Source organism: Agromyces sp. NPDC055658, from assembly GCF_053618155.1.
In genome coordinates this window covers 1-48670 of the sequence record NZ_JBSHHD010000006.1, presented here as the reverse complement: position 1 = coordinate 48670, position 48670 = coordinate 1, and the positions used below count along the sequence as shown (strand labels likewise).

General features: G+C 71.3%; 34 protein-coding genes, 1 tRNA gene, 1 other RNA gene and 1 pseudogene. 26 read left to right on the top strand and 11 right to left on the bottom strand.

From position 1 onward, the window contains the following. Positions 1 to 278 precede the first annotated feature (278 nt). On the bottom strand, positions 279 to 1034 hold the full coding sequence (locus tag ACWGPE_RS04570) for an IclR family transcriptional regulator (RefSeq protein WP_231431792.1): 756 nt from the start codon (positions 1032 to 1034) through the stop codon (positions 279 to 281). 225 nt (positions 1035 to 1259) lie between these two features. Between ACWGPE_RS04570 and ACWGPE_RS04565 the strand changes: the two genes are divergently transcribed. From ACWGPE_RS04565 to menC, 16 genes and pseudogenes are all read left to right on the top strand, one after another. Further along, the gene (locus tag ACWGPE_RS04565) at positions 1260 to 2714 is read left to right on the top strand and encodes an NAD(P)-dependent malic enzyme (protein WP_452048236.1); all 1455 of its coding nucleotides are present in this window, start codon (positions 1260 to 1262) and stop codon (positions 2712 to 2714) included. Then, entirely contained in the window at positions 2711 to 4324 is a 1614-nt protein-coding gene (gene aceB / locus ACWGPE_RS04560; RefSeq protein ID WP_231431790.1) for a malate synthase A, read from the top strand. Before ACWGPE_RS04565 ends, aceB begins: the two co-directional genes overlap by 4 nt. Beyond that, positions 4321 to 5661: a DUF6986 family protein gene (locus ACWGPE_RS04555; RefSeq protein WP_231431789.1), complete on the top strand. Its 1341-nt coding sequence runs from the start codon at positions 4321 to 4323 to the stop codon at positions 5659 to 5661. The genes aceB and ACWGPE_RS04555 overlap by 4 nt, the downstream gene beginning before the upstream one ends. A 37-nt stretch (positions 5662 to 5698) precedes the next feature. Continuing rightward, on the top strand, positions 5699 to 6511 hold the full coding sequence (locus ACWGPE_RS04550; RefSeq protein WP_231431788.1) for a bifunctional allantoicase/(S)-ureidoglycine aminohydrolase: 813 nt from the start codon (positions 5699 to 5701) through the stop codon (positions 6509 to 6511). A 359-nt stretch (positions 6512 to 6870) separates the two neighbouring features. After that, complete coding sequence (locus ACWGPE_RS04545; protein ID WP_452048235.1) at positions 6871 to 7695, top strand: hydroxypyruvate isomerase family protein; 825 nt, start codon at positions 6871 to 6873, stop codon at positions 7693 to 7695. Between the two features lie 54 nt (positions 7696 to 7749). Continuing rightward, complete coding sequence (locus ACWGPE_RS04540) at positions 7750 to 8628, top strand: 2-hydroxy-3-oxopropionate reductase (protein ID WP_231431786.1); 879 nt, start codon at positions 7750 to 7752, stop codon at positions 8626 to 8628. Between the two features lie 54 nt (positions 8629 to 8682). After that, entirely contained in the window at positions 8683 to 10470 is a 1788-nt protein-coding gene (gene gcl / locus ACWGPE_RS04535; RefSeq protein ID WP_452048234.1) for a glyoxylate carboligase, read from the top strand. A gap of 113 nt (positions 10471 to 10583) precedes the next feature. After that, positions 10584 to 11633 (top strand): annotated as a pseudogene (locus ACWGPE_RS04530) (glycerate kinase); the annotation flags it as partial. A gap of 201 nt (positions 11634 to 11834) precedes the next feature. Further along, the gene (gene allB / locus ACWGPE_RS04525) at positions 11835 to 13166 is read left to right on the top strand and encodes an allantoinase AllB (protein ID WP_452048264.1); all 1332 of its coding nucleotides are present in this window, start codon (positions 11835 to 11837) and stop codon (positions 13164 to 13166) included. Positions 13167 to 13348: 182 nt separating this feature from the next. After that, the gene (bcp, locus tag ACWGPE_RS04520; protein ID WP_452048233.1) at positions 13349 to 13825 is read left to right on the top strand and encodes a thioredoxin-dependent thiol peroxidase; all 477 of its coding nucleotides are present in this window, start codon (positions 13349 to 13351) and stop codon (positions 13823 to 13825) included. Positions 13826 to 14000: 175 nt separating this feature from the next. Continuing rightward, the gene (uraD, locus tag ACWGPE_RS04515; protein WP_452048232.1) at positions 14001 to 14498 is read left to right on the top strand and encodes a 2-oxo-4-hydroxy-4-carboxy-5-ureidoimidazoline decarboxylase; all 498 of its coding nucleotides are present in this window, start codon (positions 14001 to 14003) and stop codon (positions 14496 to 14498) included. After that, a complete protein-coding gene (uraH, locus tag ACWGPE_RS04510; RefSeq protein ID WP_452048231.1) occupies positions 14495 to 14872 on the top strand; it encodes a hydroxyisourate hydrolase in 378 nt (125 codons plus the stop codon). The genes uraD and uraH overlap by 4 nt, the downstream gene beginning before the upstream one ends. Before the next feature lie 7 nt (positions 14873 to 14879). Then, positions 14880 to 15845, top strand: coding sequence for a factor-independent urate hydroxylase (gene pucL, locus ACWGPE_RS04505; RefSeq protein ID WP_452048230.1), 966 nt, complete (start codon positions 14880 to 14882; stop codon positions 15843 to 15845). A gap of 266 nt (positions 15846 to 16111) precedes the next feature. Then, positions 16112 to 17104 carry a hypothetical protein gene (locus ACWGPE_RS04500; RefSeq protein ID WP_452048229.1) on the top strand — a complete coding sequence of 331 codons (993 nt, stop codon included), beginning with the start codon at positions 16112 to 16114 and terminating at the stop codon, positions 17102 to 17104. A 167-nt stretch (positions 17105 to 17271) separates the two neighbouring features. Then, positions 17272 to 18099, top strand: coding sequence for a hypothetical protein (locus ACWGPE_RS04495; RefSeq protein ID WP_452048228.1), 828 nt, complete (start codon positions 17272 to 17274; stop codon positions 18097 to 18099). Further along, positions 18096 to 19343, top strand: a complete 1248-nt coding sequence (gene menC / locus ACWGPE_RS04490; protein ID WP_452048227.1) for an o-succinylbenzoate synthase — start codon at positions 18096 to 18098, stop codon at positions 19341 to 19343. Before ACWGPE_RS04495 ends, menC begins: the two co-directional genes overlap by 4 nt. A 116-nt stretch (positions 19344 to 19459) precedes the next feature. Here menC and ACWGPE_RS04485 read toward each other — a convergent pair whose 3' ends face one another. Genes ACWGPE_RS04485 through ACWGPE_RS04475 form a run of 3 tightly spaced genes read right to left on the bottom strand, consistent with a single transcriptional unit; the run spans position 19460 to position 22553 of the window. After that, on the bottom strand, positions 19460 to 20317 hold the full coding sequence (locus ACWGPE_RS04485) for an aminoglycoside phosphotransferase family protein (protein WP_231431775.1): 858 nt from the start codon (positions 20315 to 20317) through the stop codon (positions 19460 to 19462). Beyond that, on the bottom strand, positions 20314 to 21618 hold the full coding sequence (gene ligD / locus ACWGPE_RS04480; protein WP_452048226.1) for a non-homologous end-joining DNA ligase: 1305 nt from the start codon (positions 21616 to 21618) through the stop codon (positions 20314 to 20316). The genes ACWGPE_RS04485 and ligD overlap by 4 nt, the downstream gene beginning before the upstream one ends. A 5-nt stretch (positions 21619 to 21623) precedes the next feature. Next, positions 21624 to 22553 carry an AraC family transcriptional regulator gene (locus ACWGPE_RS04475; RefSeq protein ID WP_275506472.1) on the bottom strand — a complete coding sequence of 310 codons (930 nt, stop codon included), beginning with the start codon at positions 22551 to 22553 and terminating at the stop codon, positions 21624 to 21626. Between the two features lie 159 nt (positions 22554 to 22712). On the opposite strand from ACWGPE_RS04475, the gene ACWGPE_RS04470 reads away from it, so the two are divergent. Beyond that, positions 22713 to 23168, top strand: a complete 456-nt coding sequence (locus ACWGPE_RS04470) for an SRPBCC domain-containing protein (protein ID WP_275506473.1) — start codon at positions 22713 to 22715, stop codon at positions 23166 to 23168. A 21-nt stretch (positions 23169 to 23189) separates the two neighbouring features. Here the strand turns inward: ACWGPE_RS04470 and narI are convergent, their stop codons facing one another. The 4 genes from narI to ACWGPE_RS04450 are packed head-to-tail and all read right to left on the bottom strand — an operon-like array spanning position 23190 to position 30098. After that, positions 23190 to 23960, bottom strand: coding sequence for a respiratory nitrate reductase subunit gamma (narI, locus tag ACWGPE_RS04465; RefSeq protein WP_452048225.1), 771 nt, complete (start codon positions 23958 to 23960; stop codon positions 23190 to 23192). After that, positions 23957 to 24688 carry a nitrate reductase molybdenum cofactor assembly chaperone gene (gene narJ / locus ACWGPE_RS04460; protein ID WP_452048224.1) on the bottom strand — a complete coding sequence of 244 codons (732 nt, stop codon included), beginning with the start codon at positions 24686 to 24688 and terminating at the stop codon, positions 23957 to 23959. Before narJ ends, narI begins: the two co-directional genes overlap by 4 nt. Next, positions 24688 to 26343: a nitrate reductase subunit beta gene (gene narH, locus ACWGPE_RS04455; RefSeq protein ID WP_231431768.1), complete on the bottom strand. Its 1656-nt coding sequence runs from the start codon at positions 26341 to 26343 to the stop codon at positions 24688 to 24690. Before narH ends, narJ begins: the two co-directional genes overlap by 1 nt. Continuing rightward, the gene (locus ACWGPE_RS04450) at positions 26343 to 30098 is read right to left on the bottom strand and encodes a nitrate reductase subunit alpha (RefSeq protein WP_452048223.1); all 3756 of its coding nucleotides are present in this window, start codon (positions 30096 to 30098) and stop codon (positions 26343 to 26345) included. The genes narH and ACWGPE_RS04450 overlap by 1 nt, the downstream gene beginning before the upstream one ends. 232 nt (positions 30099 to 30330) lie before the next feature. Between ACWGPE_RS04450 and ACWGPE_RS04445 the strand changes: the two genes are divergently transcribed. The 3 genes from ACWGPE_RS04445 (at position 30331) to ACWGPE_RS04435 (ending at position 34208) form a co-directional block, all read left to right on the top strand. Next, positions 30331 to 31605, top strand: coding sequence for a nitrate/nitrite transporter (locus ACWGPE_RS04445; protein ID WP_452048222.1), 1275 nt, complete (start codon positions 30331 to 30333; stop codon positions 31603 to 31605). A 9-nt stretch (positions 31606 to 31614) separates the two neighbouring features. Further along, positions 31615 to 33522 (top strand): helicase HerA-like domain-containing protein, encoded by a 1908-nt coding sequence (locus tag ACWGPE_RS04440; protein ID WP_452048221.1) that lies wholly within the window; start codon positions 31615 to 31617, stop codon positions 33520 to 33522. A gap of 71 nt (positions 33523 to 33593) precedes the next feature. Then, the gene (locus ACWGPE_RS04435; RefSeq protein ID WP_231431765.1) at positions 33594 to 34208 is read left to right on the top strand and encodes a GNAT family N-acetyltransferase; all 615 of its coding nucleotides are present in this window, start codon (positions 33594 to 33596) and stop codon (positions 34206 to 34208) included. Positions 34209 to 34281: 73 nt separating this feature from the next. On the opposite strand, the gene ACWGPE_RS04430 is transcribed toward ACWGPE_RS04435, so the two are convergent. From ACWGPE_RS04430 to ffs, 3 genes are all read right to left on the bottom strand, one after another. Further along, positions 34282 to 34803, bottom strand: a complete 522-nt coding sequence (locus ACWGPE_RS04430; RefSeq protein ID WP_231431764.1) for a hypothetical protein — start codon at positions 34801 to 34803, stop codon at positions 34282 to 34284. A gap of 468 nt (positions 34804 to 35271) precedes the next feature. Further along, positions 35272 to 35359: transfer RNA gene (locus ACWGPE_RS04425), tRNA-Ser, on the bottom strand. Beyond that, an RNA gene (ffs, locus tag ACWGPE_RS04420) (signal recognition particle sRNA small type) lies at positions 35357 to 35453 on the bottom strand. Before ffs ends, ACWGPE_RS04425 begins: the two co-directional genes overlap by 3 nt. A gap of 412 nt (positions 35454 to 35865) precedes the next feature. On the opposite strand from ffs, the gene ACWGPE_RS04415 reads away from it, so the two are divergent. The 6 genes from ACWGPE_RS04415 to ACWGPE_RS04390 all read left to right on the top strand — a co-directional run bounded on the left by ACWGPE_RS04415 (position 35866) and on the right by ACWGPE_RS04390 (position 48644). Continuing rightward, positions 35866 to 36303: a hypothetical protein gene (locus tag ACWGPE_RS04415; protein ID WP_452048220.1), complete on the top strand. Its 438-nt coding sequence runs from the start codon at positions 35866 to 35868 to the stop codon at positions 36301 to 36303. 9 nt (positions 36304 to 36312) lie between these two features. Further along, complete coding sequence (pta, locus tag ACWGPE_RS04410) at positions 36313 to 38487, top strand: phosphate acetyltransferase (protein ID WP_452048219.1); 2175 nt, start codon at positions 36313 to 36315, stop codon at positions 38485 to 38487. Then, a complete protein-coding gene (locus tag ACWGPE_RS04405) occupies positions 38484 to 39728 on the top strand; it encodes an acetate/propionate family kinase (protein ID WP_452048218.1) in 1245 nt (414 codons plus the stop codon). Before pta ends, ACWGPE_RS04405 begins: the two co-directional genes overlap by 4 nt. 53 nt (positions 39729 to 39781) lie before the next feature. After that, positions 39782 to 40360 (top strand): ArsR/SmtB family transcription factor, encoded by a 579-nt coding sequence (locus ACWGPE_RS04400; RefSeq protein ID WP_231431760.1) that lies wholly within the window; start codon positions 39782 to 39784, stop codon positions 40358 to 40360. Further along, complete coding sequence (locus ACWGPE_RS04395) at positions 40357 to 41664, top strand: MFS transporter (protein WP_231431759.1); 1308 nt, start codon at positions 40357 to 40359, stop codon at positions 41662 to 41664. Before ACWGPE_RS04400 ends, ACWGPE_RS04395 begins: the two co-directional genes overlap by 4 nt. Before the next feature lie 113 nt (positions 41665 to 41777). Next, positions 41778 to 48644 (top strand): IPT/TIG domain-containing protein, encoded by a 6867-nt coding sequence (locus tag ACWGPE_RS04390; protein WP_452048217.1) that lies wholly within the window; start codon positions 41778 to 41780, stop codon positions 48642 to 48644. The last annotated feature ends 26 nt before the right edge of the window (positions 48645 to 48670 follow it).

Here is a 48670-nt window from a genome sequence, read left to right as displayed (position 1 = left end):
AAATCCGTTAATTTTTTTCCTTTTTGGGTTGCCCGCTAATTGTGCCACCCCCCGGGGGTGGCGTCCCCCCGGGTGGTTGCCCCACGCCTGGAAATCATTCGGTCGGAACGGCGACACTCGGCGATCGGCGGATGCGGGTGCGGGTGCGGGTGGGGGTGCGGGTGCGGGTGCGGATGCGGGTGCGGGTGCGGGAGCGCGCGCGGGCGCGCGGGCGCGCGGGTGCGCGGGTGCGCGCGTGCGGGGGTGTGCGGCGCGAACCGCGTGGCGTTCGCGCGGCGTCAGGCGGCGGCGGTGGCGTCGGCGATCTCCTGCACGACCTCGCGCAGCACGGGGATGGCTCGCTCGGCGAAGTCCTCGTCGACGCGGGCGACCGGGCCCGACACCGAGACCGCCGTCGGGATGGGCGCACCCGGCACGGTCATCGCGTAGCAGCGCACGCCGATCTCCTGCTCGCCGTCGTCGATCGCGTAGCCGCGCTCGCGCGTGACGCGCAGGTCTTCGAGCAGTGCGTCGATCGAGTCGATCGAGTGCACGGTCGACTGGGGCAGGCCGGTGCGACTGATGATGTCGCGCACGGTGTCGTCGTCGAGCTGCGCGAGGATCGCCTTGCCGACGCCCGTCGCGTGCAGGTGCGAGCGGCGGCCGACCTCGGTGAACATGCGCATCGCGTGCGGCGACGGCGCCTGCGAGACGTAGATGACCTGGTCGCCGTCGAGGGTCGCGAGGTTCGCGGTCTCGCCGAGCCGCTCGACGAGCTCCTTCAGCTGGGGGCGGGCGAGCCGCCCGAACTGGCGGTTGGCCACCTCGCCCAGGCGCACCAGGCGTGGTCCGAGCGCGTAGCGGCGGTTCGCGAGCTGACGCGCGTAGCCGAGCGCGACGAGCGTGCGGAGCAGGCGGTGGATCGTCGGCAGCGGCAGTTCGGCCATCGTCGAGAGCTCGCTCAGCGTGACGTCGCCGCCGGCGTCGGCGATCAGCTCGAGCAGGTCGAACACCCTCGCGACCGACTTGACGCCTTCGGGCTGGCCCTCCGCCATGCGCTGCTCCCGTTCGTGATCGTGGCAGACCATATCCGCATCGCGGAAAACCTGCCGGGTTGCAGTCAACATACCGCACGACTCCACGATGGGCGGCGAGCGGATTCCCGTGCCGGTCACGGTCGCCGCATCCCGGGGTTGAGTTTCCGAATGGCAGACATTAACATCCGTAATACGGAAACCGCCGCGCTTGAAACAACGCGGGCATTCAAGAAAGTCGATCCGATGGCGAATCCCAGTCCCGGTTACTCCATTCAGCTCCGCGTCGAGGCGCCCGCCGGCGTCACCGCGACGAGCGAACTCGTCGTCGCGGCGGCCGACGCCGGTGCGGTCATCACCGCGGTCGACGTCAGCGAGTCGAGCACCGATCGCGTGCTCGTCGACCTCACCTGCTACGCCGGGAGCGCCGAGCACGCCGCCCAGGTCGCCGCAGCGCTCGCCGCACGCGAGGGCGTCGTCGTGCACGAGGTCGCCGACCGCACCTTCCGCCTGCACCAGGGCGGCAAGCTCGAGATCGTGCCGAAGACGCCGCTGCGCAACCGCGACGACCTCTCCCGCGCGTACACCCCCGGCGTCGCCCGGGTCTGCCTCGCGATCGCCGACCGCCCCGCCGACGCCCGCCGCCTCACCGTCAAGGGCAACACGATCGCCGTCGTCACCGACGGCTCGGCGGTGCTCGGCCTCGGCAACATCGGCGCGACCGCCTCGATCCCCGTGATGGAGGGCAAGGCCGCCCTCTTCAAGCAGTTCGCCGACGTCGACGCCTGGCCGGTCGCCCTCGATACGCAGGACACCGAGGAGATCATCGGCATCGTCAAGGCCCTCGCGCCCGTCTACGGCGGCATCAACCTCGAGGACATCGCCGCGCCGCGCTGCTTCGAGATCGAGCGGCGCCTGCGCGAGGAGCTCGACATCCCCGTCTTCCACGACGACCAGCACGGCACCGCGATCGTCACGCTCGCGGCGCTCATGAACGCACTGCGCGTCGTCGGCAAGCGCCTCGACACGGTGCGCATCGTCGTGTCCGGGGTCGGTGCGGCCGGCAACGCGATCATCCAGCTGCTCAAGGCCGAGGGGGCGGTGAACATCGTCGCCTGCGGCCGCAACGGCGCCATCCACCGCGGCGAGCGGTACGCCGACGAGCACCGCACCCGGCTCGCTTCGAACACCAACGCCGAGGGCCTCACCGGCTCGCTCGCCGAGGTGCTCGCCGGCGCCGACGTCTTCATCGGCGTGAGTGCCCCGAACCTGCTCGGCGAGGCCGAGATCGAGAGCATGGCCGACGACGCGATCGTCTTCGCCATGGCGAACCCCGACCCCGAGGTCGACCCGGTCGTCGCGGCCCGCCACGCGGCCGTCGTCGCGACGGGGCGCAGCGACTTCCCGAACCAGATCAACAACGTGCTCGCCTTCCCCGGCTTCTTCCGAGGGCTGCTCGACTCGGGCGCCGTCAACATCACGCCCGAGATGCTCGTGGCCGCATCAGAGGCGATCGCGTCGTGCGTGCGCGATGATGAACTCAACGCGAGTTACATCATCCCGAGCGTCTTCGACCCGGATGTCGCCCGTGCCGTCGCCGAAGCCGTCGCCGGCGCCGCGCACCGCGAAGACGCCCGGCAGGAGAGCGCTCCTGCCGCCGACACCGAGCCCACCGCAGAGACGCAGGAAGCCGCCGCATGAGCACCGACACCAGTTCCCTTCGGATCACCCGCCCCGCCGAGATCGACGGTGCCGACGAGATCCTGACGCCCGAGGCGCTCGCCTTCGTCGAGGCGCTGCACCGCGAGTTCGACGGGCGCCGCCTCGAGCTGCTCGCCGCCCGCACGGTCAAGCGCGACCGCATCGCCGCCGGCGGCACCCTCGACTTCCTGCCCGAGACGCGCGAGATCCGCGAGTCCGAGTGGCGCGTGGCCCCCGCCCCCGAGGCGCTCCTCGACCGCCGGGTCGAGATCACGGGGCCGCCGTCGCCCGCGAAGATGGCGATCAACGCCCTCAACTCCGAGGCGCGCGTGTGGCTCGCCGATCTCGAGGACGCCGCCGCCCCGAACTGGGAGAACGTCGTCGGCGGCATCCTGAACCTCCGCGACGCGGCGCGCGGCACGCTCGCGTTCACGTCTCCGCAGGGCAAGGCGTACGCGCTCCGCACCGACGTGCGTCGCCCCACGGTCGTCACGCGGCCCCGCGGCTGGCACCTGCCCGAGCGGCACGTGGTCGTCGACGGGCGCGAGGGCAGCGGCTCGCTCGTCGACTTCGGCCTGCACTTCTTCCACACGGCGAAGCAGCTCATCGAGAACGGCGAGGGCCCGTACTACTACCTGCCGAAGATCGAGAGCCACCTCGAGGCCCGCCTCTGGAACGACGTGTTCGTGTTCGCGCAGCAGTACCTCGGCATCGCCCGCGGCACGGTCCGCGCGACGGTGCTCATCGAGACGATCCCGGCCGCCTTCGAGATGGACGAGATCCTCTACGAGCTGCGCGAGCACGCCTCGGGCCTCAACGCCGGCCGCTGGGACTACCTGTTCAGCCTGATCAAGGTCTTCCGCGACGCGGGCGACGCGTTCATCCTGCCCGACCGGGCGCAGGTGTCGATGACCGCGCCGTTCATGCGCGCCTACACCGAGCTGCTCGTGAAGACCTGCCACCGACGCGGCGCCTTCGCGATGGGCGGCATGGCCGCCGTCGTGCCGAACCGCAACGACCTCGAGGTCACGCGTGCGGCCTTCGACAAGGTGCGCGCCGACAAGACCCGCGAGGCGAACGACGGCTTCGACGGCTCGTGGGTGGCGCACCCCGACCTCGTGCCCGTCTGCCGCGAGGTGTTCGACGAGGTGCTCGGGGCCCGCCCGAACCAGCTCGACAAGCTGCGCCCCGAGGTCGAGGTCACCGCGGCCCAGCTGCTCGACGTCGCCTCCGCAGGCGGCGACGTCACCGAGGCGGGCCTGCACGACAACCTCTACGTCGCGGTCGCCTACACCGCGGTCTGGCTGTCGGGCAACGGCGCCGTCGCGATCCACAACCTGATGGAGGATGCCGCGACCGCGGAGATCTCGCGCTCGCAGGTCTGGCAGCAGGTGAGGAACGGCGTCGTGCTCGCCGACACCGGCGACACCGTGACCGTCGAGCTCGTGCGCCGGGTGCTCGCCGAAGAGGTCGACCGCCTCCGCGGGGAGGTCCCCGCCGAGCGGTTCGCCGCCTACTACGAGCCGGCCGCCGAGCTCATCGAGGAGATCTGCACCTCCGACGAGTACGTCGACTTCCTCACCCTGCCCGCCTACGAGCTGCTGGGATGAGCATGGCAGCCAGTGACGTCGCGGGCGCACCGGGCACGGCGCTGCCAGGCGCCGCCGTGCCCCGCACCGCCCTGACCGCCGACGACCTGGCTCGCGTCGAGGCGCGGCTCGCCGACACCGACGAGCTGCTCGCGACCGTCTACCCGGGCGACGACGGCTCCCGCCAGCCCGTGCACACCGTGTACGTGCCGGCCGACACCTTCACTCCCGAACTGCCCGCGGCGTGGGGCCGCGCAGCCGAGGAGTCCGTGACTGCGAACGGCGGGTTCGAGGCGCTCGCCGTCCGCATCGGGGTGGATCCCGCACTCGCGGCGCGCATCGCGCCGCGAGTGCGGGAGAAACTCGCCCGCGAGCCCATCGAAGACCTTCGCCTCGACTTCGAGGACGGCTACGGCGACCGCGGCGACGAGACCGAGGACGCCGATGCCGTGCGCGCCGCCGAGCAGGTCGCCGCCGCCGTCGCGGCGGGGGTCGCGCCGCCGTTCATCGGCATCCGCTTCAAGTGCTTCGAGGCGCCCACGAGGGCACGAGGCATCCGCACCCTCGATCTCTTCATCGGTGCGCTCGTCGCGCAATCGGGCCCCGCCGGCCTGCCCGACGGGCTCGTGCTCACCCTGCCGAAGGTCACGACGGTCGCGCAGGTCGAGGCGATGGTCGACGTCGTGACCGCGCTCGAGCGCGCCCACGGGCTGCCCGACGGGCGCCTGCGCTTCGAGGTGCAGGTCGAGACGCCGCAGCTCATCCTCGGCTCGGGCGGCACGTCGCCCGTCGCGCAGCTCGCGGTCGCCGCGCCCGGACGCATCAGCGCCCTGCACTACGGCACCTACGACTACAGCGCCTCGCTGCAGATCGCGGCCCGTTACCAGTCGATGGAGCACCCCGTCGCCGACCTCGCGAAGGAGGTCATGCAGCTCGCGGTGGCCGGCACCGGCATCCGCCTCTCCGACGGCTCGACGAACATCCTGCCGCTGGGCGACCGCACCGAGGAGGCGTGGCGCCTGCACGCCCGGCTCGTGCGCCGCTCGCTCGAGCGGGGGTTCTACCAGGGCTGGGACCTGCACGCGCACCAGCTTCCGACCCGGTACCTCGCGACCTACGCCTTCTTCCGGGAGGGCTACCCCGAGGCATCCGCACGCCTGCGCAACTATCTCGAGCGCACGCCGGGCGCCGTGCTCGACGAACCCGCCACGGCCCGCGCGCTCGCCGACTTCGTGCTGCGCGGCGTCGAATGCGGCGCGGTCGGCGAGGCCGAGATCGTCGCCGACATCGGCATCGACCGGCGCGCGCTCACCCTGCTCGCGCATCCGAAGCTCGCCGCGACTGCGGCGAACGACTGAGGATGTCGCGACCCACCCCTGATCACGAGGAACACGCATGAGCTACTACACCCCGCAGGGCGGGCTGCCGCCGCAGACCGACCTGCTCACCGACCGCGCCGTCGTCAAGCAGGCGTACACCTTCATCCCGAAGGGCGTGCTGCGCGACATCGTCACGAGCAACCTGCCCGGCTTCCGCGGCACGCGGTCGTGGATCATCGCCCGGCCCGTCGCGGGCGGCGCCACGACCTTCTCGCAGCTCATCGTCGAGATCGCGCCGGGCGGCGGTGCCGAGAAGCCCGAGGTCGAGCCCGGCGTCGAGGGCGTCGTGTTCGTGACGACCGGCTCGCTCACGCTGACGCTCGAGGGGGAGCGGCACGTGCTCGAGGCCGGCGGCTACGCCTTCCTCGCGCCGGGGGCGGACTGGTCGCTCGCGAACGAGGGCGCGGAGCTCACGAGCTTCCACTGGATCCGCAAGGCGTACGAACCCGTCGACGGCATCGCGCCGCCGGCGTCGTTCGTCACCCGCGACCAGGACATCGAGCCCGTGCCGATGCCCGACACCGACGGGGCGTGGGCGACCACGCGGTTCACCGACTCGAACGACCTCGCGCACGACATGCAGGTGAACATCGTGACGTTCCAGCCCGGCGGATCGATCCCGTTCGCAGAGACCCACGTCATGGAGCACGGGCTGTTCGTGCTGCAGGGCAAGGCCGTCTACCGGCTCAACGACGACTGGGTCGAGTGCGAGGCGGGCGACTACATGCTGCTGCGCGCGTTCTGCCCGCAGGCCTGCTACGCGGGCGGCCCCGAGCCGTTCCGCTACCTCCTGTACAAGGACATGAACCGGCAGATCCGGCTCACCTGAGTCGCGGCATCCGTTTTCAGGACGGGGTGTGGGAAGCAGGGGTGTTCTGCGGTCGAAGACGGCCATGACACCCCGTGCCCGCCACACCCCTCCCTGAAAGGTGTTCACACACGGGCGCCCGGGACGTATCGTCGCCGGGCGCTTCGTCGTGTCCGGGGCGCCCCGCGCCGAGATGTCGGAGGAATCGGCCGTTCGGCTGGCGCTTCGGGCTCTGGGTGCTGAATTTTCCGACATCTCGTCGCGGATGCCGCGGCGAGCGTCCGACGAGGGTTGACGTCTCGCCACTCGGCGCTTACGATTTCATACAGCAGAAGAATTCTTCCGGAAGACGGAAATAGGCAACACGAAGGAAGTCGACGATGACGTACACGGTGAACTGCTCGATCCTCCTCACCGAGCTGCCCCTGCTCGAGCGCCCGGCCGCGGCCAAGGCCGCGGGCTTCGACGCCGTCGAGTTCTGGTGGCCGTTCGCCGAGTCGGTGCCCGCCGACCGCGACGTCGACGCCTTCGTCGGCGCGATCCGCGACGCGGGCGTGCAGCTGACCGGCCTCAACTTCAACGCGGGCGACATGCCCGCCGGCGACCGCGGCCTCGTCTCGTGGCCCGCGCGCTCGGCCGAGTTCCGCGACAACATCGCGGTCGTGGCCGGCATCGGCCGGGCGCTCGGCACGAAGGGCTTCAACGCCCTGTACGGCCTCCGGCAGGAGGGCGTCGACGCCGCCGAGCAGGACGCGGCGGCGATCGAGAACCTCGCGGCCGCAGCCGCGGGCGTCGCCCCGATCGGCGGCACCGTGCTGCTCGAGCCGGTCTCGGGCGCTCCGGCGTACCCGCTGAAGACGGCGGCCGACGCCGTGCGGGTGATCGACGCCGTGCGCGCGGCATCCGGCACCGCGAACCTCAAGCTGCTCGCCGACTTCTACCATCTCGCGGTCAACGGCGACGACGTCGCCGCGGTCATCGAGGCGCACGCCCCCTCGTTCGGCCACATCCAGATCGCCGACGACCCGGGCCGCGGCGCCCCCGGCACCGGCGGGCTGCCGCTCGAGGCGTGGATCGCCCGCAGCCGCGAGCTCGGCTACGGCGGCCCGATCGGCCTCGAGTACAAGGCCCCGATCGACGAGGCGTTCACCTGGCTCGCCGGCGCCGAGCCGAGCGCTGCGACCAGTACCGCCGCCACCGCCTGACCGCCACGCGCAGGCACCGACCGACCCGCACGACGCAACACGAAGGACCAACTCATGAGCAAGATCGCGATCATCGGCCTCGGCATCATGGGCCTGCCCATGGCCAAGAACCTCGTCGCCGCCGGCCACGATGTCACCGGCTTCAACCGCAGCCAGGCGCCCATCGACGCGCTCGTCGCGGCGGGCGGCCGCGGTGCCGCGAGCATCGCCGACGCCGTGAAGGGCGCGGAGGCCGTCATCACGATGGTGCCCGACTCGCCCGACGTCGAGTCCGTCGTGCGCGGCGAGGGCGGCGTGTTCGCCAACGCCGAGCCGGGCACCCTGTGGATCGACAACTCATCGATCCGCCCCGACGTCGCCAAGGAGCTCGCCGAGGAGGCCGTCTCGAAGGGATTCGGCGCGGTCGACGCGCCCGTCTCGGGCGGCGAGCAGGGCGCCGTCGACGGCGTGCTCTCGATCATGGTGGGCGGCTCGGAGGGCGACTTCGCGAAGGCCCTGCCCGTGCTCGAGGGCATCGGCAAGACCATCGTGCACGTCGGCCCCGCGGGCGCCGGCCAGACCGTGAAGGCGGCCAACCAGCTCATCGTCGCCGTCAACATCCAGGCGCTCGCCGAGGCGGTCGTCTTCCTCGAAGCCTTCGGCGTCGACACCGACGCCGCGCTGAAGGTCCTGGGCGGCGGACTCGCCGGCTCCAAGGTCCTCGACCAGAAGGGGCAGAAGATGCTCGACCGCGACTTCGCCCCCGGATTCCGCCTCGCGCTCCACAACAAGGACCTGGGCATCGTCACCGCCGCCGCACGCCAGGCCGGCATCACCGTTCCGCTCGGCTCGGCCGTCGCCCAGCTCGTCACCTCGCTCGTCGCCCGCGGCGACGGCGGGCTCGACCACTCGGGCCTCTTCAAGCTCACGACCGAGCTCGCCGGCCGCGAATAACTCGCGCCGCGGCATCCACCCACGTTCTCCACCTCTCTCCGAAGGAGCACTCCCATGACTCGCATGCGCGCCGTCGACGCCATCGTGCAGATCCTGATCAAGGAGGGCGCCACCGAGGCCTTCGGGCTGCCCGGTGCCGCGATCAACCCCCTCTACTCCGCGATGCGCGCGAACGGCGGCATCCGGCACACCCTCGCCCGCCACGTCGAGGGCGCCTCGCACATGGCCGACGGCTACAGCCGCACCGGCGACGGCCGCATCGGCGTCTGCATCGGCACCTCGGGCCCCGCGGGCACCGACATGATCACCGGCCTCTACGCCGCGATCGCCGACTCCATCCCGATGCTGTGCATCACGGGCCAGGCGCCCGTCGCGAAGCTCGACAAGGAGGACTTCCAGGCCGTCGACATCGCCTCGATCGCGAAGCCGGTCACGAAGTTCGCGAAGACCGTGCTCGAGGGCGCCCAGGTGCCCGGCGTCTTCCAGTCGGCGTTCCAGATCATGCGGTCGGGCCGCCCGGGCCCCGTGCTCATCGACCTGCCGTTCGACGTGCAGATGACCGAGATCGACTTCGACATCGACACGTACGAGCCGCTGCCGGTGGCCAAGCCCGCCGCGACCCGCGCGCAGGCCGAGAAGGTGCTCGACCTGCTCGTCGCCTCGAAGCACCCCGCGATCATCGCGGGCGGCGGCATCGTGAACTCGGGCGCGTCGGAGAAGCTCGTCGAGCTCGCCGAGACCCTGGGCGTGCCCGTGTTCCCGACCCTGATGGGCTGGGGGGCGATCGCCGACGACCACCCGCTCGCAGCGGGTCTCGTCGGCATCCAGACCTCGCAGCGCTACGGCAACGCGAGCTTCCTCGAGTCCGACTTCGTGCTCGGTATCGGCAACCGCTGGGCGAACCGCCACACCGGAGGCCTCGACACGTACCGCGCGGGCCGCACCTTCGTGCACGTCGACATCGAGCCCACCCAGATCGGCCGCGTGTTCGCGCCCGACTACGGGGTGGTCTCCGACGCGGGCGCGTTCATCGACGCCCTCCTCGAGGCGGCGCGCGACCGCGTCGCCGACCTGCCCGACTACCTCGGCTGGGCCGAGGAGTGCCGCGGCCGCAAGGCGACGCTGCAGCGCAAGACCAACTTCGACGACGTGCCGATGAAGCCGCACCGCGTCTACCAGGAGATGCTCTCCGCGTTCGGCCACGACACCACGTACGTCACCACGATCGGCCTGTCGCAGATCGCGGGCGCCCAGCTGCTGCACGTGTACGAACCGCGCCAGTGGATCAACGCCGGCCAGGCCGGCCCGCTGGGCTGGACGCTGCCCGCCGCGCTCGGCGTCGTGCGCGGCAAGCCCGAGGCGAAGGTCGTCGCGCTCTCGGGCGACTACGACTTCCAGTTCATGATCGAGGAGCTCGCGGTCGGCGCGCAGCACCGGCTGCCGTACCTCCACGTCGTGGTGAACAACAGCTACCTGGGGCTCATCCGCCAGTCGCAGCGCGGCTTCGAGATGGACTACGAGGTCTCGCTGGCGTTCGACAACGTCAACACGCCGTTCGACCCCGAGAGCGTCGCGACCGGCTACGGCGTCGACCACGTCAAGGTGGCCGAGGGTCTCGGCTGCAAGGCGATCCGCGTCGAGCGCCCCGAGGACCTCGCGGCCGGCTTCGCCGAGGCCGAGCGCCTTCGCGAGGAGTTCCAGGTGCCCGTGGTCGTCGAGGTGATCCTCGAGCGCGTCACCAACATCGCGATGGGCGCCGACCTCGACACGATGAACGAGTTCGAAGACCTCGCGACGTCGCCGGCCGACGCGCCCGAGGCCGTGTACGCGCTGCTCGACTGAGCCGGCCCGCGTCCGCCGGGTATCCGCCGGGCGGACGCGGGCATCCGCCCCTTCCGCCCGGCCCTTCCGCCCCGCCCCTTCCGCAACGAACCGTCCGAGGAAAGACTGAGACCATGCGCATCGTCATCGCGCCCGACAAGTTCAAGGGGTCGCTCTCGGCGCCCGAGGTGGCCGCCCGCGTCGCCGAGGGTGCGCGCCGCGTCGACCCCGAGATCGAGATCGACGCGATCCCGGTGGCCGACGGCGGTGAGGGCACCCTCGACGCGGCCCTCGCCGCCGGGTTCGAGCGCCGCACCGCGCGCGTCACCGGCCCGCTGGGCGCGCCGGTCGACGCCGCGTTCGCCCTGCGGGGCGACGAGGCGGTCGTCGAGATGGCGCAGGCCTCGGGTCTCGACCTGGTGCCGACGGGCGGGGCGGATGCCGCAGCCGCGACGAGCCTCGGCACCGGGCAGTTGCTCGCGGCCGCGCTCGACGCGGGCGCCCGGCGCATCGTGCTCGGCATCGGCGGCAGCGCCTCGACCGACGGGGGAGCGGGGCTCCTGCAGGGGCTCGGCGCGCGGTTGCTCGACGACTCGGGCCACGAGCTGCCGGTCGGGGGCGGCGCCCTCGCCGACCTCGCCCGCATCGAGCTCGGCGGGCTCGACCCGCGGCTCAGCGAGACCGAGATCGTGCTCGCGAGCGACGTCGACAACCCGCTGCTCGGGCCGACGGGCGCCGCAGCGGTCTTCGGCCCGCAGAAGGGCGCGACCCCCGACGACGTCGCCCGGCTCGACGCGGCGCTCGCGAACCTCGTCGAGGTGCTCGCCGCCCACACCGCCGTGCCCGCGCGCATCGCGGCCGAGCGCCCGGGCGCCGGCGCGGCCGGTGGCGTCGGCTTCGCCGCGCTCGCGGTGCTCGGCGCCGAACGCCGGCCCGGCATCGACGTGGTGCTCGAGTTCACGGGCCTCGAGGCCCGGCTCGCGGGTGCCGACGCGGTCATCACCGGCGAGGGCAGCCTCGACGCGCAGAGCCTCATGGGCAAGACGCCCATCGGCGTCGCCCGTGCGGCGCGACGGGCGGGCGTGCCGGTCTACGCGGTGAGCGGCCGGCGTCTGCTGAACGACGACGAGGTGCGCGATGCGGGGTTCGCGAACGCCCGTGCGCTCGCCGAGCTCGAGCCCGATCCGGCCCGCAGCATGGCCGAGGCATCCGACCTGCTCACCCGACTCGCGGAGGAACTCGTGACCGACTTCATCACCGAACAGGCGGGCCAGGTCGGCTCTGCCGACCATGCCGGCCCTGCCGACCAGGTGGGGCCCGCCGGCGTCCCGGTCGCGGCGCACCGCGGGGCCGACGGCACGGCGCAGCCCGGCGCGTTCGACGTCGTGTTCCGCGCGGCGCGCGCGCTCGTCGCGGGCGACGGCGCTCCGGTCGAGCGCGCCGTCGAGATCGGCGTGCGCGACGGGCGAATCGTCGCGATCTCGCCCCTCGGCACGGGCCTCGCGGGGGCGACCGTCGTCGAGCTCGCGGCCGACGAGGTGCTGCTTCCGGGCCTCGTCGACACGCACGTGCACGTCAACGAGCCCGGCCGCACCGAGTGGGAGGGCTTCGCCTCGGCGACCCGTGCCGCCGCGGCCGGCGGGGTGACGACGATCGTCGACATGCCGCTCAACTCGATCCCGCCGACCGTCTCGGTCGCGGCGCTCGACGAGAAGCGGGCGGCGGCGGCCGGCCAGACCTTCGTCGACGTCGGGTTCTGGGGCGGAGTGGTGCCGGGCAATCTCGACGAGCTCGCGCCGCTCGTCGACGAGGGCGTGTTCGGCTTCAAGTGCTTCCTGCTGCACTCGGGCGTCGACGAGTTCCCGCAGGTCACCGCCGACGAGATGGAGCAGGCGATGCGGGTCATCGCCGAGCGCGACTCCATGCTCGTCGTGCACGCCGAGGACGCGCACGTCATCGACGCCGCACCGCACCGGGGCGGTCCCGGCTACGCCGACTTCCTCGCCTCGCGCCCGCACGAGGCCGAGGACACGGCGATCGCCGAGGTCATCGATCGGGCGGCGCGCACGGGCGCCCGCGCGCACATCCTGCACCTCTCCTCCTCGGACTCGCTCGGGCAGATCGCCCGGGCCAAGGCCGCGGGCACGGATCTCAGCGTCGAGACGTGCCCGCACTACCTCACGCTGTTCGCCGAGGACGTGCCCGCGGGCGCGACGGCGTTCAAGTGCTGCCCGCCGATCCGCGAGGACGCGAACCGCGACCGGCTGTGGGAGGGGCTCCGCGACGGAATCATCGACTACGTCGTGTCCGACCACTCGCCGTCGACGCCCGAGATGAAGTATAAGGGCGACGGCGACTTCGAGCTCGCGTGGGGCGGCATCGCCTCGCTGCAGCTCGGTCTGCCGCTGATCTGGACCGAGGCGCGCGAGCGCGGCATCGGTCTCGAGCGGGTCGTCGAGTGGATGGCGCAGCGGCCCGCCGCGCGGGTCGGCCTCACGACGAAGGGGCGCATCGAGACCGGCTGCGCAGCCGATTTCGCGGTGTTCGCGCCCGAGCAGACGTTCACCGTCGATGCCCGCTCGCTCGAGCATCGGCACCCCGTGACGCCGTACGACGGCCGCGAGCTCACGGGCGCCGTGCGTCGCGCGTACCTCGCCGGTGCGCCCGTCGACCGCGAACGGGCCCAGGGCCGGATGCTTCGAAAAGGGAACGCGTAGCATCCCGGGGGCCGTGAGGCCGGACGGTCCGATACCGTACCGGCCCACGGCCGTATCCCGTTCCCGACCCCTCCACCCGCCGCCAACAACCACCCACCTCCCGCCAACCGAACCGGACCACCGGACCCCGAGAGGGACACCGGCGCCGAGGCATCCCGTCGACCGCTGAAACGGAGCACCTCATGATCAACTCGTCCGAAGAACTCGAAACCGGCCAGGCGGCCCCCGACTTCGCCCTGCCCGACGCGACCGGAACGGTGCGCCGGCTGAGCGACCACCGCGGCGGCCCCGTCATCGTCTACTTCTACCCGGCCGCGTTCACGCCAGGCTGCACGACCGAGGCGTGCGACTTCCGCGAGAACCTCGCCTCGTTCCAGTCGGCCGGCTACACGGTGCTCGGCATCTCGCCCGACCCGGTGTCGCGGATCGCGGAGTTCGCGGAAGCCGAGCAGCTCGCCTTCCCGCTGCTCTCCGACGAGGACGCGCAGGTCGCCAGGGCGTGGGGCGCGTGGGGCCAGAAGACGGTCGCCGGGCGCACGTTCGACGGACTCATCCGCTCGACCGCGGTGATCGACGCCGAGGGCCGGGTCGCAGCGCTCGAGTACAACGTCGATCCCAATGGGCACGTCGGTCGTCTGCGGGAGCAGCTCGGTCTCTGAGCACACTGCAATCGGATGCCTCGTGGCACGACTTCTTCATCGGAAATCGTTGCTACGGGGCATCCGTATTTGTTAGCATTGTCACATGCTGAAATAACAGTTCCACGATGCGAAACATGAGTTTCGTATATCCGTACACCGTGGATGCCAGCAGAATGAGAAAGTGACTCAAGCGATGAAGCTTGAACAGTTCAACGAAGCCGATCGTTCGGAGGCGATCGCCACGCTTCGACCATGCATCGACGTGACGCGGTGGTGCGAGCACCTCGCCGACCGTCGACCGTACGGCTCGATCGACGAGCTCGTGGCCGAGGCCGGCACCGCCGCGTCGCCGTTCACGGCCGGCGAGGTCGAGCAGGCGCTCAGCCACCATCCCCGCATCGGGGAGCGTGCGAGCGGTGCGAGCACCGAAGCGGCCATGTCGCGATCGGAGCAGGCGGGCGTCGACCCGGCCGACGCCGAGATCGCACGGGCCCTCGCCGAGGGCAACGCGGCGTACGAGCAGCGGTTCGGGCGGGTGTTCCTCATCCGTGCGGCCGGCCGCTCCGCCGGCGAGATCCTCGACGCGCTCACCACTCGGCTCGGCAACGACGACGCGACCGAAGACGCGGTCGTCGCCGAGCAGCTGCGCGAGATCGCCGTTCTGAGATTGAAGGGGGCCATCGCCGCATGACCGTTTCGCAGATCACGACGCACGTGCTCGACGCCCAGCGCGGCAAGCCCGCCGCCGGCGTGCCCGTCGAGCTGTATCGGCGTTCCGTGGGCGGCTCCGGGGCTTCCGGCTCCGCTCCCGGCGGGGACGGCTGGGAGCTCCTCGCGAGCGCCGTGACCGACGACGACGGGCGGGCGAAACAGCTCGGCCCCGAGACGATCCCCAACGGCGAGTACCGGCTGCGATTCGACACCGGCGCCTACTTCGCCTCCACCCAGACCGACGCCTTCTACCCCGAAGTGCTGCTCACCTTCCTCGTCGCCGAGGAGGGTCGTCACTACCACGTGCCGATCCTGCTGAGCCCCTTCGCCTATTCGACCTACCGAGGAAGTTAGATCCACCATGACCGACACCCTGATCAACACCGTGACCACCACCGACGCCGCCGCAGGCGGCGCGTCGAGCGCCGAGCCCGGCGCCATCGTGCTCGGCCCGAACCAGTACGGCAAGGCCGAGGTCCGCGTCGTCAAGGTCACCCGCGACACCGACCGCCACGAGATCGAGGACCTCAACGTCACCTCGCAGCTGCGCGGCGACTTCGCCGGTGCCCACCTCGACGGCGACAACTCGCACGTCGTCGCGACCGACACGCAGAAGAACACCGTGTTCGCCTTCGCTCGCGAGGGCGTCGGCTCGCCCGAGGCGTTCCTGCTTCGCCTCGCCGACCACTTCATCGGCGAGTTCGACTGGGTGACCGGCGGACGCTGGCTCGCCGAGAGCTACGCGTGGGAGCGCATCACCGCCCACGGCCAGCCCCACGACCACTCGTTCGTGCGCAAGGGCCAGGAGATCCGCACGGCCGCGGTCATCGCCGACGGCGACACCCGCCACGTCATCGCGGGCCTCAAGGACCTCACGGTGCTGAAGACGACCCAGTCGGGCTTCGTCGGCTACCCGAAGGACCGCTACACGACCCTCCAGGAGACGACCGATCGCATCCTCGCGACGAGCGTCGCCACGCGCTGGCGCTACCAGCCGGGCGCCGAGGTCGACTACAACGCCGTCTACGACAGCGTGAAGGCGATCCTGCTCGAGACGTTCACCGAGAACTACTCGGCGGCACTCCAGACGACCCTCTTCGAGATGGGCCAGGCGGTGCTCGAGGCGCACCCCGAGATCGCGGAGATCCGCTTCTCGATGCCGAACAAGCACCACTTCGTCGTCGACCTCGAGCCGTTCGGCCTCGACAACCCCAACGAGGTGTTCTACGCGAGCGACCGGTCGTACGGCCTCATCGAGGCGACCGTCACCCGCGAGGGTCTCGCCGAGGTCCCCGAGGTCTGGGCGTCGACCGGCGCCTTCTGCTGATCGGGTCGGCTCACGAGCGCCCCGTCCGGCTCCGCCGGGCGGGGCGCTCGCGCGCGGTGGCGGCGCGGCGCCGCCTTGCCCGCTTCGCTTGTGTAGGAAGTTCCGTGACATCGCCGGCGTGTCGCCCGCCCGGCCGACGGCATGTCGCGAGAAACTCCTCCATCTCGGTCGACGACCTCTCCTCCCCACCTCGACACGTATCCCATCGGTGGGCGCTTCCACCGCGCGATCGCATTCGGACCAGCCGACACGGGCACGATCGCGTCATGACGGCGCTCCTCACGAAACTCCACCTGCTCGGCGAGATCGCCCGAGTCCGCACGCTGCGAGAACTGGGTGAGACGGATGCCTCGCTGCGAGTGGCCCTCCGCGCCGGAGCAGTCGTGCGGCCCCGACGTGGCTGGATCGCCTCGCCGACGGCAGACCGCGACCAACTCCGCGCGATCGCCGTGGGCGGCCGTATCGGCTGCGTCTCCGCGTTGCGTCGCCTCGGCATCTGGTCGGGCGTCGACGAGTCGTTGCACATCGCAGTGCCCCGATCGACACCGCGGGTCGACCGCGCACCGAATGTCGACGATCCGGGGAACTCGGGCGTCTGGCATCCGGTCGCTTCGGAGCGTACGCGAGAACGTGGCACCGTGCGGCTGGGGAGGGCAGGGCCGGTACGGCTGCACTACGTTCGCGAGCTGGATCCGGGCGCCGGTCGCGATTGGGTCGTCTCGCCCAAAGGAGCCCTCGCGACCGCACTTCGATGTCTGCCTCGGGAACATGCGAACGCGGCGATCGACTCGGCGCTTCACGAACGGGTGTTGACGCGTCGGCAGATCGACGACGTACTCGCCGCGCTGCCCGGCACCTGCCGGGATCTGGTGGACGAGTTCACCGGGATTCCTGAGTCGGGGGTGGAGAGCCTGTTCGTTCGGCGCCTCGCGCGCGCTGGATACCTGGTGGGACCGCAGGTCGGGCCGGCGGGACTCGGCCGGTTCGACGGTCTGATCGACGGATGCGTGTTGTTCGAGGTCGACGGTAGGGAGTTCCACTCGGGACGCGAGGAGTTCTACGCCGATCGTGATCGGACCCTGGTCTCGCAGTCGTTCGGGGTCCCGGTCGTTCGACCGAGTGCGAAGCACGTCTTGGACGACTGGCCGTTGGTCGCGACGACGGTGGAGCGGATGGTCGCCGATGCGAAGGTCGTGCTCAAGGCGCGGATGACCGGAATCCGACCGCTCGCATACGGGTCGGAGGAGTTCGATCTGTAGGAAGACTTGGCTCGGTCGCGGAGTGGCGTGCAGCGAAACGCGGGATGTCGGCGGGTTCTTCCTCCAGTTCATCGACGAGCAGGCGGCGGCGGCGGCCCTGTCGCCGGGTGAGAGGCCCGACCACTCCCGCGCGCCGCGGCGCGACCGCGCTCGGCTAGCCTCGACACATGGACGCTGTCGTCGCCGAGGCCCTTGCCGCCGCCGATCGCGCCGACCTCGGCGCGGGCGTCATCACGCGCGGGGCCGCCGAGCACGAGATCGAGGCGGTGCTCGCCCGGTTCGAGTCGACTTGGGGCGAGGGGCGCGGCCCCGACCACTCGATGATCCGGGCGCTGGCGCACGCGGGCGCGACGGTGCTCGTCGCGGTCGCCGATGACGAGGGCGGCGTGGATGCCTCGGCGACGCCGCCGTACGCGATCCCGGGTGAGCTGCTCGGCGCGACGCTCGGGTTCCTCGGCTGGAACGAGGGTCTCCACCTGCACTCGCACATGAACGCGGTCGCCCCGGCGGCGCGCGGACACGGCATCGGGCTCGCGCTGAAGCTGCGCCAGCGGGCGATCTGCCTCGAGCACGGCGTCGTCGAGGTCCGCTGGACGTTCGACCCCCTCATCCGCCGCAACGCCCGCATGAACCTCGTGCGGCTCGGGGCCGAGGTCGCCGCCTACCTCCCCGAGTTCTACGGCGTGCTCGGCGACGAGATCTCGGGCGCCGACCGCAGCGATCGCTTCGAGGTGCGCTGGCGACTCACGTCGCCGCGGGTGCTCCGCGCGCTCGCCGGCGGTGCGCCTCCGCGCTGGTCGGGGGAGTCGGGCTTCGCGCTCGTGCCCGACTTCGAGGCATTCAGGCGGGATGCCGCGGCCGATGCCGTACGCATGCGCGAGGCATCCGTGCGCGCGTTCACGGAGATGGCGCGGCAGGGGCTGCGACCCGAGCTCGACGACGCCGGGGACTACGTGTTCACCGAGGCCGAGCCCGACGCCGAGGAGGCGAGATGACGACGAACCCGACCCGCATCGAGACGATCGCGCTGCATCGCATCGAGGTGCCGCTCGTGCGGCCGTTCGAGACGAGCTTCGGTCGCGAGACGGTGCGCGAAGCGCTCCTCGTGCACGTGAGCACCGACGCCGGCGAGGGGTGGGGCGAGTGCGTCGCCGGCCGCGAGCCCTTCTACTCCTCCGAGTACGTCGACGGCGCGGCATCCGTGATCGAACGGTTCCTCGGCCCAGCACTGCTCGACGCGACCGCACACCGTCACGCGCACGACGCCGCGCACCACGCGGCCGATACGGCCGGAGTCGCCGGAGCGGCAAGCGCCGAGGGCCCCGGTACCCGCGGCGCCTCGGTGCCGCTCGCACGGTCGGTCGCCGGCACGCTCGCGTTCGTCGCGGGCCACCGCATGGCGAAGGCCGCCCTCGAGTCGGCCGTCCTCGACGCCGAGCTGCGCGCCCAGGGCCGATCGATGGCCGAGGCGTTCGGAGCGGAGCGCGAGTGGGTCGACTGCGGAGTCTCCGTCGGCATCGCGCCGACGCTCGAGGAACTGCTCGACGAGGTCACCGGGTACCTCGAGGACGGCTACCGCCGCATCAAGCTCAAGATCAAGCCCGGTTGGGACGTCCTGCCCGTCGCGGCCGTCCGCGAGCTCATGGGACGCGACGGTCTCCTGCAGGTCGACGCGAACACGGCGTACACCGGCGACGACATCCCGCTGCTCGCAAGCCTCGACGCGTTCGACCTGCTGCTGATCGAGCAGCCGTTCGCCGAGGAGGACATCGCCACCCACGCCCGGCTCGCGGCCGCGTGCGAGACCCCCGTCTGCCTCGACGAATCGATCCTGGATGCCGCGACGGCGGTGGACGCGATCGATCGCGGCGCGACGAGCGTCGTCAACATCAAGCCCGGCCGGATGGGCGGATACCTCGAGGCGCTGCGCGTGCACGACGCGTGCCGTGAGCTCGACGTGCCGGTGTGGTGCGGCGGCATGCTCGAGACCGGGATCGGCCGTGCGGCGAACGTCGCGCTCGCCGCGCTGCCCGGGTTCGCGCTGCCCGGCGACACTTCCGCCTCCGACCGCTACTACGCCGACGACGTGACCGAGCCGTTCGTGCTCGGCGACGGCGAGCACCGAGGGCAGCTCCGGGTGCCCGGTGGCCCGGGTACCGGTGTCGCCGTGCGCACCGAACTCGTGCGCGAGTGGGCGTCGCGGCCGGTCGTCGAGCTGTCGCAGCCGAGGCTCGTGTAGGAAGAACCGTCGGGTCCGCGGCGAGTCGCGGCGAGACGCGCCGCGCGGTTGCGGAAGTTCCTCCATGCGCGAACGGAGCGCAGCATCGCTGACGGCCGGAACGTCGCCGAGGCGGCTCAGAGCGCGAGATCGGCGGCGGTCACGCCGAGACGTGTGACCGACTCGGCGTGCGACGGGTCGTCGGCGATCGCGAACCACGTCGACGACAGTGCGCACCAGGCCACGAGCCAGTCTCGCTGCCGCGACGGCAGCACGCCGGTCTCGGCGACGACGATGCCGAACTGGCGCTCGAGCCGCCCGGGCATGAGCGCCCGCGCGTGCGACGGGTTGCAGAGCAGGTTGCAGTAGTCGAAGGCGGCCTCGCCGACGAGCCCCTTGGGGTCGATGACGAGCCATCCGCGCTCGCCGAAGTCGAGCACGTTCCCGTGGTGCAGGTCGCCGTGCAGCACGCGCGCGTCCCGCTGCGTCGACAGCAGCCGGTCGGCGTAGTCGGCGCCCTGCCGATGGAGCGGGTCGAGGTCGTCGGCGTGCGCGAACAGCTCGCGGAACCACTGCTCGAGCGGCACGAGGAGCGGCACCCCCGAGTCGGTGAGCGTGGGGAGCTCCGCCGGGTCGAGGTGCACGCGGCGCGCCGCTGCGCAGATCACCCGCGTCGCACCGTCGTCGTCGCCGTCGACGACCATGCGCACGAGGTCGCCCGTGCCGGTGGCCCGTTCGAGCAGCACCGCCTGCCCCTCGCGCTGCAGGACGCGCGCAGCGCCGTGTCCGTCGAGCTGTTCGAGCAGCTCGGCGCCGCGCTCCTCCTCCTCCACGTGGGCGACCTTGAGCACCGCCGCGACCCCGTCGATGGTTCTCACGGGGATCAGCGTGCTCGACGCCGTCGTCTGCGGGTCGCCCTCGGGATGCAGGCGCCAGCGGTGCAACCATTCGATGTCGGCGTGATGACCGGGGTCGACGGGACCGAAGTCGCTCACGAGGCGCGGCCAGTCGTGCCGCCGGAACGATCGCCGGGGCGGCCGCCGGGGAACGACAGCTCGCCGTTCTCGTCGCGGTACTTCGCCCACGGGTCGTAATCGACCTCGAGCGGTTCCTGCGGCGGCCGCTCCGCCTCGGGCACATGCTGCAGGTTCACCCGGATGCGGTACCAGAGCGACGAACTGCCTCGCATGCCGTCGACGAGCACGTCGGCCGGCTCGAGCCGGGGCACGACGTCGGAGTGACGTTCCTTCCACCGCTCCAGGCCCTCGAGGGCCTCGGGCTTCGTCTTGGCGCGGGCGATCTCGATGAGCGGCATCGTCGACTGCCGTTGCCCGGAGCCATCGCCCGAGCCGCGGCGCGGGGGCTTCTCGGCGGGGCCGAGCTCCTCGGCGAGTCGCAGCAGACCATCGAGACGGCCGACCGCGTCGTCGATGCCGGCCGCGGCGTCGCCGCGCTCGGCGAAGCGTGCGAGGACCGTCGCGACGGTGAAGCGCTCGGGACGACTCTCGCGGACCTCCGCCCAGTCGAGCGGGGTCGAGACGCGGGCGTCGGGCAGCGGACGCACCGAGTACGCCGAGGCGACCGTGCGGTCCTTCGCGTTCTGGTTGAAGTCGACGAACACGCTCTCGCCGCGCTCCTCCTTCCACCAGCGGGCGGATGCGAGGCCGGGAGCGCGGAGCTCGACCTCGCGCGCGAGCGTCTCGGCGGCGAGCCGCACCTCGGGATAGGTCCACTCGGGTGCGATGCGCACCGAGATGTGGATGCCGCGAGAGCCGGACGTCTTCGGCCAGCCGACCAGCCCGACGTCGTCGAGCACCTCGCGCGCGACGAACGCGACGTCGACGATCTGCGACCAGTCGACGCCGGGCATCGGGTCGAGGTCGACGCGCAGCTCGTCGGGATGGTCGAGGTCGCCGGCCCGCACGGGGTGGGGGTTGAGGTCGATGCATCCGAGGTTCACGACCCAGGCGAGCGCGGCCGCATCGTTCACGACGACCTCTTCGGCGGAATTGCCCGACGCGTAGTGCAGCGTCGCGGTCTCGATCCACTCGGGGCGCTTGTCGGGAGCGCGCTTCTGGAAGAAGGCCTCCTGGTCGATGCCCTTGACAAACCGTTTGAGCACCATCGGGCGCCCACCCGCGCCGCGCAGCGCACCGTCGGCGACCGCGAGGTAGTACTTCACGAGATCGAGCTTGGTGAGCCCCGGCTCGGGGAAGACGACCTTGTCGGGGTGCGAGATGCGCACCTCGCGACCGTCGACTTCGATGACCTCGTCCGCTCGCGATGCAGGGCTCACGCTCCTCACCCTAGGTCGGCCGGGTGGCCGGAGGGAACCCCCGCCGCCCGGGTCGCCTGCGCCGCTGCGGCGTAGCGCCGCGGCGTCTCGCCGATGACCGTGCGGAACTCGCGGGTGAAGTGCGCCTGGTCGACGAAGCCGAGCTCCGCGGCGAGGTCGGCGAGCGACGGCGGGTCGTCGGCGGCGAGCCGATGCGCGGCCTCCTGCATGCGGTATCGACTGATCAGCCACTTCGGGGTGAGGCCGAGCCGCGCGCGCACCAGACGCTCGAGCGCACGCAGCCCGAGCCCGCTCGCGTCGGCCAGCTCGCCCGCCCGCAGGATCGTACGGTCGGTCTCGGCGAGCTCGACGACGCGCGCCGCGAGGGCGGCATCGGGGTCGAGGACGATGTGCTGCGCGCCGAGCCAGTCGGCGAACGCCGCGACCGCCTCGTCGTCGCGGCCGTCCTCGGCCGCCGTGCGGACCCGCGAGACGCCTGCCGCGGTACCCCGCAGCCGCAACGCCTCGACCGGCACAGAACCGCCGACGAGCGAGCGGACCTCGCCCGGCGCGATGAGCCCGGCGACGCCGGGCTGGAGGAGGGCGCCGACGGCCCAACCCTCGCCTTCGAGCCGTGAGACGCCGCGACCGATCGACGGACCGTGCAGCGCGGTGCCGTCGGGCTCGACGACGAGGTTCGCCGACGGGTACTCGAGCACGCCCTGTTCGATGACCACGCCGGCGGGCAACCGCCACCTGGGCACCCAGAAGTGCCGCACGACGTGCGCGACGGGGGGCGGCGCCGGGAATCGGGCCAGCCGCACGGGCGCGTCGGCGGCGTGCTGGGCGGCCGCGTCGGCCGCGATCGGTGCCAGACCCGGCTCGCCGCGCCTCGGCGCGAGCACGCCCTTGTCGGCGGCGCCGGCGCGCGTGCGCCAGTAGTCCGAGGGCTGCATGGTCCGAGTATGGCGTCGTCCGCCGACACCCGTCGCCCGCCGCCCCTCACCGAGTCGCTGTCGCGTTTCTGCAAGACGCCCGCCACGCGGCATCCGTAGCGTCGAACCGAATCGACCGGCGGAAATCGACCGGCAGAACCAGAGAGCGGAGAACCGACCATGTCCGACTTCGAGATGACCCTGTACGTCGCAGCCGAGCCGCAGCAGGTGTGGGACGCGATCACCGGCGACGACGGCAGCCGCGCCGTCATGTGGGGCTCGGTGCTCCGCGGCGAGCTCGCCCCCGGCGAGCGCTACGAGTACGTCGGCCCGGGCCAGGACGGCGACGAGACCGTCCACGTCTACGGCGAGGTGCTCGCCGCCGAGCCCGGAGCGCTGCTGCAGCTCTCCGAGCATCCGGGCCCGACCTACCGCGAGAACCACGCGGAGCTCCGCAGCCGTATGACCTGGCGCATGAGCTCGGCGGGCGACGCGCTCACGAAGCTCACGTTCACGAACGACGAGTGGAGCGAAGGACATCCTGCCGAGGCCGAGACGAGCGACACGTGGCCGCTCGTGCTCTCGAGCTTCAAGTCGTGGATCGAGACGGGACGCGCGCTGCCGTTCCCGGCATGAGGCGAGGCGCGCGAAGCCTCGTCAGAGCTTCGTGAGCTTCTTCGGGTCGGGCGTCTGGATGCCCTCCCAGCCGCGCTTCCGTCCGCTCGTGCCCGGACGGGTGCTCGCGGCGTCGCGCGAGCGGTAGACGATGTACGGCCGGAACAGGTAGCCGATCGGCGCCGAGAACACGTGCACGAGTCGCGTGAACGGCCACAGCGCGAACAGCAGCGTCGCGCACAGCACGTGCAGCTGGAACATGAGCGGCACGTCGGCCATGAGCTCGGGCTGCGGTTGCAGGATGATGAGGCTGCGGAACCACGGCCCGACCGTGCCGCGGTACTCGTAGCCCGGTCCGAGCACCTGGTACATGACGGTCGCGAGCGTTCCGAACAGGATCACCCCGCCGAGGAACACGTACATGACCTTGTCCATGCGCGTCGTCGCGAGGAACACCGGTCCGACCGTGCGCCGTCGGTAGATGAGGATCACGAGTCCCGCGATCGTGAGCAGTGCCGCGAACGAGCCGAGCACGGTCGCCCCGAGGTGGTACAGGTGCTCGTCGATGCCGATCGCGTACAGCCACTCGCGCGGGATGAGCAGGCCCACCACGTGCCCGGCGATCACCATGAGGATGCCGAGGTGGAACATCGGCGAGCCCCAGCGCAGCAGGCGGTTCTCGTAGGTCTGGCTCGACCTCGTCGTCCAGCCGAACTTGTCGTAGCGGTAGCGCCAGATGTGCCCGACGACGAACACCGCGAACGCCGCGTACGGCAGGGCGACCCAGAGCAGCACGTTCCAGGCGTCGTTCATGCGCGGACCTCCTCGTGCGCGGCGCCGACGGGCGCATACGGTGCCGTTGCGGACCGGCCGGGCATCCCGAGGAACGACAGTCCGACCGTCTCGGCGGGCGGCCCGTCGTTCACGAGTGCGAGATAGCGTTCGCGGGTCGCGTCGTCGAGCTCGGGGAGCGACCGGCACACGGCCCTGACGAGCCCGGCCCACGGGCTGCCCTGCTTCTCGAGGGCCTCCCGCAGCACCTCGAGCCCGTCGCGGTGGGCGGCGATCAGCTCGGATGCCTCGGGCGAATCGCTGCGGGCGGAGAACTCGAGCACGGCGGGCAGGAAGTCGGGCAGCTCGTCGGCGTCGAACTCCCACCCGGCGGCGCGGTACGTCTCGATGAACGAGACGAGCGCGGCGCCGCGCTTGCGGGTGTCGCCCGCCTGGAAGTACGTCAGGTAGAGGCAGCACTTGCGCTTGAGGTCGAAGGTCGCGACGTACTCGGCCTCGAGCGCGGCGGCGGGCGTCGACGAGACGTGCCCGAGGAACCCGAAGAACTCGCCGGACAGCTCGGGCGGCAGTCCCGGGACGGATGCCTCGACCGCGGCCGCGCGCTCGGCGAAGCCCTCGCCCGGGTAGTCGAGCAGCAGCGAAGCGGCCATGTGCGCGAGGCGACGCTGGTCGTCGCTCAGCGCGATGCGCGGAGCCGACGCGTTCGGCACAGAGCCGGGGCGGCGGAAGATGAGCGGCAGCCTGGCCATCATTCGCCCCCGTCGCCCACGCCGTCGCCCTTCGGCGGGAACAGGCCCTGCGGCGAGCCGTTGCCGTCCCAGTTGAGCAGGTTCACCCGGCCCGGTGTCGACGGCCGGTCGGCGGTCTGCCGGTTCTTCAGCGCGTGGAAGTTCTCGACCGCGACCGGCACCGGCTGGCCGCTCGACGAGCCGAAGGGGCCGGCGCCGCCCATGCCCGGGCCGCCGTCGTAGTCGAGCGAGCACGCGAGCTCGTCGAGCTCGCGTGCCTGCTCGGTGTGCGCGGCGGGGATGACGTAGCGCTCCTCGTACTTCGCGATCGCGAGCAGCCGGTACATCTCCTCGATCGTCTCGCCCGTCATGCCGACGGCGTCGGCGATGCGTTCGTCCTTGCCCTCGCCGAGGTTGATGCCGCGCATGTACGAGCGCATCGCGGCGAGCTTGCGCAGCGACGCCTCGACAGGGCGGGTGTCGCCCGCGGTGAAGAGGCCGGCGAGGTACTCGAGCGGGATCCGCAGTTTCGAGATGGCCGAGAACAGCGTCTTCGCGTCCTCGCCGTCGTTGCCCGACGAGGCCACGACGTCGACGACGGGGGAGAGCGGCGGGATGTACCAGACCATCGGCATCGTGCGGTACTCGGGGTGCAGCGGCAGCGCGACCCTGTACTCGTTGATGAGCTTGTGGATGGGGGAGCGCTGGGCCGCGTCGATCCAGTCCTCCGGGATGCCGGCCTCGCGTGCGGCCTGCACGACGGCGGGGTCGTGCGGGTCGAGGAAGACGCTGCGCTGCGACTCGAGCAGCTCGTGCTCGTTCTCGACGCGGGCCGCCTCGGCGACCTTGTCGGCGTCGTAGAGCACGAGCCCGAGGTAGCGCAGCCGCCCGACGCAGGTCTCGGAGCACACGGTCGGCAGTCCGACCTCGAGGCGCGGGTAGCAGAGCGTGCACTTCTCGGCCTTGCCGGTCTTGTGGTTGAAGTAGACCTTCTTGTAGGGGCATCCCGACACGCACATGCGCCAGCCGCGGCACTGGTCCTGGTCGACGAGCACGATCCCGTCCTCGACCCGCTTGTACATCGCGCCCGACGGGCAGGAGGCCACGCACGACGGGTTGAGGCAGTGCTCGCAGATGCGCGGAAGGTAGAACATGAACGTCTGCTCGAACTCGCTCGCGACGTGCTCCGACATGTGCTGCAGGATCGGGTCGTCCTGCATCGTCTCGCGGGAGCCGCCGAGGTTGTCGTCCCAGTTCGCCGACCACGAGATCTTCATGTCCTCGCCGGTCAGCAGGCTCTTCGGCTTCGCGACCGGGGTGTGCTCGCCCGCGGGGGCGTTGAGCAGCATGTCGTACTCGTAGGTCCAGGGCTCGTAGTAGTCGTGGATCTCGGGCAGTTTCGGGTTGGAGAAGATCGTCGCGAGCTTCTTGAGCCGGCCGCCCGAGCGGAGCTTCAGACGACCCGACTTCGTGCGCACCCAGCCGCCGCCCCACTTCTCCTGGTCCTCGTAGCGACGCGGGTACCCGATGCCGGGCCGCGTCTCGACGTTGTTGAACCAGACGTACTCGACGCCCGAGCGGTTCGTCCACGCCTGCTTGCAGGTGACGCTGCAGGTGTGGCAGCCGATGCACTTGTCGAGGTTCATGACCATCGACATCTGCGCCATGACCTTCATCAGTACTCGACCTCCTGGCTGCGACGGCGGATCACCGTGACTTCGTCTCGCTGGTTGCCGGTCGGCCCCAGGTAGTTGAACGCGAAGGCGAGCTGCGCGTAGCCGCCGATCAGGTGGCTGGGTTTCAAGAGCACCCGGGTCAGCGAATTGTGGATGCCGCCGCGGAGGCCGCTCGTCTCGGTCCGCGGCACATCCACCGTTCGGTCCTTCGCGTGGTACATGTACACCGTGCCCTCGGGCATGCGGTGCGAGACGATCGCGCGGGCGACGACGACGCCGTTGCGGTTGTACGACTCGATCCACTCGTTGTCGCGCACGCCGATCTTCTCCGCGTCCTGCGGGCTCATCCAGATCGTGGGGCCGCCGCGCGAGAGCGAGAGCATGAAGAGGTTGTCCTGGTACTCCGAGTGGATCGACCACTTCGAGTGCGGCGTGAGGTAGCGCACCGCGACCTCGGCACGTCCGGCCGCCGCGGGGTCGCCGCTCGGCGCCGTCGATCCGGGAGCCGGCGAGTCGCCGAAGAGTCGCGCGAGGTCGAGCGGTGGCCGGTAGACCGGCAGGTTCTCGCCGAGCTCGCTCATCCAGTCGTGGTCGAGGAAGAAGTGCTGGCGCCCGGTGAGGGTGTGCCACGGCTTCAGGTGCTCGACGTTGATCGCGAACGCCGTGTACCGCCGGCCGCCGTGCTCGGAGCCCGACCACTCGGGGCTCGTGATCACCGACACCGGTCGCGACTGCACGTCGGCGAAGCGGATACGCCCGCCCTCGTGGTCCTCCGCGAGCTGCGCGATGCGCTGGCCCGTGCGCTTCTCGAGCTGGCGGAAGCCCTGCACCGAGAGCCGCCCGTTGGTCGTGCCCGAGAGCGCGAGGATCGCCTCGCAGACCTTCACGTCGGTGTCGAGCAGCGGCTGCCCGGCGCCCGCGCCGCTCGTCGCGACCCCGTTGAGCCGTCCGAGCTCGGCGACCTCGGGGGTGGGGTCGAACACGATGCCCTTCGTGACCATGCCCGCCTTCACCGCGAGCGGGCCGAGCGTCGCCATCTTGTCGGCGATCGCGGTGTAGTCGCGCTCGACGACGACGAGCTTCGGCATCGTGACGCCCGGCACGAGCGGCAGCCCGTCCTCGACGATGCCGTGCGGGGTCGCCATCGCGTCGGGGGTGTCGTGCATGAGCGGCGCCGCGACGAGGTCGCTGCGCGTGCCGAGGTGCACGCGGGCGTACTCCGAGAGCCGCTGGGCGATGAGGTGGAAGATCTCGAAGTCGGTCTTCGTCTGCCAGGGCGGTGCGATCGCCGGGTTGAACGAGTGCACGAACGGGTGCATGTCGGTCGACGAGAGGTCGTGCTTCTCGTACCAGGTCGCGGCGGGCAGCACGACGTCGGAGAACAGCGTCGTCGAGGTCATGCGGAAGTCGGTCGTGACGAGCAGGTCGAGCTTGCCCTCGGGAGCGTCGTCGTGCCACTCGATGGTGTTCGGCCGGCGCTCGGGCGGTGCCTCGGCTGCGCGCACCGCCGAGTCGGTGCCGAGCAGGTGCTTGAGGAAGTACTCGTTTCCCTTGCCCGAGGAGCCGAGGATGTTCGCCCGCCACACGTTGAGCACGCGCGGGAAGTTCTCGGGCGAGTCGGGGTCCTCGCACGCGTAGCGCAACGACCCGTCCTGCAGCGAGTCGACGACGTAGTCCGCGGGTTCGCGGCCGGCGGCCCGGGCCTCGTCGACGAGGTCGAGCGGGTTGCGGTCGAACGTCGGGTAGCTCGGCATCCAGCCGCGCTTGGCCGACTCCACGAGGCAGTCCGCCGTCGTCCGCCCGGCGAACAGGCCCGAGGCCAGCGGCGAGGCGAGCTGATCGGCGGGCAGCCCGTCGTAGCGCCACTGGTCGGTCGCGAGGTACCAGAACGCGGTGCCGATCATCGCGCGGCCGGGTCTGGACCAGTCGCTCGCGGTGCCGTACTGCGTGTACCCGGTGACGGGCCGCACCTTCTCCTGGCCGACGTAGTGCGCCCAGCCGCCGCCGTTCACGCCCTGGCAGCCGGTCATCGTCGTGAGCGCGAGGAAGGTGCGGTAGATCGTGTCGGAGTGGAACCAGTGGTTCGTCCCCGCGCCCATGAGGATCATCGAGCGGCCGCCCGATCGCTCGGCGTTGTCGGCGAACTCGCGCCCGATGCGCTCGGCCTGCTCGGCGGGGACGCCGGTGACCTCCTCCTGCCAGGCGGGCGTGCCGGGCGTGGACGGGTCGTCGTAGCCGGTCGGCCATTCGCCGTGCAGCCCGTCGCGGCCGACGCCGTACTGCGCGAGCAGCAGGTCGAACACGGTCGTCACCGTGCGGCCCGCGACCTCGAGCGTCGGCACGCCGCGACGCACGACGCCGGTGCCGCCCTCGTGCTCCGCGCCCGGCTCGGGCGCGACGTCGAAGCGCGGCAGGTCGACGGCCGCGGTCGCGCCGAGCCATGCGGCGTCGTCCATGATCGAGAGCAGCGGGTCGACGCCCTCGAGGTCGAGGTTCCACTTGCCCTCGTCTTCGGTGCCGAACCGGTGGCCGAGCGAGCCGTTCGGCACGACGGGCTCGCCGCCCTCGCCGAGCAGCACGGTCTTGAACGCCGCGTTCGCCGACTCGGCCGCCTCGCCGCCGAGGTCGGCCGCGGTCAGGAACTTGCCCGGCACGAACCCGTCGCCCCGCGATTCGAGGGTGATCAGGTACGGGGCATCCGAATACGTCTTCAGGTAGTGCACGAAGCGCGGGGTGCGTCGCTCGACGAGGAACTCGCGCAGGATCACGTGGCCCATCGCCATCGCGAGCGCCGCGTCGGTGCCGGGGTGCGGGGCGAGCCATTCGTCGGCGAACTTGGTGTTGTCGGCGTAGTCGGGCGAGACGGTCACGACCTTCTGGCCGCGGTAGCGCGCCTCGGTCATGAAGTGCGCGTCGGGCGTGCGGGTGACCGGCACGTTCGAGCCCCACATCATGAGGTAGCTCGAGTTCCACCAGTCGGCCGACTCGGGCACGTCGGTCTGGTCGCCGAACACCTGCGGGCTCGCGACGGGGAGGTCGGCGTACCAGTCGTAGAACGACTGCATCGTGCCGCCGATGAGGTTGACGAAGCGTGCGCCGGCGCCGTGCGAGACCATCGACATCGCCGGGATCGGCGAGAAGCCCGCGACCCGGTCGGGGCCGTGCGCCTTGATCGTGTGCACGTGGGCCGCCGCGATGATCTCGAGCGCCTCGTCCCAGCTCGCCCGCACGAGCCCGCCTTTGCCGCGGGCCCGCTTGTACGCGCGGGATGCCTCGGGGTCGGTGACGAGCGCCTCCCAGGCCAGCACGGGGTCGCCGCCGACCCGGGCCTTCGCCGCACGGTACCGCTCGAGCAGCGCGCTGCGCAGGTACGGGTAGCGGACGCGCGTCGGCGAGTAGGTGTACCAGCTGAACGCCGCGCCGCGGGGGCAGCCGCGTGGCTCGTACTCGGGGGAGTCGGGGCCGACCGAGGGGTAGTCGGTCTGCTGCGTCTCCCACGTGATGATGCCGTCCTTCACGTAGACCTTCCACGAGCACGAGCCCGTGCAGTTCACGCCGTGGGTGGAGCGGACGACCTTGTCGTGCGACCAGCGGTCGCGGTAGAAGACGTCGCCCTTGCGACCGCCCGCGAGCGTCACGGTGCGGAGGTCGGGAGACACTTCGCCGGGCCGCACGAAGCGGCCGAGCTTGACGAGGGCATCGGCGAGCGCGCCGTCGGTGGCTGGACCGCTCGAACTCGGGGGCGTCTGACTCACGAAGGCCTCCTCGCCTGTGCGACGAACGCCGTTGCCGGCGCCGCCGGGGTTGCCGCTTGACGCGGACACTACCGACCGTATTGGGCACGGCGGCGGTCTGTCGAGGCGTTTCACCGGGTTTATTCGATGTTCACGAACCCGGCCGAAATGGCTGGCCACACGGGTCATGCGCCCGGTACTGTCGGGCGCAGACGGCGGGTTCGCCGGCACATCGCACCGATCGGGGGCAGCGTTGAGCGAGTCATCGAAGCAGGCCGGGGCAGTGGTCGAGGCGCAGGGAGGGCCATCGCTGAAGGGGCAGTTGGGACAGGTGCTGCTGGCGACGTTCGCCTCGGCGATCGGGTTCTGGGCGTGGATGCTCATCGCCCCGCTTCAGAAGACGTACGCGACCGAGATGGGGCTCGACGAGGGGCAGATCTCGCTCATGCTCGCGACGCCCGTGCTCGTCGGCGCGCTCGGCCGCATCGTGACGGGGGCCATGACCGACCGCTTCGGCGGTCGCAGGATGTTCACCATCGTGCTGCTCGGCTCGGTTCCGGCCGTCCTGCTCGTCGCGCTCGCCGGCGAGATCAAGAGCTTCCCGCTGCTCCTCGTCGCGGGGTTCTACCTCGGCGTCGCGGGCACGATCTTCGCGGTCGGCGTGCCCTTCTCGAGCGCCTGGTACGAAGCGAAGCGACGTGGCTTCGCGACCGGCGTGTTCGGCATGGGCATGATCGGCACGGCGATCTCCGCGTTCCTCACGCCGCGTCTCGCGGAGTCGATCGGCTACCTGCCGACGCACCTCCTCGTCGCCGGCATCATGGCCGCGACGGCGATCATCGTCTGGCTGTTCCTGCGCGACTCGCCCGCCTGGGAGTCGAGCCGGCAGCCGCTCGTGCCGAAGGTCGTCGGCGCACTGAAGCTCCGCATCACGTGGGAGATGGCATTCCTCTACGGCATCGTCTTCGGAGGCTTCGTGGCCTTCTCGACGTTCCTGCCCAAGTACCTCACGACGATCTACCCAGACGAGGTCGACCCGGTCGGCGCGGGCACGCGCACCGCACTGTTCGCCACCGCCGCGGTCGTGGCCCGGCCGATCGGCGGTGCGCTCTCCGACCGCGTCGGTCCGAAGGTCATCTCGCTCATCTCGCTCGCGGGTATCGTGTCGCTCGCGTACATCGTCGGGCAGCAGCCGCCCGAGGGCATCGTGACCGGGGTGACGTTCATCCTCATGGCCGCGGCGATGGGCCTCGGCATGGGCGCGGTCTTCGCCTGGGTCGGGCCGTCGACGCCGAAGGACAAGGTGGGCGCGGTGACCGGCGTCGTCGCCGCGGCCGGAGGTCTCGGCGGGTACTTCCCGCCGCTCGTGATGGGTGCGACCTACAACGCCGAGACGAACTCGTACGCGCTCGGGCTGTGGTTGCTCGTGCTCGTCGGGGCCGTCGCACTCGTCGTGGCGGGAATGCTCCGCGACGCGCGCCCCGGCTCGGCGAAGGCGGCCCCGGGTCCCGTGCCGGCGCCTCGATAGGATCACGGCATGGCCGATGACGCGGTGAAGCAAGCTCAGGAGGCGGCCGCCGCTGCGGCCGAGGCGGCGAAGACGCTGCAGGCGCAGGCGGAGGCGGCGATCAAGGCCGCCGAGGAGGCGGCGGCGCTCGCGAAGGCGGCCGCCGAGGCGGCGACGAAGGCGGATGCCGCGGCCGAAGCCGTGGCGGAGGAACCCGCGTCGGAGGCACCACCCGCCGCGCCGGCGGCGGCCTCGCCCGAACCGGTCGCGGCGCCCGAGCAGGCCGCGGCCGAGGCATCCGGCCCCCTCGACGCGAAGCACATCGACGCGGTGCGCAGCGGGTACGCCTTCGAGGGCCCGGCCCTCGAGATGGGCGCGCTCGTCAACGGCGAGGCGATGCCCGGCGTCCCGGTGCGCATCCCGATCGCGATGACGAACCGGCACGGACTCGTCGCCGGCGCGACCGGCACCGGCAAGACCCGCACCCTGCAGGTGCTCGCCGAGCAGCTGTCGGCGGCGGGCGTCGCGGTCTTCGCCGCCGACATCAAGGGCGACCTCTCGGGCGTCGCGACGCCCGGCGAGGGCAATGAGAAGCTCCTGAAGCGCACGGCCGGCATCGGGCAGGACTGGACGCCCGCGAGCTTCCCGACCGAGTTCTTCTCGCTCGGCGGCGTCGGCAAGGGCGTGCCCATCCGTGCCACGATCTCGGGGTTCGGGCCGCTGCTGCTCTCGAAGGTGCTCGGGCTCAACGACACCCAGGAGTCGAGCCTCGGCCTCGTCTTCCACTACGCGAACAAGAACAACCTCGCCCTCCTCGACCTCGAGGACCTGCGCGCCGTGCTGGCCTACCTCGTGAGCGACGAGGGCAAGGGCGAGCTCGAGGGGCTCGGCGGCCTCTCGAAGGCGACGGTCGGGGTCATCCTGCGCGAGCTCATCACCTTCGCCGACCAGGGCGCCGACGTGTTCTTCGGCGAGCCCGAGCTCGACACGGCCGAGTTCCTGCGCACCGCGCCCGACGGACGGGGTGTCATCAGCCTGCTCGAGGTGCCGGGTGTCGCCGACAAGCCGGCGCTGTACTCCACGTTCCTCATGTGGCTGCTCGCCGATCTCTTCACCGACCTGCCCGAGGTCGGCGACCTCGACAAGCCGAAGCTCGTCTTCTTCTTCGACGAGGCGCACCTGCTCTTCAAGGACGCGTCGAAGGAGTTCCTCGCGCAGATCACCCAGACGGTGCGGCTCATCCGGTCGAAGGGGGTCGGCGTGTTCTTCGTCACGCAGACGCCGAAGGACGTTCCGGGCGACGTGCTCGCCCAGCTCGGCTCGCGGGTGCAGCACCAACTGCGAGCGTTCACGCCCGACGATGCGAAGGCGCTGCGCGCGACCGTGTCGACCTACCCGAACTCGGGTTACGACCTGGAAGAGACGCTCACCGTGCTCGGCACGGGCGAGGCGATCGTCACGGTGATGAACGAGAAGGGCGCGCCGTCGCCCGTCGCGTGGACGAGGCTTCGTGCACCGCGGGCGTCGATGTCGCCCTCACCCGACGCGGCGATCGATGCGGCCGTCGCCGCGTCGCCGCTTTCGGCGAAGTACTCGACGGGCATCGACCGCGAGTCGGCGCACGAGATCCTGACGAAGAAGCTCGCGGATGCCGCGGCGAGGGTGGATGCCGAAGAGGCCGCGGCGGCCAAGGCGAAGGCCGACGCCGAGTACGCGAAGATGCAGGCGAAGATCCAGGCCGACGCCGCGAAGGCCGACAAGAAGGCGCAGGCCGAGTACGACCGACTGATGAAGCAGACGTCGGGGAGTTCCCGGTCGTCGTCGCGGTCGCGGTCGAAGGAGAAGTCGGCGCTCGAGGAGGTGCTCGGCTCGCGCACCACCCAGACCGTGCTGAAGCAGGTCATCACCGGCATCTTCGGCATGGCCAAGCGCCGCTGAGGCTGCACTGATGAAGTAGCGCCCGACGAACGAGGACGCGTATCGAGACCCGGTACGGGAGGATGGGCGTGATGTTCCAGATCCGCCCGTACCGCCCAGCCGACCGCGACGACGTCGCACTGGTCTGCCTGCGCACCGCGGCAGCGGGCGGCGACGCGACGGGGGTGTACTCCGACGACACGCTCATGCCCGAGGTGTTCGCACTGCCGTACGTCGAGTACGCGCCCGAACTCACCTTCGTCGTGGCCGACGAGCAACGTGCCGCGGGTTACGTGATGGCCGTCGCCGACACGGCGGACTTCGTCGAGTGGTGGCGGCGCGAGTGGGCGCCGGGCTTCGCGGCGAGGCATCCCGTCGCCGCGCCGCCGACCGAGCACGCACCCGCGTTCACCGAGGCCGCCCTCATCGACGCGGGCGTGCACCCCGAGCGCATGCTCATCCCCGAACTCGACCGGTACCCCGCCCACCTGCACATCGACCTGCTGCCCGAACTGCAGGGGCAGGGCTGGGGGCGCCGGCTCATCGACACGGTGCGCGGTGCACTCGCCGAGCGAGGAGTCGCTGCGCTCCACCTCGGCCTCGCGGCCGAGAACACGGGTGCGCGGGCGTTCTACGACCGGCTGGGATTCCACGAGCTGCCGTCGAGCACGCCGGCGTCGCCGAAGCTCGGCGTCGCGACGCAGTGACCCGGCGGTCGAGGAGCGCGATGCCGTCGGCCGAGCAGCGCGAAACACGTGTCGAGACCACTGGCCTCGCGGCTCAGGCCATGAGCGAGCGACGCTCGAACCAGTAGAGCAGCCCGGGATCGCTCTCGCGCAGTTCGGCGAGCGTCACCGGTTCGTCCCGCGTCGACTCCTCGACGTCGAGCACACCGGCGACGAGGTCCATCGCCGACGCGTCCCAGAACCGGCCGCGCATGCGGAACCGGCCGCGGCCGCTGCGGCACACGACGAACAGCTCGTCGGTCGTGTCGAGGCTGTTCGACCGGTAGAGGTCGAGCCGCAGCACCTTCGAGACGTCGCGGGCCGCGACGACCGTGGTGGTGCCGAAGAATCCGCGTTCGACGATGCCGTAGCGGCTGATCGACACCCGGGTGCGGCGGTAGGCGATCCAGGCGAGGCACATCAGCCCGCCGACGATCGCGGCCGTTGCCGCGACGATCGGCCACGACCCCGTCGGATCGAGCACCCACAGCTCGACGGCGAGCAGTGGAAGCACGAGCGCCGCTGCCGCGACGCCGTAGCTCCATCCGAGCGTGCGACGAGGCCTCAGGGTGATCACCCTGAGGCCGTCGCCCCCTGCTGCCGCCGCGCTGATGGAGGAGCCCCCTGCATCCCCACTCCTCGCTTCCACCGGTGCCGCTGACATCTCTCACATCATGCGCCTCGCGCGAGGTGCACGCTATTCGGCATTAATGAGGACACGGCGGGGCGCGAGGCGCGTGGACGCGGCGATCGGACGGAAGGGGAAGAATGTGCCGGCGTCGTGGGGTCAACGAGAACGCCGTCGTCTTCGTCGACATCTCGGGCCCTCACGACCCGGCTCAGGACAGCATAGGCGCTGCCGGCGACGATGGCGGACATGGGGGCACGGGCGGATGCCTCGACGCAGAACACCCCTCGGCCGGCATCGGGAAGATGCCGGCGAGGGGCGGTGCCGATCGCGTGACGGGCGTGATCGTTCTTGGCGGAGGATGGGGGATTCGAACCCCGGTGTGGGTGCTGTGCGCGCACCCGGCGTGATCGTTCTTGGCGGAGGATGGGGGATTCGAACCCCCGAGGGCTTTCACCCAACACGCTTTCCAAGCGTGCGCCATAGGCCACTAGGCGAATCCTCCAGTGACCCCCCACGCACCCGCCAGAGCCCGGTTACCCTTGCTGCGTTTCCGCCCTGGGGGAGTTGGCCTGGATAGCGCCACGTGGGGAGCCTCGGACAGTCTACCCGAGTCGAGCGGCCCCGCTGCACCGCGGGCCGCACGAGCCCCCTGGAACGCGCACCCGAGGGAGCATCGCTCCGAGAAAGCCGGCCACAATTCCACATTTCCACACGTCGCCCGTCCACAATTCCACTTGTCCACACGTCGCCCGTCCACAATTCCACTTGTCCACACCGTCTGCGGAGCGAAACCTCCGGCGGCGCCGCCGAGCGCGCACCGAGTAGGGGTCGAATCCGCCACCTCGCAGCGTGGTCGACTCGTGCCGACGTGACGGACTCGTGGTTGCACCTGCTGTGGTCATGTGGTCATGTGGTCATGTGGTCATGTGGTCATGTCGTCATGTGGTCGCACGAGGCGTGGTCACCTGATCTTGTGGTCGGTCTCGTGCACGGGGCGCGAGGGGGGCGATGGCCGGACTCGGCCGAGTCGAGGGTGGCGCCGTCGCGGGCGCGCTGGTCGGCATTCTCGCGCTCGCCGGGTGCGCCGCCCCATCGATCGAGGCGCGCGCCGTCGGCCCGACGACCGTCCTCATGAGGGTCGGCGGCTCCGACATCGAGGAGCAGGCGGCCTTCGTCGGCAGCATCGACGTCGAGAGCGGATGCCTCGTGGCGCGCGCCGAGGGCGGTGACGTCATGGGCATCGTCCTGCCCGACGAAGCGCGGGTCGCGGACCGCGCTGGCGGGCTCGAGGTGGAGTTCGACGGTCTCGTCACGGAGGTCGGCGACCCGGTGTTGCTGGGTGGCGGTTATCGCGAGGCGGCGTCGGTCGGCAGCGTGCCCGACGAGTGCGAACACTCGGAGTACTTCCAGCCGAACGCCCGGCAGGGCGAGGAGCCCGCCGAATAGGCTGGATGCGTGGCGCACAGCATCTACATCTGCTCGGCCGAGGGCAACACCGGCAAGTCCACCGTCGCGCTCGGCACGCTCGACACGCTGACCCGACGCGCGGCGAAGGTCGGCGTGTTCCGGCCCATCGCGCGATCGACCGCCGAACGCGACTACGTGCTCGAGCTGCTGCTCGCCCACGACGGCGTGGTGCCGCTCACCTACGACGAGGCGATCGGCGTCTCGTACGACGAGGTGCACGCCGATCCCGATGCGGCGCTCGCGACGATCGTGCGCCGCTTCAAGGCCGTCGAGGGCCGCTGCGACGCGGTCGTCATCATCGGCTCCGACTACACCGATGTCGGCAGCCCCACCGAGCTCGCGTACAACGCGCGCATCGCCGCCAACCTCGCAACCCCGGTGCTGCTCGTGCTCGGCGGACGTGTCGGCGAGTACCAGGGGCGTGCACTCAGCGAGCGGCTCGGCGACAGCGACGCTCGCACGCCCGACGAGCTCGCCCAGCTCTCGGAGCTCGCCGTCGAGGAGCTCGAGCGCGAGCACGCCTCACTCCTCGGCGTCGTGGTCAATCGCGCCGACCCCGACCGGCTCGACGAGATCGTCGACGCGGTCCGTGCGGCGGGGCTCGGCCCGGTGGCGGTCGCGCGGCCCGGCGGCGTCGTCGCCGGCGAGGCATCCCAGGTCGCCGTCTGGGCCATCCCCGAGGACCAGTTCCTCGTCGCGCCCTCGATGCGCACGATCATGCAGGCCGTCGACGGCGAGCTCTACGCGGGCGACCCCGACCTGCTCGACCGCGAGGCGCTCGGCGTCGTGATCGCGGCGATGTCGATGGAGAACGTGCTCTCGCGGCTCATCGAGGGCTCGGTCGTGATCGTGCCCGGCGACCGCAGTGAAGTGCTGCTCGGAGTGCTCACGGCGCACTCGTCGCAGACGTTCCCGTCGGTCTCGGGCATCGTGCTGAACGGCGGCTTCCCCCTCTCCGAGCACATCGTGCGACTCGTCGAGGGCCTCAAGGCGGGGCTGCCGATCATCCGCACCGAGCTCTCGAGCTACGAGACCGCCCTCGCGATCACCCACACCCGCGGGCGGCTCGCCGCCGAGTCGCAGCGCAAGCGCGACACGGCCCTGTCACTGTTCGAGCACCACGTCGATGCCGAGGCGCTGCTCGACCGGCTCGAGATCGCGAGCCCCGAGGTCGTCACGCCACTCATGTTCGAGTACGGCCTGCTCGAGCGGGCGCGCCGCGAGCGCAAGCACATCGTGCTGCCCGAGGGCTACGACGACCGCATCCTGCGGGCTGCGGCGACCCTGCTCGCCCGCGACGTGGCCGACCTCACGATCCTCGGCGAGGAGATCGAGGTCCGCTCGCGCGCGATCGGGCTCGGCCTCGACATCTCGCGCGCGGCGGTGCTGTCGAATCACGACTTCGTCTACGTGACGCGCTTCGCCGAGGAGTACCAGAAGCGGCGCGCGCACAAGGGCGTCACGCTCGAGCAGGCGCGCGAGCGAGTGCAGGACGTGTCGTACTTCGGCACGATGATGGTCGAGCTCGGCATGGCCGACGGCATGGTGTCGGGCGCGGCGCACACGACCGCGCATACGATCCGCCCCTCGTTCGAGATCATCAAGACGAAGCCGGGCGTCGACATCGTCTCGAGCGTGTTCCTCATGGCGCTCGCCGACCGGGTGCTCGTCTACGGCGACTGCGCGATCGTGCCCGACCCGACGGCCGAGCAGCTCGCGGACATCGCGATCTCGTCGGCGCAGACCGCCGCCCAGTTCGGCATCGAGCCGCGCATCGCGATGCTCTCGTACTCGACGGGGGAATCGGGCGAGGGCGCCGACGTCGACAAGGTGCGCCGCGCGACCGAGCTCGTTCGCGAGCGCGCCCCCGAGCTCGCGGTCGAGGGGCCGATCCAGTACGACGCGGCCGCCGACGCGGCGGTCGCGCGCACGAAACTGCCCCAGTCGGATGTCGCGGGCCGGGCCACCGTGTTCGTCTTCCCCGACCTCAACACGGGCAACAACACCTACAAGGCGGTGCAGCGGTCGGCGGGCGCCGTCGCGATCGGGCCCGTGCTGCAGGGCCTGCGCAAGCCCATCAACGACCTCTCGCGCGGCGCACTCGTGCAGGACATCGTCAACACCGTGGCCATCACGGCGATCCAGGCGGCGGATGCCTCGTGAGCGTCGTCCTCGTCATCAACTCGGGCTCCTCGTCACTGAAGTACCAGTTGATCGAGGCCGGCTCCGGGCGCTCGCTCGCGTCTGGGCTGGTCGAGCGGATCGGGCGCCCCGGCGGGCGGGCGAAGCACGTCGTCTCGACGGACGGGCCCGACGGCGCCGACGGCGCCGACGGGGGCGGCGGGGGCGGTGACGAGGCATCCGTCACCCGTGAACGCGACGTCGAGGTGCCCGACCACTTCGCGGCCTTCGACGTGATGCTCGAGGCGTTCGCCGAGGCGGGGCCGCCGCTCGCGGCGAACCCGCCGGTCGCGGTCGGGCACCGGGTGGTGCAGGGCGGTGCGCGCTTCTTCGAGCCGACCGTCATCACCGACCTCGTGAAGATCAACATCGACGAGCTGTCGACCCTCGCGCCGCTGCACAATCCGGCCAACCTCGAGGGCATCGAGGCGGCGCAGCGGGCGTTCCCCGACGTGCCGCACGTGGCGGTGTTCGACACGGCGTTCCACCAGACGATGCCGCCGGCCGCCTACACGTACGCGATCGACCGCGACGTGGCGGCCAAGCACCGCATCCGGCGGTACGGGTTCCACGGCACATCGCACCGGTACGTCTCACGGGCCGCGGCGGAGTTCCTCGGCCGGCCGCTCGAGGAGCTGCGCCAGATCGTGCTGCACCTCGGCAACGGGGCGTCGGCGTGCGCGGTCGAGGGCGGTCGATCGGTCGACACGAGCATGGGCATGACGCCGCTCGAGGGGCTCGTCATGGGCACCCGGTCGGGTGACCTCGACCCTGCGGTGCTCCTGCACCTGCAGCGGCGCGCGGGGCTCGACGTCGACGGCGTCGATGAACTGCTGAACCGCCGCAGCGGCATCCTCGGGCTCGGCGGGCACGCCGACATGCGCGACCTCGTCGAAGCGGCCGGGGCGGGCGACGAGCGCGCGGCGCTCGCGCTCGACGTGTACGCGCACCGGTTGAAGGCGTACATCGGGGCCTATCTCGCGCAGCTCGGCGGTGTCGACGTGATCTCGTTCACCGCCGGGGTCGGCGAGAACTCGGTGCGCGTTCGGGCCGCCGCGCTCGCCGGGCTCGAGCGGCTCGGCATCGAGCTCGACGCCGAGCGGAACTCGGTGCGCTCGGGGCAGACCCGCGTGATCTCGACCGACGGCTCGCCCGTCACCGTGCTCGTCGTGCCGACGAACGAGGAGCTCGAGATCGCCCGCCAGGCGCTCGAGGCGATCTGAGCAACTCTGCAACAACTGTTGTGCAATAACTATTGCAGAGTTACCATGGCGGTGTGAGCGAACACGAGAACTCCATCGACCTGCGCGACGCAGGGGCCATGCGCGCCATGGCGCACCCGCTGCGGTTGCGCATCCTCGGCCTGCTGCGCATGCACGGGCCGCACTCGGTCGGCATGCTCGCCGAGGCGACGGGCGCGGCATCGGGGTCGATCAGCTACCACCTGTCGACCCTCGCGAAGTACGGCTTCGTCGAGCCCGCGCCCGAGCACGAGCGCGACGGCCGCGAGCGCTGGTGGCGGTCGGCGCACGAGATGACGAGCCTGAACGCCGAGTCGTACCTCGACGATCCCGACCGCCGAGAGGCCGCCGAGGCGATGCGCAGGACGGTCATCGACGCGTACCATCGCGAGCTGCTCGACGCGCTCGACGCCGAATTCGCGCTCGAGCCCGAGTGGATCGCCGCATCGGACTCGAGCGACGGGGGCGCGCAGCTCACGCTCGACGAGTTCCGGGAGCTCACCGCAGACCTGGCCGCCGTGCGCGAGAAGTGGTGGGCGGTCGGGCGCGAGCCGCGCCCCGGCACCCGAGCGGTGCGCTGGATCACCCACACGTTCCCGAGGACCGAGCAATGAGCGCCGAGATCGACCTCGAGCGGGTCGCGGATCTCCCGACGCAGGAGGACGCGCCTCGATACCCACCGGCGACCCGGCGGCTCCCGCTCTTCGCGAATCTCGCCGCCGCGCTGTTCTCGCTCGGGGGCAACGCCATCGCCCTGGTCGCGCTGCCGATCATCGCCCTCACCGAGACGGGCTCGCCGCTCGCCGCGGGGGTCGTCGGCGTGTTCTCCACGGTGCCGCTCGTGATCGGCGGCGCCCTCGGCGGCGTCCTCGTCGACCGCTTCGGCTACCGGGTGTCGAGCATCGTCGCCGACCTCGCGAGCGCCGTGACCGTGCTCGCGATCCCGTTGCTGCATGCGACCGTCGGCCTGCCCTTCGGCGTCATGCTCGCGCTCGTATTCCTCGGCGGCCTCCTCGACCCTCCCGGCGACACCGCCAAGACCTCGATGACGCCCGACCTCGCGGCGCTCGCGCGCTGGCCGATCGAGCGCGCGGCCGGCGCACAGGCGGCCGTGCAGCGGACGGCCGTGATGCTCGGCGCGGGCACGGCGGGCGCCCTCGTCGCCTTCCTCGGTCCGATGCCGGCGCTCGTCGTCGACGCGGGCGGGTTCGCCGTCTCGGCCCTGCTCGTGGCGTGCTTCATCCCGCGCACCGCCCGCACCAAATCGACCGACGGGCGGGCGCAGGAGCAGTCCGCCGCGACTCGCTCCGAGCGCGGCGGCTTCGTCGAGGGTCTTCGCTTCGTGGCATCCTCGCCGCTGCTGCGCTCGATCGTGCTGCTCGTCACGCTCACGAACGCGATCGACGCGGCCGGCATGACCGTGCTGAAGCCGCTCTACGCGACGCAGGTGCTCGGCGACCCGGCCCAGCTGGGCTTCATGGTCGGCTGCTTCGCGGCAGGCGCCCTCACCGGGTCGATCGTCTTCGGGGCGGTCGGGCATCGCTTCTCTGGACGGCTCATGTTCGCCGCATGCTTCATGGTGGCCGGCACGCTGCCGTACCTCACGATGGCGCTCGGCGCGCCGGTGCCGGTGCTGCTGCCGGTGCTCGCGCTCTCCGGATTCGCCGCAGGCGCGATCAACCCCATGATCTCGACCGCGATGTACGGCCTCATCCCCGACGGCATGCGCGCCCGCGTCTTCGGGGTGACCACGGCCGGTGTCGCCGCGACGATGCCGCTCGGCGCGTTCCTCGGCGGCCTCGCGGCCGAGCAGCTCGGCCTCGTTCCGACGCTCGCGGGCTGTGCGGCCCTCTACGTCGTGCTCGCATCGTCGCCGCTGTACCTGACGTCGTTCAGGGGGCTGCGGAGCTCGACCTGACCCCCGTTCGGGGGTGATTTTCCTCGCTTCCCCTATCGGGTGGCGCCGTGCCGCAATATGTTGAGCCCATGCGGCGCGGGGGGCGTCGCACGCTGACTCTGGGGGGACGTCACATGTTCGTCGCGCGCGCCCGTACGACCGTCGAACGGAGGCGCCGAGGAGCGCACCGAGCCGAAGACCCGCGAGGGCACCGGGCCCTGCGATGGCTCGCCGCCGTCGGGGTCGTCGCGCTCACCGCGGGCGGCGGTGCGATCTCCGCGCAAGCCGCACCGGGGGACACGTCGTACGCCGAAGGACAGTTCCTCTCGGGCACGCTGCTCGATTTCGTCGATCTGAGCGCTGTCGCCGGCATCGACGGCGAGACGGCCTCCAGCGACGGCGTCACCCCTGAGACCAATTCGACGAACCTCGACCTCTCGGCGCTCTCGGTGCTGAGCATCGACATCGGCGGCGGCGTGCAGGTGCCGCTGAACTTCACCGAGGCGGGCGTCGTCGGCCAGTACGCGAGCGCAGCGATCGACGGATCGTCGATCGGCGCCTCGGGGCTCATCTCGGACTCGGGTGCGATCGGCACCGGGGTCACCCCCGCGCCCGGCGTCGCGCCGGGCCCGATGAGCCTCGACCTGGCCCAGCTGCTCGGCCCCGAGTTCGCCACGACGATCTCCGACCTCGACGTCACGCTCGGCGCGATCAGCGCGAACGCCGCGGCGAACACCGGCGGTGCGCCCGTCGGCGACTACGAGATCGCAAGCGCGACGGTCGTCGTGGACAGCCCGGTCGTCGAGGGCATCACCGGCACGGTCGACGCAGCCGTGGCCGACCTCGACGCAGAGGTCGACGCACTCGCCGGTCCCGATGGACTGCTCGTTGAGGGCGTCCTCTCGGCCGTCAGCAGCGTCCTCGCGGTCGGAGGCCTGGGAGACGCCTCCGCGACCGTGACCGTCGACCTGCAGGCCGCGGTCGACGCCGTGCTCGACATGCCGCTCGACTCCGGCGGCGGCGTCGTCATCGACCTGCAGAACGGCACGATCACGCTCGACCTCGACCAACTCGTCGGAGGGCTCAATGACCTCGACCCGAGCACCGAGCTGCTCTCGAGCGCGGTGCTCACCGAGGTCACGAGCCAGGTCGCCGAACTCGTCGACGGACTCGTCGCCGATCTCGATCTCGCGGTCACGAACGCGCTGAACAACGCCGCCGTCTCCATCGACGTCGACATCAACGGACCGGCACCGCTGTCGCTCCCGCTCGTCAACGTCACGGTGACGGGAACGCTCCTGCAGATCTCCGACGGCACGGCGACGGTCGGCATCACCGCGCTCGGCGGCCTGCCGATCGGAGGACTCACCGACGAGATCATCCTCGATACCCTCGGCCCGATCGTGGACGCGGTGATCGACCCCGATACCGGCGCGCTCGGAACCTTCCTCACCACGCTGACCGACGACGTCCTGAACCCCGTCATCAACGAGTTGAACCCTGCGCTGCTCCTCCTCAACACGGTCGTGTCGCTGCTCGCGAACGTGCAGGAGCCGTCGCCCGGCGTCGCCGGCCAGGTCTTCGAGGAGACCGCCCTGCGCCTGAGCCTCCTGCCGACGACGATCGTGCCCGAACTCCTCGAGCTGAACCTCGCTCGCGCCCTCGTCGGACCGAATCTCGTGGCGCCGGTGCTGACGACGCTCACGCCCGACGAGGGTCCGACCGCAGGCGGCACGCTCGTGACGATCGACGGCACGGCGCTCGGCGGTGCGACCGCGGTCACCGTCGACGGTGTCTCGGTGCCCTTCACGCAGGTGAGCGAGACCCAGATCACCTTCTCGACTCCGCCGCACGCCGAAGGCCCGGTCGGGGTGACGGTCACGACCGCGGCGGGCGTGAGCGCTCCGCTCACGTTCACCTACGTGCCCGCTCCGGTCCTCACGACGCTGACGCCCGACGAAGGGCCGGCCGCAGGCGGCACCCCCGTGACGATCGACGGCACCGACCTGGCCGGGGCGACCGAGGTCTCGGTCGACGGTGTCTCGGTGCCGTTCACGCAGGTGAGCGACACGCAGATCACGTTCTCGACGCCCGCGCACGCTGCCGGCCCCGTCGACGTGACGGTCACGACCGCCGGCGGCGAGAGCGGCCCGCTGACGTTCACGTACATTCCTGCGCCGGTGCTCACCGACCTCGATCCCGAAGCGGGCCCGGTTGCGGGTGGCACTCCGGTGACGATCACGGGCACCGATCTTGGGGATGCCTCTGAAGTGACGGTCGACGGGGTGTCGGTGCCGTTCACGCAGGTGAGCGGCACGCAGATCACGTTCTCGACGCCCGCGCACGCCGCGGGCCCCGTGGACGTCGTCGTGACGACGCCGGGCGGCGACAGCAATGCGCTGCCGTTCACGTACTTCGACGAGCCCGTGCTCACGACCCTCACGCCCGACGAGGGCCCAGCGGCGGGCGGCACGCCGGTGACGATCGACGGCACGGCACTCGGCGGGGCGACGGCGGTGACGGTCGACGGGGTGTCGGTGCCGTTCACGCAGGTGGGCCCGACCGAGATCACATTCACGACGCCGGCGCATGCCGCCGGCCCGGTCGACGTGGTCGTGACGACGCCAGGCGGGGACAGCAACGCGCTGCCCTTCACGTATTACGCGGTGCCCGCGATCACGGGGCTCGACCCCGACGCGGGGCCGGTCGCGGGCGGTACGCCGGTGACGATCACGGGCACCGATCTCGGCGGGGCGACGGCGGTGACGGTCGACGGGGTGTCGGTGCCGTTCACGCAGGTGAGCCCGACCGAGATCACGTTCGAGACCCCCGCGCACACGGCGGGACCGGTCGATGTCGTCGTCACGACTCCCGGTGGTGAGAGCAATGCGTTGCCGTTCACGTACTACGACGTGCCGACGCTCACGGCGCTCTCGCCGGAGGAGGGGCCGACGGCGGGTGGCACGCTCGTGACGGTGACCGGGACGAACCTTGCCGGTGCGACTGAGTTGACGGTCGATGGGGTGTCGGTGCCGTTCACGCAGGTGGACGACACGACGGTTGCGTTCCAGACGCCGTCGCACGCGGCGGGCCCGGTCGACGTCGTGGTGACGACGCCGGGCGGTGAGAGCAATGCGCTGCCGTTCACGTACGTGCCGGCGCCGGTGCTGACCGATCTCGATCCGGATGCGGGTCCGGTGGCCGGTGGTACGCCGGTGACGATCACGGGTACCGATCTCGGTGGGGCGACGGCGGTGACGGTCGATGGGGTGTCGGTGCCGTTCACGCAGGTGAGCCCGACGGAGATCACGTTCGAGACCCCGGCGCACGCGGCGGGCGAGGTGAACGTGGTCGTCGTCACGGCGGGTGGGCCGAGCAACGCATTGCCGTTCACGTACTACGCGGTGCCGAGCCTGACGAGCCTCACGCCCGAGCAGGGTCCGACCGCGGGCGGCACGTCGGTGACCGTCACGGGTACGGCGCTCGGCGGTGCGACCGAGCTCACGGTCGACGGGGTGTCGGTGCCGTTCACGCAGGTGAGCGATACGGAGATCACGTTCGAGACCCCGGCGCATGCGGCCGGCCCGGTCGACGTGGTCGTCACGACGCCGGGCGGCGCGAGCGGTCCACTCGCGTTCACCTATGTGCCGGCGCCGCTGCTCACGGGGCTCGACCCCGATGCGGGCCCGGTCGCAGGCGGAACTCCGGTGACGATCACGGGCACCGATCTCGGCGGCGCGACCGAGGTGACGGTCGACGGGGTGCCGGTGCCGTTCACGCAGGTGGGCCCGACCGAGATCACGTTCACGACGCCGGCGCATGCCGCCGGCCCGGTCGACGTGGTCGTGACGACGCCCGGCGGCGACAGCAACGCACTCCCGTTCACGTACTACGCGGTGCCGAGCCTGGCCAGCCTCACGCCCGACGAAGGGCCCACCGCAGGCGGCACGCTCGTGACCATCGACGGCACTGCGCTCGGCGGCGCGACCGAGGTCTCGGTCGACGGCGTCGCCGTGCCGTTCATCCAGGTGAGCCCCACGCAGATCACGTTCTCGTCGCCGCCGCACGCGGCCGGACCGGTCGACGTGGTCGTGACGACACCGGGCGGCGCGAGCGATCCGCTGACGTTCACGTACATCCCCGCGCCGGTGCTGACGGCGCTGGCGCCCGACCAAGGCCCGGTCGCGGGCGGTACTCCGGTGACGATCACGGGCACCGACCTCGGGGATGCCTCGGAGGTGACCGTCGACGGGGTGTCGGTGCCGTTCACCCAGGTGAGCGACACGGAGATCACGTTCGAGACCCCGGCCCACGCGGCCGGTGAGGTCGACGTGGTGGTGACGACAGCCGGCGGCGACAGCAACGCGCTGCCCTTCACCTACTTCGACGAGCCCGTGCTCACGACCCTCACGCCCGACGAAGGCCCAGCGGCGGGCGGCACGCTGGTGACGATCACCGGCAGCGCGCTCGGCGGTGCCACGGAGGTGACGGTCGACGGGGTATCGGTGCCGTTCACCCAGGTGAGCGACACGCAGATCACGTTCACGACGGCGCCGCACGCGGCGGGTCCCGTCGACGTGGTCGTGACGACCCCGGGTGGTGCGAGCGACCCGCTCGTCTTCACCTACCTGCCCGGCCCGGTCATCACGGCGCTCGACCCTGACGCGGGGCCGATCGCGGGCGGCACGCCGGTGACGATCACGGGTACCGATCTCGGCGGCGCGACGGAGGTGACGGTCGACGGGGTGTCGGTGCCGTTCACCCAGGTGAGCCCGACGGAGATCGAGTTCGAGACTCCCGCGCACGCGGCCGGGGAGGTCGACGTCGTCGTGGTGACCGGCGGCGGTGAGAGCAACGCGCTGCCGTTCACGTACTACGCGGTGCCGACGCTCGCCGCGCTCGACCCCGACGAGGGACCGACCGTGGGCGGCACGATCGTGACCGTGACGGGCACGAACCTCGCAGGTGCCACGGAGCTCACGGTCGACGGCGTCGCCGTGGCATTCACCCCGGTGAGCGACACGACGATCGTGTTCACGACTCCGCCCCACGCCGCCGGCGAGGTCGACGTGGTCGTCACCACACCCGGCGGCGAGAGCGACCCGCTCACCTACACGTACGTGCCGGCGCCGGTGCTCGCCGCGCTCGATCCTGACGCGGGTCCGGTCGCGGGCGGCACGCCCGTGACGATCACGGGTACCGATCTCGGTGGGGCGACCGAGGTGACGGTCGACGGGGTGTCGGTGCCGTTCACGCAGGTGGGCCCGACGGAGATCGACTTCGTCACGCCCGCCCACCTCGCAGGCGAGGTCGACGTCGTCGTGACGACCCCGGGCGGCGAGAGCAACGCCCTGCCGTTCACCTACGTCGCCGCGCCGGTGCTCACGGCGCTGGCGCCCGACGCGGGGCCGGTCGCGGGCGGTACGCCGGTGACGATCACGGGCACCGATCTCGGGGATGCCGCTGAGGTGACGGTCGACGGAGTGTCGGTGCCGTTCACGCAGGTGAGCGATACGGAGATCACGTTCGAGACCCCGGCGCATGCGGCCGGCCCGGTCGACGTGGTCGTGACGACGCCGGGCGGCGCGAGCGGTCCGCTCGCGTTCACCTATGTGCCGGCGCCGCTGCTCACGGGGCTCGACCCCGATGCGGGCCCGGTCGCAGGCGGTACTCCGGTGACGATCACGGGCACCGATCTCGGCGGGGCGACGGCGGTGACGGTCGACGGGGTGTCGGTGCCGTTCACGCAGGTGAGCCCGACCGAGATCACGTTCGAGACCCCCGCGCACACGGCGGGACCGGTCGATGTCGTCGTCACGACTCCCGGTGGTGAGAGCAATGCGTTGCCGTTCACGTACTACGACGTGCCGACGCTCACGGCGCTCTCGCCGGAGGAGGGGCCGACGGCGGGTGGCACGCTCGTGACGGTGACCGGGACGAACCTTGCCGGTGCGACTGAGTTGACGGTCGATGGGGTGTCGGTGCCGTTCACGCAGGTGGACGACACGACGGTTGCGTTCCAGACGCCGTCGCACGCGGCGGGCCCGGTCGACGTCGTGGTGACGACGCCGGGCGGTGAGAGCAATGCGCTGCCGTTCACGTACGTGCCGGCGCCGGTGCTGACCGATCTCGATCCGGATGCGGGTCCGGTGGCCGGTGGTACGCCGGTGACGATCACGGGTACCGATCTCGGTGGGGCGACGGCGGTGACGGTCGATGGGGTGTCGGTGCCGTTCACGCAGGTGAGCCCGACGGAGATCACGTTCGAGACCCCGGCGCACGCGGCGGGCGAGGTGAACGTGGTCGTCGTCACGGCGGGTGGGCCGAGCAACGCATTGCCGTTCACGTACTACGCGGTGCCGAGCCTGACGAGCCTCACGCCCGAGCAGGGTCCGACCGCGGGCGGCACGCTCGTCACGATCACGGGCACCGACCTGGGGGATGCCTCGGAGGTGACGGTCGACGGGCTGCCGGTACCGTTCACCCAGGTGAGCGACACCGAGATCACCTTCGAGACCCCGGCCCACACGGCCGGTGAGGTCGACGTGGTGGTGACGACGCCCGGGAGCGAGAGCAACGCACTCGCGTTCACCTACGTGCCGACGGTGATCGACGACGTCGATCCGCCGAACGGACCTGAGGCGGGCGGCACAGAGGTGACCATCTCCGGTCAGTGCTTCACCGACGCGACCGAGGTGCTGTTCGGTGACGCACCGGCGACCTCGTTCGAGGTGATCGACGACGGCACGATCGTCGCGGTGGCTCCTGCCGGTACCGGCGTCGTCGACGTCACGGTCGTCGGCACCGAGGAGTGCGGCGAGGCGAGTCTGCCCGCCGGCTTCACGTACGAGTCGTCACCCGCACCGACGCCCGGAACGAAGCCGGGAGCGATCGCCTCGACCGGCGTCGACCTGATCGGGCCGCTCGTCCTGGGCGGCGGGGTGCTCCTGCTCGGCCTCGGCATGCTGTTCGTCGTGCGGCGGCGCTCCGGCCGGGCCTGAACCCGCGGACGGGGTGCCCGGCGCCG

Coding starts and splice junctions, on each gene's coding strand:
- uraD (WP_452048232.1), top strand. CDS start 14,001: ATGAAGCTTGAACAGTTCAACGAAGCCGATCGTTCGGAGGCGATCGCC.
- ACWGPE_RS04440 (WP_452048221.1), top strand. CDS start 31,615: ATGGCCGATGACGCGGTGAAGCAAGCTCAGGAGGCGGCCGCCGCTGCG.
- narI (WP_452048225.1), bottom strand. CDS start 23,960: ATGAACGACGCCTGGAACGTGCTGCTCTGGGTCGCCCTGCCGTACGCG.
- ACWGPE_RS04475 (WP_275506472.1), bottom strand. CDS start 22,553: ATGCAGCCCTCGGACTACTGGCGCACGCGCGCCGGCGCCGCCGACAAG.
- narH (WP_231431768.1), bottom strand. CDS start 26,343: ATGAAGGTCATGGCGCAGATGTCGATGGTCATGAACCTCGACAAGTGC.
- aceB (WP_231431790.1), top strand. CDS start 2,711: ATGAGCACCGACACCAGTTCCCTTCGGATCACCCGCCCCGCCGAGATC.
- ACWGPE_RS04390 (WP_452048217.1), top strand. CDS start 41,778: ATGTTCGTCGCGCGCGCCCGTACGACCGTCGAACGGAGGCGCCGAGGA.
- ACWGPE_RS04555 (WP_231431789.1), top strand. CDS start 4,321: ATGAGCATGGCAGCCAGTGACGTCGCGGGCGCACCGGGCACGGCGCTG.
- menC (WP_452048227.1), top strand. CDS start 18,096: ATGACGACGAACCCGACCCGCATCGAGACGATCGCGCTGCATCGCATC.
- uraH (WP_452048231.1), top strand. CDS start 14,495: ATGACCGTTTCGCAGATCACGACGCACGTGCTCGACGCCCAGCGCGGC.
- ACWGPE_RS04570 (WP_231431792.1), bottom strand. CDS start 1,034: ATGGCGGAGGGCCAGCCCGAAGGCGTCAAGTCGGTCGCGAGGGTGTTC.
- gcl (WP_452048234.1), top strand. CDS start 8,683: ATGACTCGCATGCGCGCCGTCGACGCCATCGTGCAGATCCTGATCAAG.
- bcp (WP_452048233.1), top strand. CDS start 13,349: ATGATCAACTCGTCCGAAGAACTCGAAACCGGCCAGGCGGCCCCCGAC.
- narJ (WP_452048224.1), bottom strand. CDS start 24,688: ATGGCCAGGCTGCCGCTCATCTTCCGCCGCCCCGGCTCTGTGCCGAAC.
- pucL (WP_452048230.1), top strand. CDS start 14,880: ATGACCGACACCCTGATCAACACCGTGACCACCACCGACGCCGCCGCA.
- ACWGPE_RS04435 (WP_231431765.1), top strand. CDS start 33,594: ATGTTCCAGATCCGCCCGTACCGCCCAGCCGACCGCGACGACGTCGCA.
- ACWGPE_RS04550 (WP_231431788.1), top strand. CDS start 5,699: ATGAGCTACTACACCCCGCAGGGCGGGCTGCCGCCGCAGACCGACCTG.
- ACWGPE_RS04470 (WP_275506473.1), top strand. CDS start 22,713: ATGTCCGACTTCGAGATGACCCTGTACGTCGCAGCCGAGCCGCAGCAG.
- ACWGPE_RS04540 (WP_231431786.1), top strand. CDS start 7,750: ATGAGCAAGATCGCGATCATCGGCCTCGGCATCATGGGCCTGCCCATG.
- ACWGPE_RS04500 (WP_452048229.1), top strand. CDS start 16,112: ATGACGGCGCTCCTCACGAAACTCCACCTGCTCGGCGAGATCGCCCGA.
- ACWGPE_RS04495 (WP_452048228.1), top strand. CDS start 17,272: ATGGACGCTGTCGTCGCCGAGGCCCTTGCCGCCGCCGATCGCGCCGAC.
- ACWGPE_RS04545 (WP_452048235.1), top strand. CDS start 6,871: ATGACGTACACGGTGAACTGCTCGATCCTCCTCACCGAGCTGCCCCTG.
- ACWGPE_RS04395 (WP_231431759.1), top strand. CDS start 40,357: ATGAGCGCCGAGATCGACCTCGAGCGGGTCGCGGATCTCCCGACGCAG.
- ACWGPE_RS04415 (WP_452048220.1), top strand. CDS start 35,866: ATGGCCGGACTCGGCCGAGTCGAGGGTGGCGCCGTCGCGGGCGCGCTG.
- ACWGPE_RS04565 (WP_452048236.1), top strand. CDS start 1,260: ATGGCGAATCCCAGTCCCGGTTACTCCATTCAGCTCCGCGTCGAGGCG.